Source organism: Thermanaerothrix sp. (genome assembly GCA_026417795.1).
In the GTDB taxonomy this organism is placed as follows: domain Bacteria; phylum Synergistota; class Synergistia; order Synergistales; family Synergistaceae; genus Thermanaerovibrio.
Map to the genome: position 1 here is coordinate 1 of JAOACP010000010.1, position 56,978 is coordinate 56,978.

Consider the following 56,978-nt stretch of genomic DNA (forward strand, 5'->3'; position numbering starts at 1 on the left):
CCTTGTGGAGTACCGGGACGGCACCATAATAGACAGCGTGTTCCGGGTGGAGTGCTAGGGCCTTCCCGATTGGAGGCTCTAGCCGGTTGGCGGTGGAATGGGGCCCAAGGGAGGTGGGTGGGATTCCGGTCCCACCGTCCCCCTTGGGCCCCGGCCTTTGGATGGTTCTTAATGATTGATGGCGGAAGTTGTGGGCCTTCTTGACCTACACAGCTACGCTATGGTAATTCATTTAATTTAAGAGGGAAGGTGGTGAGCCTCGTGCGCCTTTGGTCCCTTCACCCCATGTATTTGGACTCCAAGGGCTTGGTGGCCCTTTGGAGGGAGGGGCTGCTTGCCAAGGCGGTCCTGGAGGGGAAGACCGTGGGATACAGGAACCATCCGCAGCTCATCCGGTTCAGGTCTCTTGATGAGCCGGTGCTTGCGGTGAACCAGTACCTGCGGGCGGTTTTGGAGGAAGCCCGGCGGAGGGGTTATGGGTTCGACGGTTCAAAGCTTGATGCGCCGGGCAGGGAGATGGGCACAAGGATACCGGTGTCCTCCGGTCAGCTGGCCTACGAATGGGAGCACCTATTGAGGAAGCTGGCCCGAAGGGATCCTCAAAGGTATGAGGATCTCAGCCCCCTATCGGATATATTGCCCCATCCCATGATGGAGGTGTTCCCCGGCGGAGTGGAGAGCTGGGAGGCGGTAAAATAGCTGAGGGGCCCTGGGGGCTGCGGGGGTCGTAGTGGCTGTTGATTTTAAATTTTCTTTATAAAACCATCTCCCCAACGCGCTTTTAGTGATTTATATATTTAAGTAGTTATTTGCGTATAAAAACGTCGTCCGGAGTAGGGAAAATTAAGAGATGCATGCTAGCCCAAAGAGCCAATTTGGGTGTATCCTTTATGCTGTTGTTCGGGACAATTGTGCAAAAACACGGAACAATATTCCCGAAAATTTAGAATCTAACACATGGAGGGCGGCGGCTATGGCGTTACCTACTTTCAGGAAAGGGGTTCATCCCCCCCATCGGAAGGGTTCCACCGAGTCCTCTCCGGTGCAGTGGATAGACCCGGGGGGCGAGCTGGTATTTCCAATGTCGCAGCACATAGGGGCCCCCTGCAAACCCCTTGTGAAAAAGGGGGACAGGGTTTTTGTGGGTCAGAAGATAGGCGACAGCGAAGCCTTCGTGTCCGCCCCGGTTCACTCGTCGGTGTCGGGGGTGGTCAAGGAGGTGTCCCAGCGGCTGGTGATATCCGGCGCTCTGGACACCTGTGTGGTGGTGGAAAACGACGGCCTCTACGAATGGGATCCCTCCATAGCTCCCAGGGAAGACTGGGAGGGCTTAGCCCCCGACGAGATCAGAAGGATAATACGGGAGTCCGGCATAGTGGGCATGGGGGGGGCCTGCTTCCCCACGGCGGTTAAGCTCACTCCCCCGCCGGACAAGAACATAGACCACGTGATAATAAACGGCGCGGAGTGCGAGCCGTACCTCACCTGCGACGACCGGCTCATGATGGAGGAGGGAGGGCAGGTTTTAAGGGGGCTCTCCGTGGTTCTTAGGCTCTTCCCCCAAGGCGTCAAGGGAGTTGTGGCGGTGGAGGACAACAAACCCCACGCCCTTGGCGCCATGCGGAAGTACCTGGAGGAGACGGGGCTTGCCTCAAAGGGCATATCGGTGCAGGCCGTGAAGACCAAGTACCCCCAAGGGGCGGAGAAGATGCTGATCTACGCCGTCACCGGGAGGGAGGTCCCCCCCGGAGGGCTTCCCGCCGACGTGGGCTGCATAATCCTCAACGTCCGCACGGTTCACCAGATATGGAACGGGGTGGTGAACGGCCGTCCTGTCATCGACCGCATAGTCACGGTGACCGGGGATGCGGTGAAGGAGCCCAAGAACCTTGGCGTGAGGCTTGGCATGTCCGTGCGGGAGCTCATCGAGGCCTGCGGGGGCTTCGTGAAGGAACCCATGAAGGTCATAGCCGGAGGCCCGATGATGGGCATAGCCCTTGGGGACCTTGACGTGCCGGTGGTGAAGGGTACCTCCGGCATACTGGCCCTCTCGGAGGCCATGGCGAGGCTTGGCCAGGAGGAGAACTGCATAAGGTGCGGCAAGTGCGTGGCCACATGCCCCATGGGGCTTACCCCCTATGAGCTGGACGCCATGATCCGCCAGCGGGAGTACGACCAGTTCGAGAGCCTTGGGGGGATGAACTGCATCGAGTGCGGGTGCTGTGCCTACTCATGCCCTGCCAGGCGTCACCTCACCCAGTCCTGCAGGGACGGCAAGAGAACTATCCTAGCCAGAAGGCGCAAAGGAGGGGCATAGGTTGAACAGGCTTCTTGTGGTTTCCAGCTCCCCCCACATAAGGGATGAGCTGACGGTCCGTAAGATAATGGGGCTGGTGCTCCTGGCGCTGCTGCCCGCAGGGGTGGCGGGGGTCTATTTCTTCGGGCTCCATGCCTTTTGGGTCATAGCGGTGTGCGTTATGTCCGCGGTGGGCTCCGAGGCGCTGTGGCAGAAGGTCACGGGCCGCAAGGTCACCGTGTCTGACCTGTCCGCCGCGGTGACGGGGCTTCTTCTGGCCTATAACCTGCCGCCGGACATATCCCTTTTCATCGCCGCCCTCGGCAGCTGTTTTGCCATCATCGTGGTTAAACAACTTTACGGCGGCCTTGGGAAGAACATAGTCAACCCCGCCCTGGCCGCCAGGGCCGTGATGCTAACCAGCTGGCCGGTGCCCATGACCACCTGGAGCCTCCATGGTGTGACGGGCCCCACCCCCCTGGCCTTGCTTAAAGGGGTTGAGGCCGCGGGAGCGAAGCTCCCCCCCCTCATGGACCTCTTCATCGGCAACGTGGGGGGCTGCATCGGTGAGACCTCGGCGCTGGCCCTTCTCTTGGGCGGTCTCTTCCTCATCTGGAAGCGGGTAATCACATGGCACATCCCGGTGGTCTACATAGGCACCGTGGCGGTGCTGAGCGCGGTTCTCCACAGGCCCTCGGGCATATCCATGGGGCCTCTCTACGAGATATTCGCCGGTGGTCTCTTCCTGGGCGCCATATTCATGGCCACCGACTACGCCACAAGCCCCATGGACAAGTCCGGGCAGATGGTGTTCGCCTTCGGCTGCGGAGTCATAGCCACGCTCATAAGGTTCTACGGGGGTTATCCAGAGGGGGTTTCCTACTCCATCCTCATAATGAACCTCACGGTGCCCCTCATAGACCGTTACTTCAAGCCCAGGATATTTGGGCAGCCCCAGGGGGTGAAGAGGTCTTGAACGAGAAGGTGAAGCTTGGAACCATCCTGTTCGTCATAACCGCCGTCACCGGCCTGGTGCTTGGGGCGGTGCAGCAGATAACCGCGGGCCCCATAAGCAAGACCAAGGAGGCCCAAAGACAGGAGGCCTTTAGGAAGACCCTTCCGGAGGCGGATTCCTTTGCGTCCGTAAAATTTCCACCCGTAACGGGGGTTCAGGACGTGCAGGAGGGCCGCAAGGGCGGCAGCGTCGTGGGCTACGCGGTGACCGTTTCTGTCAGGGGTTATGCCGGTCCTGTGGTCTTCGTCACCGGCATAGGGACCGACGGGATCATAAAGGGGATAAGCATCCTGAGCCAGTCGGAGACCCCTGGCCTTGGTGCCAAGGCCTCCGAGCCGGGCTTCTCCGGCCAGTTCAGCGGCAAAAAGGCCCAGGCGCTCAAGGTGGTCAAGTCCGCCCCGGCGAAGGAGGACGAGGTGTTGGCCATATCCGGCGCCACCATAACCTCCCGGGCGGTCACCGAGGGGGTCAACTCCGCGGTGGAGGTCTTTGAGAAGATGGGGGGTAAGAGGAAATGATACGTACCGCCCTGGAGAGGATAAGGGCCGGCGTGTTCGGCGAGAACCCCACGTTTGTCCAGGTCATAGGGCTTTGCCCCACCCTGGCGGTTACCACCAGCGCCATAAACGGCCTTGGAATGGGGGTCGCCGCCACCGCGGTGCTGATGGGCTCCAACGTGGTCATATCCATGCTTAGGCGCATGATACCCAATCAGATCAGGATACCCGCCTTCATAGTGGTCATAGCGGGGTTCGTCACCATCATCCAGTTCCTGGTGTCCGCCTACGCCCCGTCCCTGGACAAGTCCCTTGGCATATTCATCCCACTCATAGTGGTGAACTGCATAATACTTGCCCGGGCGGAGGCCTTTGCCTTTAAGAACGGCGTGGCGGCGTCGCTCTTCGACGGCATAGGCATGGGGCTTGGGTTCACCGTGGGCCTTCTGATACTGGGATCCATCCGGGAGGTACTGGGGAACGGAACCATCTTCGGATACCCGGTGTTTCCCCATTACGTGCAGCCCGCCCTGGTGATGATACTGGCTCCCGGCGGGTTCCTCACCCTGGGGCTGGTGATGGGGTACCTTAACTACAGGAAGGACTTAAAGCGCCGCCGCCGTCCGGGAGGCACCGACATGATAGACGCGGACTCCGACGCGGATCGGCTTGGCAAGCAGACCGCTTGCGGGAGCTGCCAGGTGTGCAGCATGCTAAGGACGGAGGATGACGGAAGATGAGCCTCATAGGGATATTCTTGGGCGCGGTTTTCGTCCACAACATAATACTCTCCCAGTTCTTGGGGTGCTGCCCCTTCCTTGGGGTGTCCTCCAAGCTCGGCACCGCCAAGGGCATGGGCATGGCGGTCATATTCGTCATATTCCTGGCCTCCCTGATAACCTGGCTGCTGTACAACTTCGTTCTGGTCCCCCTGGGGCTGCAGTACCTTTACACCCTTTCGTTCATCCTGGTCATAGCGGCCCTGGTGCAGCTGGTGGAGATGGCGCTTAAAAAGCTTAACCCCGGCCTTTACAAGTCCTTGGGCATATTCCTTCCCCTCATAACCACCAACTGCGCGGTCTTGGGCGTGGCGGTCATCAACATGAACAAAGGCTACGGGCTTCTTGGCAGCATGGTTAACGCCGTAGGGGCCTCGGTGGGTTTCCTCTTGGCCCTCATACTGATGGCGGGGTTGAGGGAGCGGATAGACGCCAGCGACACCATGCCCCGATGCATGAGGGGGCTTCCCATCGCCCTGGTCACCGCCAGCCTCATGGCGGTGGCGTTCATGGGCTTCACGGGACTCATATAGGGAGGTGCTTCTATGGGGGTGGAAGGAACCTTGTTCCCAGCGGCGGTCTTGGGCGGGCTGGGACTGTGCTTCGGAGTCCTCTTGGCGGTGGCGGCGGAGAAGTTCCGGGTTCAGGTGGACCCGAGGGTTGAGCAGGTAAGGGACGCCCTTCCGGGGGCTAACTGCGGCGCCTGCGGTTACCCGGGCTGCGACGGATATGCGGAGGCGGTGGTGTCCGGGGAGGCGAAGCCCAACAAGTGCGCCCCCGGCGGGGCCGATGTGGCCACCAAGGTGGCGGCCGTCATGGGTATGTCCGCGGAGGACGTGGTAAAACGGGTGGCCTTTGTGAAGTGCAAGGGAAGCCCTGACGTGGCCAAGGCCCGTTACATATACGACGGCGTCATGGACTGCCGGGAGGCGGTGGTGCTGCCCGGGAGCGGACCCAAGGCCTGCTCCTACGGGTGTCTTGGGCTTGGCACCTGCGTTGCGGTCTGCCCCTTTGACGCCATAAGGATAGAGAACTCCTTGGCCCGGGTGGACGAATCCAAGTGCGTGGGTTGCGGTCTTTGCGTCGCCTCCTGCCCCAAGGGGGTCATAGAGCTGGTGGTGATGGACAAGCGGGTCCGGGTGGCCTGCGGCTCCCATCAGCGGGGGGCGGACGTCAAGAAGGTCTGCCAGCTTGGGTGCATAGGGTGCGGCCTTTGCGAGAAGGTCTGCCCCGAAGGGGCCGTAACCATGGACAACAACCTGCCGGTCATAGACCAGTCCAAGTGTACCCAGTGCAGGAAGTGCGTCGATAAGTGCCCCACCAAGTCGATCATATTCCTGGAGTCCTCATACTAAAAATTCGAGGGGCCCTGGGCTAGTCCCTGGGCCCCTCTATCTTTCCCCTAAGCCATCCCGCCATGGTGCCGGTGGCGAAGCCCGTAAGCAGCGACGATATGCCCATGATGGGAAGGTACGTTAGGAACAGGTGGAAGGAGTTCACCGCCCTTGAGGCCACCCAGAGCTGAGCCAGGTTGAAGGCCAGCGCCTGGGCTTGGGCTAGGCCTTTCAATGACAGCCTCTCGGGCCAAAGGCCCCCAAGAAGCCGAAGGACCCCAAGTGCCCCAAGGACCCCCGCCAGGGAACACAGGAACGACAGCCCGAACCCTGAAAAGAGCAGCCCTGCCATAAGCACCCTACCGATGGATACCAGCGCCGCGTCCTTGAAGCCCCAAAGGGCGAAGGCGGTGAGCCCTAAGGCGTTAGAAAGCCCAAGCTTCACCCCCGGTATGGGATAGGGGAAGAGCCCCTCCAGGAGGTTTACGCACACCGCGGCTCCCAGGAGCAGTCCGTCGACGGCTACCCGCCTACTGGGATATCCCATGGATATCCTCCCCCCTATCCCCCCTTACCCGCACCACAAGCCTATGGGGGAGGCACACCGCCTGGTCTCCCGCTTTTGAGAGCCAGCCCTGTTTTACGCACAACCGGTCCGGGCAGTCCGCGTCCAGGACCCTGGCTGTCTTGCCCCGCACCTCCACCACGTTAAAACCCCCGTCCGGGGCCTCGATCCGTATGGTGCCGCTGAAGGACCCGTCCAGGGGTATGACCCTTTGCAGCGTGGGCGAGGATATCTCGAGCGTTGCGGTCCCCGCAGTCCGGTCAATCACGCGCCTTGCGGCCAGGGCGCCAAGGCATACGAGGATTATCAGCGCCGCCACCCAGCGATCCAGCTTCCTCATGTCTACGGCCCGTCCCCTCCCTCCAGGCCTGCGCCGGGCTTAATGGGCTCAACCCTGAAGGACTGATCCTTAAGGGTGAACCTCCCCATGAGCTCGGGGCTTATGAGCACCCGGCGGTCTTGTGTCACGAACAGGGCAAGGGCGCCGTATCTTTTGAGGAGTCCTTGCCCACTCTTGGGGCCTAGGACGAACAGTGCGGTGCTCAGCGCGTCTGCCTCGGAGGAGGAATGGGACACCACCGTAACCGATAGAAGACCCGATTGGACGGGATAGCCGGTCTTGGGGTCCAGGATGTGATGATACCTTCGGTTGCCCACCTCGAGGAACCTCTCGTAGACCCCCGACGTCACCACCGCCGCCTTAGGACCTGCTATCTCCAGGACCCCCAAGATGGTCCCCCTGGGGGAGATGGGATGCTGTATGCCTATCCTCCAGGGGCCCTTGTCGGGATTTCCCACCACCACCACGTTCCCGCCTAGGTCCAGCACCGCCCATTGGACCCCCATGGACCTAAGCTCCTTTGCCAGCACGTCCCCGGCGAAGCCCTTGGCTATGCCGCCAAGGTCCAGCCTCTGTCCCGCCTTAAGGTGAAACCTCCCGTCCCGGTCCTCAAAGAGCCCCCGGTAATCCACATGCCTTACCGCCCTTGCTATCTCCCATGGCTTGGGTACCCTTGCGTTGGGGGTACCTATCTGCCAAAGGGACGTTAAGGCCCCTATGGTGGGGTCGAAGGCGCCCCTTGAGTCTTTGGCCGCCTTCAACGCCATTCGCAGCAGCCGCCGCACATCCTCCGACGGGTACAGGGCGCCGGTCCTGGAGAGGCTGGATACCTCCGAGAACTCAAGGTGGGCGGATGTAAGCTCCTCAAGACGCCTTACCTGAGCTTCGCAGCGCTCCAAAACCTCATCAGGGGCAAGGGACTTAACCCTTATCCTCATGACGGTGTTCATGGCGAAGAACTCCGCCTCCCCTTCCCTGGGAAGCTCCATGTGGGCCCACAGGAGAATAGCTGCCAGGAGGAGGGCTAATAAAAAAGATAATAAAAAGCGGTAGGATCGTCTCATGTGAGAGATCCTACCACAGCATGGCTTCCCTGTGGTTGAATTGCGGTCACAGGAGCTTCAACAGACCCCTGGCTGCCACCTGCAGCGGGTCCCAAACGGGGGAGAAGGGCGGGGCGTAGCTTAGGTCCATGTTCACCAGGTCCTCGGCGGTGAGGCCCCCCCTTATGGCGGTGGCGATCACGTCTATGCGCTTTGCCGCCCCCTCCACGCCGACTATCTGTCCTCCAATTATGGCGCCGTCGTCCTTCCGGGCCGTAAGCTTGACGGTTATGTCCCCGGAACCGGGGTAGTAACCCGCCCTGGTCTCGTCGGTTATTACGGCGGAAACCGCTTCGATGCCGGCTTCCCGCACCTCCCTTTCCGAAAGGCCGGTCCTTGCCACCTCGTACTTGCATATCTTGCACACCGCGGTGCCCATGACCCCTTGGAAGAGGTAATCCCTTCCCGCCAGGTTGAGCCCCGCCACCCGGCCCATCTTGTTGGCCGATGTCCCCATGGCCACGTAGAAGGGCTTGCGGGTTATCATGTGGAAGTTCTGGGCGCAGTCCCCGGCGGCCCAGACCCCCTCCACCGGGGTGCGCATCCTAAGGTCCACCTCTATGGAGTTCCTGAAGCCCAAGGGTATTCCGGACTTCTGGGCCAGGTCCGAGTTAGGCGCCACCCCGAGCCCCAACACCACCATGTCCGCCTCGATGAACCCCTGGTCGGTCCAGACCCCCTTAACCCAGCCTCCGTGGTGCTCCACCGACTTCAGGGTCTCGTTGGTCCTGAGCTTCACCCCCACGTCCAAAAGGGCGTCCCCCACCAGCTTTCCCATGTCCTGGTCTAGGGTTCCCATCACCGCAGTAGCCCGCTCGACCACGGTTACGTCCAGTCCCCTGTGGCAGTTCAACGCCTCCGCCACCTCAAGCCCGATGTAGCCGCCGCCTATTATCACCGCCTTGCGGGGGTGCCGCTCCTCTATGGCGTTGAGGAGCTCCATGCCGCTGTCCAGGGTGTTGACCCCGAATACGCCGGGGGCGTCTATGCCCTCCACCGAGGGCCTTATGGGCTTGGCCCCGGTGGCTATGAGCAGCTGGTCGTAGGGCTCCCGGTAGGTCCTCCCGGCGTCCAGCTCCAGCACCTCCACGGTCCTTGTGGTGGTGTCTATATGGGTCACCTCCGACCGGGTCCGCACCTCAATCCCCATGGCGGCGAACCCTTCGGGGGTCCTGGATATGAGCCTAAGGGGATCCTTTATGAGCCCCCCTACAAGGTATGGGATCCCGCAGGCGGAGTAGGACGTGTAATGCCCCTTTTCGAAGGCCAGGATTTCAACATCCCGGTCCAGCCGCCTGAGCTGTGAGGCGGCGCTCATGCCCGCCGCGTCGGCCCCTATTATTACCACCTTTCTTGCCATGTCCTTCACCCCCCGGCTGGTTTTTATATTTTAATGGCCCTGAGATTGCGTTGAAATCATTTTACTTGATAACCTGGCGTTGTTAAAATAAGCCCCCCGGAATGGGGTGCTAAAATCCTCACGGTGCCTGTAAGATATGGGGCAATAACAGTAAGGCGGGGGGTGCTGCGGGTGCCCGATTACGCGGTCATAAGCGGGATGGTGGACGGCAAGAACGAGAGGGGGCAGCGGTTTCTATTCCCCTTCTGCGTGTTAGGGGACTCCAAGCGGATCATATGGGTCAAGGCGGCGGGGGCGTCCACCGACGTGGAGCTGCCGGACTCCTGGAGGTCCAGGGTTCACCTCATAGAGTCCATGGGAGGGGATGAGCAGTCCTTCGGGGCCTACGGGGCCCTGCAGCTTAAGATGTTCATCCAGGACGGCCAGGTTTTTCAGCGGGCCCTGCTTCAGGGTAGCGTGAAGTCCTTTGAACATGAGCTGGTTAGGTTTTCTATGGACCGGCTTGGGCTCAAGGCGGTGGCGGTGGCCCGTATGGACGAGATATCCGCGGAGGAGGCGTCGGAGGAGCTGGAGGCAGTGGAGGCGAAGAACCGGCGGGATGAAGAGGCTCCAGCCGCCGGGGAGGAGGAGCCGAAGCTTCGGCCCGATGTCCCCCACCTGGTGGTGCTCACCTGTCAACCGGTGTTGGACCCCGTGGGAGGAATCCCGCTCCAGGGCCTGAAGGAAGGCGATGAGGTGCTGGCGGCCCTGCCGGAGGACTCGTTCTTCTACGACCTGTTCAAGTCAAAACTGCCGGAATTCGACGGGGTGGTGTCCGCCAAGGTAATATCGGTGAAGAAGACCGAGACCGGAAGCACACAGGTGGACCTGCACCTCTCCGATGGGCTGGTGGGGATCTTGAGGCTTTCTGGCAACGTCCGGATAAAGAAGGCGGTTAAGGACGTCAAGGAAGACGTACCGCCGCCTCCCAAGGCCCTGTCACCCTTGGTGATAGCCGGGGCGGGGGCGGTGCTGGCGGTATTGGCGGGGCTTGCTTACTACATGTTCGTTCGTTAGCTTGCCTTGCGGGGCCTTAGCTTCGACAGTCCGTCGGCCCTCCTTACGGGCTCCGGCAGCTTGTAGCCCCGTAGGGCTCCTGTGACCATTTCAAGGGCACCCTCAAGGTCAGTGAGGTGTCCTGGGCTTACGAATATGGGCTTGCAGCCCCTTCGGCTCCTCAGCGCCCATCCCACCTGCCGGCCTTGATGGATCCAGGGGGAGGTTGAGAGGGGCTCCTCGCCGGGCTCTTCGAAGCTCCCCACCAGGGGCGACTTCGACACCCCCACGGAGGGCGTCCCCATCACCACCCCCAGGTGGCTTGCTATCCCAAGCCCCCGGGGGTGGGCTATGCCGCACCCGTCCACCATCACAAGATCCACCGATCCCTGGAGGGCTTCCAGGGCCTTCTTCATGGGGTCCAGCTCCCGGAAGGACAGAAATCCCGGTACGTAGGGCGCCTCGCAGGGGCCGTCGAAGGTGGAGGTTTCCAGTTCTTCAAGGTCGGGCCACGACATGAGCACCGCCGCGGCCCTTATGAGACCTCGGGCCTCGGAACAGTCCACCCCGGCCACCCTTCGTATCTCCCGCCGGAGAGGGCGCAGGACCACCTGCTGAGCCAGCCGGCGCTGGATTTCGGATAGGGTTAAGAAATTAGTTTCAATTCTCTTCATGCCGTTGCCACCGCCTTTATAGCGGGTATAATAATTTGGTCTTAACAGGTATTTTAATACATCCGGGGGTATTTAGATCCGGCGGGTAGGGGGCTTTTCATGTTTCGAAGGTTTTTTTCCCTGACGGTGGGCCTTTTGCTGTTCACCGGCATGTTTTTTTCTTCTGCCTGGGGGCAGGAGAGGTGGGTCAGCTCTCCGTCCTTAGGTCCCGGAGGCCTTGTCATAGGGGGTCCCAAGGGGGAGGCGGAGCTGTCCTTCCCGATTCCCCCCGGGCCTTCTGTGGTTCCTTCGCGGCTTGAGCTGTCGGTGCGCTGCCCGGAGGGGTCCCTTTCGGGCACCCTTTCGGTGTTTTGGGGGAACGTTATGGTGGGTTCCTACAACCTGGCGCCTGGGGATAACCGCATCGTCTTCCCCCTTTCGGGCCTCACGTCCCCGGGGACCAAGGTGTCGGTACGGGTGCTTGTAAGCCTCTCCAAGGGCAATTGGGACGATCCGTCCCAGGACGTGGGGGTTCAAATAACCTCAGGCCGTCTGGTCTTGGCCGGGGCTTTCTCCATGCCGAAGAGCGTGTCCCAGTGGCTTGCGTCCCTCAACGACGGGGTGGCGGTGGTGGTGCCCAACGAGGCCAGGGATGAGGAACTCTCCGCCGGTTTCGCCCTGGTGGGTACCTTGAGCCGCCTTCTGCCAGGAGGAAGGGTGGTGCTCCTGAAGGCCTCCGAGGAGGTATCGGAGCCCTTTCTCCCAAAGGTTCGCGTTCAGCTGGATGACCAGCAGGCCGAGGGGGTCACATTGGACTCCGGGGGGGCCAACCTGCTTGTAAACGGGGTATCGAGGCAGTCCCTTAGGGACCTGTGCGCCAAGATCTTCGACCCCACCTTGATGGGCATCATGCAGGGAGCCACGGTGACCGGCCTGTCCGAGGCCTCCGATGGAGCCCATGGGGCCTGCTGGAGCTATCGCAGGCTTTCAAGATCGTGGGCCCCGGGGTGGTCCTACGAGCTGGGGGATCTCTTCTTGTGGGGTGGAGTGGTTGAGGGCCTGTCACTCACCGTGAAGGGGGTGGTGCCCCTTGCGGTCAAGGGTGAGGGGAGCGTTGACCTGTACGTCAACGGCCAGCTGGCCTGTTCCGAGAGGCTTGAGGACCGCAACGTGGATGTGATCCTGGACGTTCCCGATTGGGTTAACCTCAAGGTGAAAAACCGGTTGAAGCTGGTGGTTCGAGGCGCCGCGGGCCCTTCTTCACTGCAGGTTGCGTATGCGAAGGTCTCCTATGGCAAGGCCTACGGAATGCTTGGGGACTTGGGGGCCCTGATGAAGGACAACGTACCGGTTCTCATCGAACGAAATCTCAAGTGGACCGGGGTTCTTGGAGCCCTTTCCGCCTTTCGGTGGCTTTGTTCCTTGCTGCCCCCCGGGGTTCCCGTGTTCCCCGACGTTCGGTTTTACCAGGATGAAATGGATGTGCCGGAGGGCTTTTTCGTATCTGTGGGGAGCAGTTTGCCCAAGGACATGGAGGACAGGCTGAGCGTGTTGTACCAGGACGGTCAGCTGAAGCTTACCCATAGGGACGCGGGGGCCAAGCTTTCCGGCGAGGCCTTTTGGGTGATGGGTCAGTCCCTCCTGGGGGACGGGGGGCTTGCGGTGCTGGTTCCGTCTCGGATGGAGGCGGTTCAGGGGGCCTTCGACGCCCTGGCCGATTACGGGTCGAACACGGCTAACCAGGACGGCCACGTGTTCTTCTTCGGCCCCGAGGGCCTCAAGGTGGTTGACCTGGGGCTAGGCAAGCCCTTTGGCTGGAGGATGGGGGAGCTGTGGAGGTCCCTTTGGACCCCGGTGGCGAGGATAGCCAAGATAGTAAGCAGCGTCCGCATTCCTTGGCCGGCCTTATGGCACAAACAGGAAACCCCGGAAACTCCAGAAATTCCAGAAACTCCTAAAACTAAAACGCCGGCCGCTAATAAGGCACCGGCCGCGGTGGATGCGCCGGACAAGTCGGACGAGACTAAAACGCCGGAAACGCCGGATGCCCCTCAAGGGTCTTGGATGCAGCACATGTTGGACAAAGGGACCATGTGGACCCTCCTTGGAGGAGTGGTGGCCCTGGCGCTTTTTGGGGCCGTTCTTTTGAACCCAGGCATCCTTACAAGACCGTTCAGGAAGAAGGAGAAGCGGCAGTCCACCCTGTTGACCAGAAGAAGGCGGAGCCGCCGCCGCTAGACCGACATTGCGGCGTCGTCCATTGCCTTGCCATGGGGGGAGGGGGTGTCATGCGTAAGCCCCTTCCCCCCGGGCCCTCTTCTCCTCCTTATGCTTGTACATGGCCTTGTCCGCCTCTATCATCATCTCCTCCAGGGTTTTGGAGCCCTCCGGGTGGTCTTGGGATATGCCGTGGCTTACCGATATGCTCCCGTGGTTGGCCGTGAGGAGCTCTTCCAGCTGCCCCACCAGCTCCTTGGGATTGAAGCCCTCCTGGTGGATCAGGAAGCAGGCGAACTCGTCGCCTCCGACGCGTCCTAACACGTCCTGGGACCTGAAGGACTCCATCATGGCCTGGGCCATGGCCTTAAGGAGCTGGTCCCCCGCGTCGTGCCCCAGGGTGTCGTTCACGTTCTTGAAGCCGTCCAGGTCCATGTATATCAGTGAGACGCACCGGCCCTCCTCCTTGGAGCGCCTTAAAGCCCTTTTGGCCATCTCCAAGAACCCCCGGCGGTTGTAAATACCCGTGAGGGCGTCGGTTACGGCCTGGGTCTTCAGCTGGTCCCGCAGCGCCACGAGCTCCGTCACGTCCCTTATGACCGCCATCCTGCACTGGGACCCGTTCCACATTACCGTGGAGTGCTTGACGTCAAGGATCATTGGGCTGCCGTCCGGAAGGGTAAGCCGCATCTCCCCGGTTGTCTTGGTTATCAAGGGGAGCAGCTCTTGGGTCCCCGCGGTCTCCATTACGGCTTTGGCGGACATGTTGGAGTAGGCCGCATTACCTGAAAGGTCCAGCACGATCACGCCGTCGTCCATTGATTCCAGCACCTGCTGCAGGTTTTGAGACAGGATACGCTTGTCCTCCTCCAGCTGCTCTTGACGGTACAAAAGGTCGTTGAGCTTCTGGGCGGACTCGGAGGAGGAGTCTATGAGGGAGAAGATCAGGTTCACTATCTGCATCTTCTGGGCGGTTATCTGATGCACCCGTCCGCCGAAGTTGACCTCCAGGACCACCCTGGCCCTGGCTTCCGGGTTCTCCTCAAGGCGGGCCTGGTTTATGAGGTAGAAGACCTGTTTGAGGATCTGCTCCGGCGAAGAGGGTTTTACGATGAAGTTGTCAGCCCCCGCCTTCAGGCCGTTTATTACCTCTATGGGATCCGACAGGGCGGTGAGCAGGATCACCGGTATGTCCTTGGTGGCCGGTGAGGATTTTATCTGCTTTGTAAGCTCAAACCCGTCCATCCTTGGCATCACCACGTCGGATATCACGATGGAGGGTAGCGGATCCATGGCTTTTATGTGGTCAAGGGCGTCTATTCCGTCCCGGAACCACAGGACGTGGAAGCCCTCCTTCTCCAGTACGCCCTTGAGCCCCCTGCCCTGGGTTGGGCTGTCCTCCACCAGGACCACAGTGTGGTTGCGGGGATTCAATAAATCGTCCAATATCATCATCACCCGTCCTTTCGGCTTGGGGATCAACCTATCAGGTTCCTTAAAAAGCCCCCCATTTCCGATGGGCTGAGCATCATCTCCGCCGCCCCTATCCGCCAGGCCTCCCCGGGCATTCCCCAAACCACCGAGGATTCTACGTCCTGTACCATGGTAAGGGCCCCAGCCTCCCTGGCGGCCTTGAGCTCCTGGGCCCCGTCGGACCCCATGCCGGACAGGAGTATGCCGCACCAACCTCCGCCCAGCTCGTTTACCAGGGACCTGAAGAGCACCGAAACCGACGGCCTTACCCCGTGCTCCGCCGGGGCCTCGGTTAGCCTTATCCTGCCCTTGTGAAGCTCCATGTGGCGCCCCGCGGGGGCTGCCAACACCAGGCCATTGGGGGGGACGTCTCCCTCCCGGGCCAGTTTAATTTTATGGCCCGAGGCGTTTTTTATCCACTCCACGTAGCCTTCGTCGAACCCTTCGCTCATGTGCTGCACCAACAAAACCGGCAGCGGTATGGGGTTGGGAAGGGCTGTGAGTAGCTCCAGCGTGGCCTTGGGGCCGCCGGTGGAGGCCCCAAGGGCTATCATCTTCAGATTGCGCTTCGCCGTCAGCTCCGAAGCCGCAGGGGCATCGGGCTTCCTTGTGGGTCTTATTTCGGCGCCGTTTATTACCGGCATCGCCGTGGAGATGACCCGTCTTGCGAAGTCCTTAGGATCCGTCCCGGGGCTGGGCTTCCCCATGACATCGAAGGCGCCGGCCTCGAAGGCCTTGAAGGTCAACGCAACTTCCGCCGGCGACCACAGGGAGGATATGACCATCACCGGAACGTCCCAGCGGGACTTTATGCGCCTTATGGCCTCCATGCCCCCCATGCCGGGCATCTCGATGTCCATGGTCACCAGTTGGAAGTGGCCTTCCGAGAGGTTGAGCACCTCCAACGCCTCCTCGCCGGATTCCGCTAGGGTGACTCGATCCACCTCCGGGAGGGAGGATAGTCCCATCCGCATGTATCTTCTGAACGAAAGGGAGTCGTCCACCACCAGCACGTTTATCCCCACCGGTGCCATCACCTCCTGTCAACCTGTCTTCCTTGCCTTTGTGCCCCGGTCATCCAAGGAATCCCCATATCATGGATTTGAGCTTGTCCTGGTCGAAGTCCTTCTTCGACACGTAGGCGTCCGCCCCGGCCTCCATCCCCATCTTCACCTGCTCCTGGGAGTCCAGGGAGGTTACCACAATGACCGGCAGCCTGGCGGTGGACGGATTGGCCCTTATGCGCCTTAAAAGCTCGATGCCGTCCATCCTTGGCATCTCCACGTCGGTAACCACCAGATGGAAGGTCTCCTTCGACAACCTCTCCCAGGCGTCCTGGCCGTCCGAGGCGGTGTCCACCTGGTACCCGAGGGAGCCTATGATGTTCTTGAGAAGGACCCTGGATGTGACCGAGTCCTCCGCCACCAGCACCCTCTTGGGCCCCGACGGCTTGTCTTCCATCAATGGCGCCGAGTCCCTCTCCAAGGAGTCCAGCAGGTCCTTCACGTCCAGCACCGGCAGCACCATCCCCGATCCCAGCACGGTACCCCCAGCGAAGAACCGCACCTTGCCCAGGAACGACCCAAGCCCCTTTACTATCCCCTCATGTTCCCCAAGGATCTGGTCCACCTTTACCACTCCGGCCTCCTGGCCGTCGGGAGAGAGGATTACCACACCCTGGGGTCTTAGGGAGGGCTGTGAAGGGGTGTTTATGCCGAACAGCCTCGCCAGGTCGATTACAGGAAGGTACCTGTCCTTCCCCATGGCGATCCCGCCGGCATGGTCTTCACTGCCTTTAATGGGGCATACCATGGAGACCTGTTGCGAGGGTATGCTGAAGGTGTGGCCCCCCGCCTTCACCATCACCCCCCGGTAGGTCCTTACGGCGGCGGGGAAGCGCATTAAAAACGTGGTCCCAAGTCCCTTAGCGGTCTCCACCTTGATGGAGCCCCCTATCCTGTCCAAGGCCTCCCGTACTATGGACATGCCTATCCCTCGGCCAGAGACGTCCGATATGGTCTGGGCGGTGGAGAACCCCGATTGGAATATGAGGTTCAAGATCTCTTCGGTCCCCATGGATGAGGCCTGGTGGCTGGATATGAGACCCTCCCTTAGGGCCTTCCCCTTTATCGCTTCGGGATCCATGCCCCTTCCGTCGTCCCTGACGGTGATGGTGCAGTCGCTGCCCTGGGTCCCCATGGATATCCATACGGTGCCGGACCTGGGCTTCCCCAGCTTTTCCCGCTCACCAGGGGATTCTATCCCATGGTCCATGGCGTTCCTCACCAGGTGCATGAGGGGGTCCTTCAGGGTCTCCATGACCTTCCTGTCCAGCCTTACGTGCCCCCCCGACACCTTAACACTTACGGACTTTGATAGCTTAAGGGCCAGTCCCATGGCGGAGTTCTTGAGGTACTTTAATAGCCACTCCCCCCGTATCATAGCCATGTCCCTGGCCTTGTGCATCAGGCCCTTTATGGACCTGTCCATGGCTGAAAGGTCCTCCCTAAGCCCCCGGATGACGGGCCTTACATCGCCGAAGCCCTTCTCCTCCGATGCGGCGGCGAAGAGCTGGTCCGCCTTCTGGGCCGCGTAAAGGCGCAGCGACATGAGATCCTCCAGCAGGGAGATGAGCTCCTCCACATCCTTGAAACTGACCCTTACGGTGTCGTCGTGCTCCTGTGGCTGGCCTTGGTGCCCCTTGGGCTCCTGTCCTTCCAGCCCCTGAAGGGGCATTGCGTCAGAAACCGCGGTCAAGGGCTCCTGGGTCGACGTCCCACTTGCCGCCTTCGGGGCTTCCACGTCTTCCGCGGTAGGGGACTTCGGGCCCTTTGGGGCGTCGGATATCTCCGCTGTCCTGTGGGCGCCCCCTTGGGCATCCGCCGGGGCCCTTTCGGTTGATGGGGCAGGGCTTGGGGCTTCACCGGCGGGAGGGGGCGGGGAAGACTTCCCGCTTAGGAGGGCTTCGACTTCCCTTACCACCGCCTCAATGGGCGTGTCTTGACCGCTTATCAGGGCCTCAAGGGCCTCCAGGCCGGCGGCTATCACCCTAAGGTCCGACGGGACGATCTTTCTATGCCCCTTCCTTGCGGCGGAGAGCAGGGACTCCAGGGACTGGCATAATATGGACACCTTGGGGTATCCCACCGTCTGGGAGGCCCCCTTCATGTTGTGAAAGGCCCTGTAGGCGGAGTCCAGCCTGGATGAATCCTCAAGCGACCAGGGGTCCTGGAGCACCTCCTTTATGGTGGAGAGGTACTCATCCGCCTCGATGGCGAAATCCTTTCGAAGCTCTTCCAGGAAATCGTCCTCCATGGGGCTCATCTCCTAGAGCTTGTATGTGCTCACAAGGTGCAGCAGGTTGTGCCCCTTGGCCTTGAGCTCCTTCGCGGCGGATTCGAGTTCCTTCATGGCGTCGGCGTTCTCCCTGCTGGAGGTTCGTATCTGCTCCAGCGCCAGGTTCACCTGCTCGACCCCTACGAACAGGTCCTGGTTGGCCTTGAGTATCTGGGCTGCCATCTGGGATATCTCCCCAAGCTGTCGGGCCATCTGGTCCATGGAGACCTTCACCGGCTCAGTGTGCCTCTCCGCCTCCGACACCGCCCTCATCCCCTGTTCGGTGGCCATAACCGCCGATGACGTGGCCCGCTGGACCTCCTCCAGCTTGCGCTTTACGTCCTTGGCGGACTGCTTGGACTGTTCCGCCAGGCTCTTTATCTCCTGGGCCACCACCGCGAAGCCCTTCCCGCTGTCGGAGTAGCGGGCGGCCTCCACCGCCGCGTTCACCGCCAGCAGGTTGGACTGCTCCGCCAGGTCCTCCACGGTGTCCGCTATGTCCATTATCTCCCGGCTTCGGTCATTCAGGTTCACTATGGTGCCCGATATGAAGTTCATCCTCTCCATTATAAGCTTGAGGGATTCCAGAAGTCCCATCACCGCCTCGTTGGTCCTTATGACCAGTTCAAGCCCCTCCCGGGAGAGCTGCGTGGCCTCCTCCATCCGCTTTGTGGTGGCCTTGGCGGTGGCCTTTATCTCCTCCATGGAGGAGGAGCTCTCGGTTATGGCGGAGTGGTTTCCCTCCGTTGAGGCCGCCACCTGGGACATGGTGGCCCCTATCTTCACCGCCGTGTCGTCTATGGTCTTTGAGGTCTCGGCCATCTCCGATATCTGCTCTCTGAGGCTCGTCAGAAGCCGTTCCACGGATCTTGCCATGTCGCCCGCCTCGTCGGACCTCTTAAGAAACCTCTCGGGGACCTTGAAGTCTATCCTGTGGGACCCTATCTGCCCCATCACGCCGGAGCCCCACCGGAAGGCGGAGGATATCTGGAAGGCAAGAAGGTATCCGGTGAACGCGATCAGAGCTATTATGACCCCAAGGCCTATAATGGCCTTCATGGCGGAGCGCCTTGCCCTTTCCGCGGATTCCATCAGCTTTTTGGAGGCCTCGGCGGTCATGTAGCTGGAGAAAGCCTCCGTCTCCTTGCCGAACTGGTCGGATACCTTGAGGAGCTCCCTTATCCTTTCAAGGCCTTCGGCGTAGATCCTTTCGCGGGATGACCTGTTTTTGCTGCGGCTCAACGCCAAAAGTACCTGGTCCACCTCTTCGTGCCCCTGATGCCACGCCATGTAGTGGTCCTTCAGGTGCTCCACCATGGAAAGCTCCTTGGGGTTAGACCTTACGTACCGGTTGTTGAGCAGTTTGTCGATGTCCCTGCCCATCTGGTTGATGGTCTCCCTCTTATGGCTTAGGTTTTTAGATATGTCGCCCCCGTAGAGGTCGTTTATGTGTTCCGAAAGGACGGAGAAGAAGAGCCCCCGTATCTCCACCCGGTTGTAGTTCAGCCCTTTCGCCAGCAAAAGCGCCTCATGGACCAGCCGCTGGTCCACGGCCATCCTCTCCGCCTGGACGCTGTTTTCCCAAAGGATAAATCCAAGCCAGACGAGAGAGGCGGACGCTACGGTGATAAGTCCGAGCAGTTTGAGCCTTATGGTCAGCTTCATCAACATCCATCCCCAAGCGGATAGAGTGTTTTGTTCTAAGGTTAAGGCCTTCAATGGATAGGCCTGCGCCTTTCGAGTCGGTCGAAACCCAGGTCACGGGGATATCACGTCCGGATCGATCACGGGCACCTCCCCGAACATCCAGCGCACCGCCCCTGCGCCCAGCACCTCCCGTATCTCGGAGGCCTTGACGTTCACCATGCCCTCCAGCCTGTCGAACCCGATGCCGAAGGGCCCCTTGAGGTTCTGGGTCATCATGGCCACCGATATCTCCCCGAAACCGGATATGCCCGCCAGGGAAGACGGGTCTATGAGGGGCACGATGCTGCCCCTCAGGTTGAACACCCCCGCTATGTGGGGGGCGGTCAGCGGAAGGGGAGTGTATCCTATTTTAAGCCGCACTATCTCGCCCCCCTTTGAGGCGGGCACCCCCAGCCTTTTCCCCATCCTGACGAAGACCAGCATGCTGATGAGCTCCTCCTCCGCCGGCGGTAGATGGGACAGCTTGGCCGCCCTGGCCCTTAACCGTTGGACCCTTAGATCCTCTTTTGAACTCATCGTAGTGCCTCCTTTTGCGGAGTTCATACCAGTTCCCTTGCGGCCCGTCTAAGATGTCCCACCGCTATGTGCGATCCGTAAAGCGTAGGTTTCCCGTCGTCCATGTCCTTAAGGCTGTTGAGAAGAAGCCTCCCGTGCCTTTGGGCGGAGGCCACGTCCCCCTCCTTAAGGGACAGTATCATGAGGGAGTATCTGGCTTCGGGCATGTCTGGATCGAGATACGCCGCCTCCTTGAGGGCCTCCTTAGCCTCCTTGTGCATCCCCATGTCCGTCAATATCACCCCCTTGAGGAACCTGATCTTGGCCCAGGTGGGGTTCTCCGCCTCCGCTAAGGCCAGGAGGGCAAGGGCCCCCTGCAGGTCCCCCCGGTCGGCGGTGGATTTTATGCTGTAAAAAACCCTGTCCTCCTCATCCTTGTCCACCGCCTTTGGTGCGTCCGCTTCCTTGCTGGATTTCGGGGTGCTTGGTTTGGGTGTTTCGTTTATTAGGTTCGGGCTTCTTAAAACAGGATGTTGGGCCCCGTCCACTGGGTGATGCTCCCCTTGGAGGGCCCGCCATCCGCCCTCCAGGTTGCGTGTTGGCCGTCCCTCGCCGGTGGGGGCCGTTTTCCGGAAGACGAAGAGCCCAGAGGGGCTGAAAAGGGTGCCCCTTAGCCTGGTTACCGAAGGAGCCTCCGCCGCCCCTACAAGAAGAACCCCTTGGGGACTAAGTCTTTCGTGGAAGATGTCCAAGGCCTTACATGTGGCGGAGTCGGAGAAGTATATGAATAGGTTCCTGCAGGATATGCCGTCGAATAGGCCTTCCGGCGGGGACAGCACGTTGCCCGTGAGGAAGCGCACGTTCTTCCTGTACCTGTCCTTGACCCTGAAGCGCTCCCCCTGGAGGTGGTCTAGCAAAAGACGCTTCTCATCCCCAAGCCCCCGGAGGGACCATAGGCCGTAGACGCCCTCCATGGCCCGCCGGACGGCGGAGGGGTTTATGTCGGAGCCCACTATGGAGAAGTCCTCTACCCCCCGCTGGACTAAGAGGAACGCCAAGGAGTAGACCTCTTCGCCGGAGCTGCAGGCGGCGCACCACACCCGGGGCCTTCCAATGGCCGACAGGTGTCTTACGAACTCCTCAAGGGCCTCCCGGTGCCTCATGAAGTAGGTTTCCCCCACCGCCAGGCGTTTGACCACCTCGTCGCAAAGCTCCTCAAGCCCCATGGAAAGACAGCGGTCCATCCCCGCCTCGCAAAGCCCCTTGAGGGCCCTTAGCACCTGTTCTTCCTGCCCCCCAAGGTCAAGGCCGTACCGGGCTTCCATCCTTGGGATCAGGGACTTAGTCAGTTCCTGGATCTTCCAAACGTCCCCCTCCGCAGCCCAGTCATGGACCTTCAGAGATCATCCCCCCGATGTTAAGCACCACCGCCACGGTTTTATGGTCCTCCATCACCACCGCGTCCAACGGCTGCCCCATCACGGTGCAGCGGGTCCTGGACCGGGCCTCGAAGACCCCCAGCACCTCGTCCACCCATATGCCAAGTACGTCGTCCCCCGATCGGGCCAGCACTATGGCGTCCGAGGTGGCCATATCCTTACGAGGTACCCCTAGGATCCCCCTTAGGTCCAGCACCGGCACCATCTCGCCGCTCAAGTTAAGCATCCCCGCCACGGGGCCCTCCCCGGTGGAAGGGGTGAGAAGCGCCGCGGGAACGGCTCGCACCACCTGCTCAAGGGGCAGGGCCAGATGCCGGTTTTCTACCCTCATGGCAAGGAACGTGTCCAGTGAGATCTCCCCCCCATGCCCTTACGCCATGTCCTTCAGGTGTCCGCTTACCCTCCGGAAGAACGAGTCTATGCCCTCCTGGGCGGTTATGTCCGCCTTGCGGCCCAGGTTTTGCCAGTTGAAATCCCCCAGGTTCACCACCCCGAGCAACCCTCTTGATGCGGAGGGTATCAGCGCCGCGGGGGTCACGTTAAGGGAGGTGCCTATGACCAGCATGAGGTCGCTTTCCGATGCGGACTTGAAACAGCGGTCCAGGTGCTTTACCGGCTCGCCGAAGAAGACTATGTCAGGCCTTATTATGCCAGAACAGGGGCACCTTGGCACCTCGTTCAGGCCCAGGAGCTCCCTTACGTCCTGGACGGAGTATGCCTTGCCGCAGGAGGAACAGAAGTTGTGGGTTATGCCGCCGTGGATCTCGATGACGTCCCTGGAGCCCGCCCGCTGGTGCAATCCGTCCACGTTCTGGGTTATGACCGTCACCTTTTGGGAGCCCTCCAGTTCCGCAAGGAACCTGTGGGTAAAGGTGGGCTGGGCGTTTAGCATGATGTCCATGAGACCTCGGTGGAAACTGTAGAACTCCGACGGGTCCTCGCGGAACCGGCGGATGTCGAAGATCCCCTCCGGATCCTTGACGTTTAGGGTCCTGTATATGCCCTTGGGCCCCCTGAAGTCCGGTATGCCCGCCTCGGTGGATATGCCGGCGCCGGTTAAAACCGTTATCCTTTGGGATTCCTTGATGGCTTGGGCCATCCTCTCCGCTTGGGTCATGACCACATCCCCCGCTTTGTTGTTTTATTTTTTTATTGTAACCCCCTTATGTTGGGATGCCAAAGCGGATTGTTGGGGTACAATGGGATACAATATATTGGGTTTTGCCTGGATTCTATCATCTATACACATCCGGTACACAGGTGGTGGTGCCTTTGGGCGGTGCTGTTCCGGGGATAAGCCTCATGAGCGACTATGACGTGTATCTTTTCAGGGAGGGCCGCCACTTCCGGCTCTACCGGTGCCTTGGATGCCACCTCATGGAGGCCGATGGCCAGGAGGGGGCCCTTTTCGCCCTTTGGGCCCCCAACGCCGAGTGGGTGGCGGTGTCAGGGGACTTCAACGGCTGGAGCTGGGATTCCCATCGGTTGTACCCTAGGTGGGACGGTTCCGGGATATTCGAGGGGTTTGTGCCCTTCGTAAGGCCCGGTGACAGGTACAAGTACGTGATAAAGTCCAAGGTGACGGGGGAGGCCTACGAAAAGGCGGACCCCTTCGGCTTCTTCTTCGAGCCTCCACCCCGGAGCGCTTCGGTGGTTTGGGACCTCTCTTACCGGTGGGGTGACCACGTCTGGATGTCCGAAAGGCCGGGGAGGAACACTTTAAGCTCCCCCTGGACCATATACGAGGCTCATATTGGCTCCTGGCAGAGGGTGCCGGAGGAGGGGAACCGGTCCCTTTCGTACCGGGAGCTGGCGGATAGGCTCGGGAACTACCTTTTGGAGACCGGTTTCACCCACATTGAGCTGCTTCCCGTTATGGAGCACCCCTTCTACGGCTCCTGGGGTTATCAGACCATAGGCTACTTCGCCCCTTCGGCCCGATACGGCGCCCCCCAGGACTTCATGTACCTTGTGGACCATCTTCACCGGCTGGGGATAGGGGTCATCCTGGACTGGGTGCCGTCCCACTTCCCCAAGGACGGACACGGCCTTGGGTTCTTCGACGGCACCTGCCTTTTCGAGCACCAGGACCCCCGCAAGGGCTACCATCCGGACTGGAAGAGCGGGATCTTTAACTACGACCGCAACGAGGTGAGGAGCTTTCTCATAAGCTCCGCCGCCTTCTGGTGCGACCTTTACCACGCCGACGGGCTGCGGGTGGATGCGGTGGCCTCCATGCTGTACCTGGACTACTCAAGGAAGGACGGCGAGTGGGTCCCGAACCAACACGGCGGAAGGGAGAACCTGGGGGCCATAGAGTTCCTTAGGGCCATGAACTGCGAGATCTACCGGAGCTTTCCTGGGGTCCAGACCATAGCAGAGGAGTCTACCGCTTGGCCCATGGTGAGCCGGCCGGCCTTCCTTGGGGGCCTTGGGTTCGGCATGAAGTGGAACATGGGCTGGATGCACGACGTACTGTCCCACATGGCAAGGGACCCAATTCACCGCAAGTGGCACTTCAACGAGCTCACCTTCGGGCTTTGGTACAACTACTCGGAGAACTTCGTGCTTCCCTTGTCCCACGACGAGGTGGTGCACGGCAAGGGCTCCCTGTGGGGCAAGATGTGGGGGGGCTCCTGGGACAAGGCCGCCTCGCTCAGGCTACTGTACGGTTGGATGTACTGCCATCCGGGCAAGAAGCTTCTGTTCATGGGCGGGGAGTTCGGCCAGGAGGGGGAGTGGAACCACGACGCAAGCCTTGACTGGCACCTTATAAGGGACTCGGAGCTTCATCGGGGGGTGTTCCAATGGGTCAAGGACCTGAACTACTTCCTTCGGTCCCATCCTGCCCTTTACCGAGAGGACTTCCAGTCCGACGGTTTCCAGTGGGTGGACTGTGACGACCGGGACAACGGGGTGCTGGCGTGCCTTAGGTTCTCCGGGGATGGGGACGTGGTGTTGGGGGTGGGCAACTTCACGCCCGTTGCCCGCAGGGGCTACCGCATAGGGGTTCCCTTCGGGGGCTTTTGGAGGGAGGCGCTGAACTCGAACGCATTGGTTTACGGCGGTTCCGGGGAGGGCAACCTGGGGGGCCTTTGGGCATCTGAGGCTGGTTCCCACGGCAGGCCCTTCTCCCTGGAGATGACGATACCGGGCAACTCTTTCCTCTTCTTCGAGCCAGCCCGGCAGGCTTGAATCCGGAAGGATGTGGAGGGATGTCCATGTTCCTTCAAAGGAAGAGGGGGGTGCTTCTGCACTTCACCTCCCTTGAGGGGCCCTACGGGGCGGGGGATTTAGGGCCTTCCGCCAGGAGGATGGGGGAGATCATGGCGGAAGGGGGGTGGACCCTTTGGCAGATGCTGCCCCTCAACTACCCGAACCCCGCCATGGGGTTCAGCCCCTACGCGTCCTACGGGGCCTTCCCCCTGAACCCTGCCCTAATCTCCATAGAGGACCTGGTGGACCAAGGGCTGATAGGCCCCGAGCTGGCGGGGTCCCTTCGGGTTTCCCTTGAGACCCCCTGGAGGGCGGACCTCATGGGGGCCTTCAGGTCAAGGCGGGCGGCGGCGGAGGAGGCGTTCCGGCTTTTTAAGGGGGGCGCTTCGTCCCATCTCTTGGAGGACTACCAGGGGTTTCTTGAGGAAAACTCCTTTTGGATACACCGGTGGGGGCTCTTCATGGCCTTGAAGGAGCGCTTCCGGGGGGACTCTTGGACCCGCTGGCCCCTGTGGGCTCGGAGCTTTGAGGGAGCCTCGGCCAAGGCGGACGTGGAGCTTATGGATAGGGGCGAGTTCTTCAAGTTCGAGCAGTTCCTCGCCTTCCGCCAGGTGCGGGCTTCCCGGGAGTTCTGTTCCTCGAAGGGTGTGACCCTGATGGGGGACCTTCCAATATACGTGGCCCACGACGGCATGGATCCCTGGGCCTTCCCGGAGATCTTCGAGCTGGACGGGGAGGGGAACCCCGTAGAGGTGGCGGGGGTGCCGCCGGATTACTTCAGCGAGACCGGCCAGCGGTGGGGGAATCCCCTTTATCGATGGGATGTGATGAAGGAGGACCGGTACCAGTGGTGGTTCATGAGGCTTAAAACCTCCCTTCAGGTGTTCGATGTGGTGAGGATCGACCACTTCAGGGGGTTTGCGGGCTACTGGGCCATACCGTCCGGAGAGGACACGGCGGTGAAGGGCCGCTGGAGGGAGGGGCCGGGAAACGGTTTCTTCGATGCCATCCTGGAGAGGTTCGGCTTCACCCCTCGCATTGAGGGCCGTGGATGTCCGCTGCCATTGGTGGCGGAGGACCTCGGGGTGATAACCGACGACGTGACGTCCCTTCGCCTGAGGTATGGGATGCCGGGCATGAGGGTGCTGCAGTTCGCCTTTTCGGGCGGGGAGGACAACCCGCACCTTCCATGGAACCACGAGGCCTTGGGGGTGGCCTATACCGGCACCCACGACAACGACACGTCCCTTGGGTGGTGGATAAAGGCTTCTTCGGAGGAGAGGAGGGCTTTAAGGCGCCTTGCGGGTCGTCCGTTGGACCCCGAGGGGGCGGTGGAGGCCATGGTAAGGCTTGTGCTGTGCTCTCCTTCGAGGTGGAGGGTCATACCCGTTCAGGATCTGCTCTGTCTTGACGGCGGGCATCGGATGAACACCCCCTCATCGGCCGCGGGCAACTGGCTGTTCAGGCTTCACCGGGCCGATCACAGGAGGTTCCAGGCATGGTGGATATGACGGGAGCTGGTGATTGCCTTCCCGATTTTGACGTTGAGGGTCTTTGGGAGAGGCTGAGCGGGGACGTGGAGGCCATGTTGACCATGCTGGAGATGTTCCAGGACGAGTTTCCCCGGCGCCTTACGGCCTTGAGGGATGGTGTGGGCAGGGGGGATCTCAAGGAGGTGTCTCGGTGCGCCCACGGCATCAAGGGGCTCTGCGCCGGCATAGGGGCGGAGAGGCTCAGGGCTTTGATGGCGGCGGTGGAGAAGGAGCCTTCCCTTGCGGATCAGGGGTTTTTTAGGGAGGTAAGCGCTGGTTTTTTGCGGTTTGCCAAGGCATCGGAGGAGCTTCGGAGGAGGTGGGGAAGATGAGGCTTATAAGGGCTGAGGAGGTAAGGAGGCTGCTTCCCATGGGTGAGGCGGCCAAGGCGGTGAGGCGTGCGCTGGCGGCCTGGTCCGCCGACAGGGCTCAGGTGCCGGTGAGGGAGAGGCTGTCCCTTGAGCTTGGGGACGTGCTGTTCATGCCCGCCTCGGTGAAGGACGTGACCGAGGCGGCGGGAATCAAGGTGGTATCGGTTTTTCCGGGCAACGCGTCATTGGACAAGCCCTCCGTCAGCGCCATGATGGTCCTCTTGTCCCCTCAGACCGGTGAGGTGGAGGCCTTGATGGACGGAACGGAGCTCACCCGGATAAGGACCGGTGCGGTCACCTGCTGCGCCACCGACCTGCTGGCCCGGAAGGACGCGGCGGTGGGGGCTTTGTTCGGCACCGGCGGACAGGGGATGACCCAGCTGGAGGGCATGTTAACCGCAAGACCCCTTGAAAGGGTGAACGTGTACGACCAGGACAGGGAGAGGGCCCAGAGGTTCGTAAACGCCGCGTCCAAGCTGGCGGAGTCCAGGGGGTGCCGCCTTTTGGTGGCGGATTCCCCGGAGGACGCGGTGGCGGACGCCATGGTAATAACCACCGCCACCACATCCAGCAAGCCGGTCTTCCCCGGGGCCATGCTGTCCATGGGGGCCCACGTGAACGCCATAGGGGCCTACACCCCCACCTCCCGGGAGCTGGATTCTAAGACCATGGAACGGGCGGACCTGGTCTACGTGGACTACCTTAAGGGGGCGTTGGAGGAGGCGGGGGACATACTCATCCCCATCGGCGAGGGGCTGTTCGGACCTGAGCGGATAGCCGGAGAGCTTGGGGAGCTGGTGCTCGGCACCGCCGAGGGCCGGACCGGCAACTTCCAGATAACGGTGATGAAGAGCGTGGGCTTCGGCGCCCTGGACGTGGTGTGCGCCAACAGGGTCCTCCAGCGGGCCCTTGAGGAGGGGCTGGGGGAGGAGATAAGCCTTTAGGTGGTTTTACCGTGGGGCTCAGCGGGGGGTTTTTATCCCAAGCACCCGGAGGCTGGCATCCTTGGCCCTTCGGGCCTCCTCCCACTGGGGGTTTAGAACCATGGGCATCACCGGGGCCTTGAGGGCGGTGTCCACCACCGTCTTGCCATTGAAGGCGCTCCAGTAATCCTTGTATATGATCTCCTCCTGGGGGAACACCACAAGGCCCCGGTGCTCCCCCAGGAGGTCGCTCCCAAGCCCCTGGGGCATCCTGAAGCCCATAAGGCGCGCCACCGTGGGGGATATGTCCCATTGGCCGCAGGGGACGTGGGAGGCTCCGGTTTCGTAGGTCCCGTCCCCCTTGGGGACCAGCATGATGAAGGGCACCCTGGAGAAGTCCCGTTGGCTCCAGGGGTCTACCGTCACGGGGTCCATGCCGTTCATCTGGAGGAACTCGTTGACCTTGGACATCTCAAGCCCCGGGGCCCTGTGGTCCCCGTAGATAACCACCAGCGTCCTCCGGGCCAGGGGTGATCCCTCCAGGGCCCTTATGAAGTCCCCCACCGCCCGGTCCGCGTAGTTGGTGCTTGTGAGGTAGTCTCCAAAAACCGTGCCCCTGAAGGGGCCGGGGTCGAAGTCCCATCCCGGGACCTTGTAGGGATGGTGGCTGGACAACGTCATAACAAGGGCGAAGAAGGGCTCCTTCAAGCGCCCGCGCTTGAACATCACGTGCCCGGTCTGCCGCACCAGGCTCATGTCCGATATGCCAAGGCCCACGATTTCGTCGTTTACCAGCTTTCCCCGGTGGTAGTACCTTTCTATGCCTATCATGGGGTAGACCCTTCTGCGGTTCCACACCGACGGGTAGTTGCCGTGGAAGGCGTAGGTGTGGTAGCCCATGGCCTTGAGTTGGTTTGGGAGGGACGGGATGGGGGATCGAAGGAGGTTGAAGGCCCCCTGGTCCTTTAAGGGAAGGAGGGAACACATGGCCAATAGTTCCCCGTCGGAGGTGTTCCCCATCCCCGTTTGTGGGTAGCAGCGGGTGAACTGTATCCCCCGTTGGGCCAGCCGATTGAGTTCCGGCGTGATCTCCCTGCCCTCTACTTTTGTGCCGATGAGAAACTGTTGGATGGACTCCATCTGTATGTATATCACGTTAAAGCCTTTGAAGGCCCCGAAGGGCACTTCCGGGAGGGCCGCCATGCCGGGGGTGGCAGGCCACAGGGCTCCCAGGAGGACGGCTGCCAGGGCTAGGATGTGCGGGGCTTTGAGTTTCATGCTATCACCTCGATAGGCGATTATACCTCCATCTTGAAGGGTGTGCTTCGTTGGGGTATAGATATGTAGCCCATTAAACATAGGAGGTGGATGGCTTTGGCTTCCAAGAAGGATATGTACGATTTCCTGAGCAAGAACCCCTTTGGATTTCTTGCCACCCTTTCAACCGAAGGGCCCAGGGTGAGGCCCTTCATGTTCCAGTTTGAGGACCAGGGGTGCCCATTGTTCTGCCTTTCCAACGACAAGGAGGTCTTCGGGCAGCTCAAGGAGGACCCCCGCTGCGAGGTGGCCTTCTGCTCCCCCGACTGGTCGGTGACGCTGCGGATCAGGGGAAGGGCGGAGTTCTTCCCGGGCCTTGAGCAGAAGGCAAGGATACTGGAGGGCAACGAGACCCTTAGGGACATGTACAAGACCCCGGACAACCCGAGCTTCGAGGTATTCCGCCTTGCCCAGTGGGAGGCCTTCTTCTGGGACTTCTCCGGCAGGAAGGACCCGGTGGAGAGGTGAGGGGGCTTTGATGGAGCCGGTGGGCCCATGGTTTTAGGCGTCTGGCGGCCCGTGGGCTGAGGGGTAGGCATGTCGAAATACCAAAAAACGTTGAAAGGCGTCCCGGGGGCTTGTCCCCCGGGACGGTGGTTTTTATTTTAGGGGGCCTTTGGCCGTTCCCGCAGCTTAGCTCTCCCGTGATTCGAACTCCCTTAGCGCCTTTATCACCACGGGGCAGAGCATTATGAGGGCCAGCAGGTTGGGGAACACCATGAGCCCGTTGAAGGTGTCCGCCAGTTCCCAGACCAGGTCCACCTTCAGCGTGGAGCCAAGGACAATGAAGGCCACCACCGCCGCCTTGTAGACTGGCAGCCCCTTTGAGCCGAAGAGGTACCGTACGTTTGCCTCCCCGAAGAAGTACCAGCCAACTATGGTGGAGAAGGCGAAGAAGAATAGGCACACCGCCACGAAGGGGTTTCCGATGCTTCCAAGGGCGGATGTGAAGGCCTTTTGGGTGAGGGCTATGCCGGTGGTCTTGCCGTTCAGGACGCCGGTGCAGAGGATGACGAAGGCGGTCATGTTTAGCACCACGAAGGTGTCTATGAAGACCCCCACTATTCCCATGAGGCCCTGTTCCACCGGGTGGTTTACCTTGGCCACCGCGTGGGCGTGGGGTGTGGAGCCCATGCCAGCCTCGTTGGAGAAGAGCCCCCGGGCTATGCCGTACCGGGCGGCTTCCCTTATGGTGGCCCCTATGAGGCCTCCGGTGGCGGCGGCGGGGTTGAAGGCCCCCACCAGGATGGACTTTACGGCGCCCGGCAGCGCCCCCAGGTGGGTGGCTATGATGTAAAGGCTTCCCAGCAGGTATATGCCCGCCATGACGGGCACCATCTTCTCGGTTACCGAGGCTATCCGGCCGATGCCGCCTATGAACACGAAGGCCCCCACGGCCCCCACCCCTATGCCTACCCACAGGGGCGGCACTTGGAAGGCGGTGTGGAAGGCGTCGGCTATGGAGTTTGACTGCACCATGTTGCCTATGAAGCCCAGGGCCACGATGATGGAGATGGAGAAGAAGGCCGCCATGGAGGGCATGTTAAGGCCCCGGCTTATGTAGTAGGCGGGGCCGCCGGTGACCTGTCCCAGGTCGTCTTCGGTCTTGTAGATCTGTCCTAACACCGCTTCCCCCAGGTTGGTGGCCATGCCGAAGAAGGCCGCCAGGTACATCCAGAAGATGGCGCCGGGGCCTCCCATGGCGATGGCGGTGGCGGCTCCCGCCAGGTTGCCGGTGCCCACCTGGGCGGCCACCGCGGTGGCAAGGGCCTGGAAGGAGGACATACCGTCCTTGTCGGCCCTCTTGCCGAACAGGTTGAGCTCCCCGAAGGCCTTTCTGAAGGCCCTTCCGAAGAGCCTTATTTGAACGAAGCGGAGCCTTAGGGTGTAGAAGATGCCGGTTCCGCACAGGAGAAATATAAGGAGGTACCCCCACAGCACCCCGTTTACCGCTTTTACGAGTTCTAAGATATCCAAAGCAACGTCCTCCCTTCCCTGGTTGGATAGTTGGCGGGTTCCACCGGTGTTGTTCGTCCCGTAATGTCCCGCCAGGGAGGGAAGGAGTGCCCCCAGGGCTCCGCCGGAGCCGATGGAGGGATGCCTTGTCAAAGCAGACGTTCGGCCCTTCCGCTTGGGTTGATCAAGGAGACCACCCCCTTGTTGGGGGTATTTTAAATATTACACCCCACGCCGTCTATATGATTGGAATATAAAAACTATTTACCGGGATAAACTGTCAAAGATAAAACAAAAATTCGGGATACATATTGTTTGTAATTTTGGGTCCAATTCGCCCTGGTCACAAGGCCGTTGGTGTTGTCTTGCCGCCGATCGGTCTTGCTGGGTCCCCTGGGGAGGCCCGTTCTTCGATGGGTTTGGCGGTTTGCGCCATGGCTTGCCTTGCCGGTTTAGGGGTGTATAATCTATCGGATTCTGACTTCAAGGCAAGCTTTTTGGAGGAATGGGAGTAATGGGTTTCTTCGGTGGGTTGTTTCATCGGGGTGGCTTTGTAAGGTCCCTTGAGATGAGGAGGGATCTCGTCTGGTGTCTTTACGTCTGGGCCGCGTTGGTTCTCAAGCTCCTTGCGGTGTGCGGCGGGGTGGTGGCGGGTTCGTACCGGTATCCACAGGTCCTCTGGCCCACCGTGTTCGGGGCGCTCCCCTTGGCGGGGTTGTCGCTTGTCTTTCCCCGGCGGTTCCGCCCTTTGGGCATGTTCGTCATAAGCGCCGGCGTTTCCGCCCTCTGCCTTGCGGACCTGCTGTCCTTCCGTTACTACTCGGACCTTTTCACCGTGAGGAGCCTTGTCTTCGCAGGCCAGCTGGGGGACGTATCCGACTCCGTTTGGGCCCTTTTAACCCCCCAGGACGGGCTCTACCTTTTGGACCTTCCGCTTCTGCTTGCGGCCGCGGTGGTCAGGCTGCGCAGGACCTCTGCCGACTGCCGGGACGTCCCCGTAAAGGTGAGGGGGGCCTTCGCCGCCCTCTGCCTTTTGGGCTTTGTGCCATTCCTCTTCCAGAGCGGAATCGCCAAGCTCCGGGTGCCGGGTTACATAAAGGCCATGTGGGACAGGCCGGCGGTGATGATGAGCTTAGGTCCCGTGGGGTATCACCTGGCGGACCTCATCAACGCGTCGTCGGACCTTTTCTCCTCCAAGGCGGTGGCGGCGGAGGAAGAGGAGGCCCTTGTGGACTGGGCCCTGAAGCGGGTGGATTCCAAGGCGTCGGATAAGAGGGGCGGCCTGGCCGGTGCCGGCAGGGGGCTCAACCTCATAATGATCCAGGTGGAGGCCCTTCAGGGTTTTGTGATCGGCAGGTCCGTGGGGGGGCAGGAGATAACCCCCAACCTAAACCGTCTTTCCCGGGAGAGCCTTTACTTCCCCAACGCTTACAACCAAACCAGCCTGGGCAACAGCGCCGACGCGGAGTTCATGTCCCAGACCTCCATGTTCCCCGCCTCCAAGGGGGTGGCCTACACCCGGTTTTACTCCAACGGGTTCGAGTCCCTGCCCAAGGCCCTGAAGCGCAACGGCTACTCCACGCTGGCGCTGCACGGCGACAGGGCCTCCTTCTGGAACAGGCATCGGATGTACCCGGCCCTGGGCTTTGAGCGGTACATCAGCCGGGAGAAGATGCGGTTCGACGAGGCCATAGGGCTGGGGCTTTCGGATAGGAGCTTCTTCGCCCAGGCCTCAGGGATCTTGGCCCGGGAGAAGGGGCCCTTTTACGCCTTCCTGGTGACCCTTACCAGCCACTACCCGTACTCCTTCGAGGGCATACCCAGGACCCTTAAGCTGGACCAGGCGATGGAGGGAACCCTTTTGGGGGACTATCTGCAGGCCATCCACTACGCCGACGCCCAGATAGGCATGTTCCTAAGGGACCTCAAATCCCGTGGAATCCTGGACCGATCGGTGGTGGTGCTTTACGGGGACCATGTGGCCATCCCCAGCGCCAACAAGGACGAGCTTGGGGCCTTCCTGGGGGAGGACATGGGGGAGTCGTTCCGCTGGAAGTCCGTCCAGACGGTGCCCCTCATGATACGGCTTCCCCGTGGAAAGGGGGCTCAGGTTGTGGAGATGTCCACGGGACACATGGACATAGCCCCCACCGTGGCGTCCATAATGGGGGTGGAGATGCCGCTTCCCTTCGGTCAGGACCTCCTGTCCGCCAAGGTGGGCAACGTGGTCTTCCGCAACGGCTCCTTCATAAGGGGCAGCGTGCTTGTGGACCCCGCCGCGGGCAGTGCGGTCAGCTTGAGGACCGGAGAGGTGGTGGACTTCAACGCCTACCGCGACGTGGCCCAGGAGGCCTCGGAGCTTTTGAAGTTCTCGGACCTTCTGCTCGAACATGACATGGTGGAGAGGGTTTGCCAACAGCTTCCTTAGGTGTAAAATACTTCGTCCCCTTAGGGTTCAAGTGCGGAGAGGGAGATTGAGAGACTTATCCCCGGTGTGGGGAACTTATTGTCAGGTCTACGGAACGGAGGGCGTGTGACCCATGAGCGGTGAGGAGATGATGTACTTTGCCATATGGTGGGGGTGGTGGCTGGTTCAGTGCTGCCTTTACCTGCTGTTCGGCCTGCTGATAGCCGACGGGGTGTATCAGTTTATAGTCAGCTTTAGAGGGTGGTGGACCCCAAAGGAGCCTCCCAAGGCCTCTCGATACAGGAGGTTTGCGGTTTTGATCCCCGCCCACAACGAGGCCAGGGTGATAGGCCCCCTTTTGGAGAGCCTTAACGCCCAGGACTACCCCAAGGGCTGCTACCGGGTCTTCGTGTCCTGCGACAACTGCAGCGACGACACCGCCCAGGTGGCGGAGTCCTACGGGGCCACGGCGCTCATAAGGCACGACACCACCAAGAGCGGCAAGACCTGGAACGTCCGTTGGGCCCTGACCCAGATCCCCATGGACGAGGTGGACGCCCTGGTGATGTTCGACGCGGACAACCTGGCGGCGGGGGACTTTTTAAGCCGCATGAACGACTACATGGAGGCCCACCCGGAGGCGGAGGCGGTGCAGGGGGTTCTTGACGTCAAGAACCCGGACGACAACTGGCTCACCAAGGCCTACGCCTTGGCGTACTGGTACACCAACCGGTTCTGGCAGCTGGCCCGGTCCAACTGGGGGCTTTCCTGCACCCTGGGGGGCACCGGCCTTGTGATAAGGTCCTCCACCTTGCGCCGCATAGGTTGGAACCTGGAGAGCCTCACCGAGGACCTTGAGATGTCCACCCGCCTCATCCTCTCCGGCAGCCGGGTCCACTGGAACGAGCACGCGGTGGTCTACGACGAGAAGCCCCTGGACTACCGGATATCGGTCCGTCAGAGGACCCGATGGATGCAGGGGCACTACTGGGTTTGCTGGAGGTACGGCATGGAGGCCCTCAGGATGTTCATGAGGACCCGTAGGGTCCAGTACCTGGATCTGTTCCTCTACCTCTTGGCCCCCGCCAAGGCCTGCATATCCCTGATCGCCATGTTCGCCGGCATGGTATACACGGTGGTGAACAACGCCATCCTCTTTCCCACCCTTGAGAGCAAGGCCCCCACGTCCCCCCTGGAGTGGCTGGCCTTCGTGGGGCTGCCGGTGGCCATGATACTGGGCCACTGCTTCTTCGTGGCCCTGGTGGGGCCCTCCATGCACCGGCGCCGGCTCTGCTTGAGCTACGTCAAGGACGTGTTCGGCTACTTCCTGTTCGGCCTTACTTGGATACCCATACTGTTCAAGGCGGCGTTCCTGGCGAAACACCAGGGGGTTTGGGTGAAGACCGAGCACACCAGGAGCATATCCATAGAGCAGCTGGCCCGGAGGAACTGAGGTGCCTTCGGCCTTTAGCCGGGATCCTGTGTTCACCTGGCCAAGCTTCAGGCGCTGAATTAAAGGTTGACAAGCGGAGGGCATCGCCCTCCGCTTTATTTTTGCGGTTTATATGGTGAATAAACGGAGGGGGTTTGACTATATCGGTTGGCTTGTGCATTATATTCTGCATAGGTTGCGGTGAAGCTCGAATACGTGAAAGGAGGGTTTTCATCATGAGGTACAGGTCTTTGGCTTTGGTCGTTTCTTTGTTGCTGGGATTGTGGGTTCCGTCCCAATCATTCGGGGCGGGGAAGTTCATCACCATAGTGACCGGCAGCACCGGCGGAACATACTACCCGGTGGGAACCATACTGGCCAACCACTTTAACCAGGCCTTGGGCGCCAAGGGGTACAAGTGGTCCGCCCAGAGCAGCGGCGGCACCGCGGAGAACCTGGAGATGCTGAGGAAGAAGGAGGCCGAGATGGCCATAGCCATGTCAAACCTCACGGGCTTCGCCTACACCGGGACGGTGCGCTACGAGGGCAAGCGCATCGAGAACGTGAGGTACGTGATGGGGCTTTGGCCCGACGTGACCCAGTTCGTGGTGAGGGCGGACTCCAAGATATCCACCTGGAAGGACATGAAGGGCAAGAAGATAGCGGTGGGTCCCGCCGCTTCCGGCACCGAGTTCTCAAGCCGGGTGTTGCTCAAGGCCCTTGGGGGGCTTGAGTTCAGCGACATAGTGCCCGAGAGGGTGGGCTACACCGAGGCCTCCCAGGCGCTCCAGAACGGACAGATTGACGGGTTTAACGCCGAGGCGGGGATCCCAACCGGGGCGGTGGCGGAGCTCCTGGCCAGCAGGACCAAGGTGAAGTTCCTGGAGTTCTCCGACGACGACATGCAGAAGCTACGCAAGGAGGCCCCCTTCTACTACAGGGTTGTGGTCCCGGCGAACACCTACCCCAAGCAGGACAAGCCCCTGATGTTGGCGGGGGTGAAGTCCGCCCTCATAGTTGACAAGAGCGTGCCGGACCAGGTGGTCTACGACATGCTGAAGGTCATCTACGACAACAAGGACAAGATGCAGAAGGAGCACGCCGCCTTCACCAAGATAGACTACGAAAAGCCGTTGGACGGCCTTTTCGGAGCTCCCCTGCACCCCGGAGCCGTGAAGTTCTTCATGGACAGGGGGATAAAGGTTCCTCCGAAGCTCCTTCCCTGATGATTTGTTCGCACCGGAGGTTTAAGAAGGTCCGGGGGATGTCCCCCGGACCTTTAAGATATTCGGTCTTTTTACAGGAAACGGAGGTAATCCATTTTGATTAAGCTGGCCAAGCTTTTATCTCCCTTTGAAAGCCTCCCGTTGAGGAGCTTTGATGGGCCCCTCGCCAAATGGACGGCCCTTTTCGCGGTGGCCATATCGCTGGTTCACTGTTGGATGAACACCGTGGGGGTCATGATGACCATAAAGATGAACGCCATACACCTGGGGACCCTTATGGCCCTCACGTTCATCCTCTGTCCCGCACTGCCTTCGTCTCCCATGAAGAGGCCCTCTGGGCCGGATCTTGTCATGGCGGCATTCTCCCTGTTCTCCGCGGGTTACATGATCATGAGGTATGACCATCTCCTGGCGCTCAACATGGAACCCTCCGGCATGGATCTTTGGATGGCCGCGGCGATAATGGTGGTTTTAACCGAGGCCAGCAGGAGGTCCGTGGGGATCCCTTTGACGCTGCTCAGCCTGTTCTTCCTGGGTTACACCCGTTTCGGGCCCTATTTCCCGGGGCTTTTCGCCCACCGGGGGTTCAACTGGGAGAGGATACTGGTCAGGATGGTCTTCACCGACGAGGGCATATACGGCACCACCCTCACGGTTTCAGCCACCTACGTCTTCATGTTCATCCTCTTCGGGTCGTTCCTTGCCGCCACCAGGACCAGCGAGTTCTTCAACGACCTTGCCATGGCCCTGGCGGGGAGGTACCGGGGCGGACCCGCTAAGGTGTCCGTCATAGCCTCCGCCCTTATGGGCACCATCTCCGGCAGCGCCCAGGCCAACGTGGCCACCACCGGAGCTTTCACCATACCGCTTATGAAGAAGATAGGTTACCCGGACTACTTCGCGGGAGCGGTGGAGGCCTCCGCCAGCACCGGCGGCATTCTCATGCCCCCCATAATGGGGGCATCGGCCTTCATAATGAGCTCCTTCCTGGGGATACCCTACGTCAAGATAATGGTGGCCGGTTTTGCCCCCGCCATACTGTACTTCCTTGGCATAATGTTCATGGTGGACCTCAAGGCCAAACGCCAGGGGATGAAGGGGCTGCCCGAGGACGAGGTGCCGCCCCTTTCCAAGACCATGAAGGAGAGGGGCCACATGATGATACCCTTGGCCTTCATAATGTACATGTTGGTGGCCGGTTACACCCCACTTTTCTCCGCCATGGCGGGGCTTGTGGCCATAATAGTGGTCTCCTCTTTAAGGCCCACCACCAGGATGAGCCTTAAGGACGCCTTGGGGGCCCTGGAGGATGGGGCCAAGAGCTCCGCCTCCGTGGCGGTGTCCTGCGCCATAGTGGGTTTTATCGTCGGGGCCGTTGGCATGACCGGTCTTGGGCAGGTCATAGCCATGAACATAATGCACCTCTCCGGCGGGATGCTTTGGGCGTCGCTTTTGCTTTGCATGATAGCGTCCATAGTGCTTGGGATGGGGCTTCCCTCCACCGCCTGCTACATAGTGGTGGCCACCATCGCCGCCCCGGCCCTTCAGGGGATGGGGGTTCCCCCATTGGCGGCCCACTTCTTCGCCTTCTACTACGGCACCCTATCGGGGGTTGTGCCGCCCGTGGCCCTCACGAGTTTCACCGCCGCGGGACTTTCGGGGGGGCGCCCTTCCAAGGTGGCCCTCATGGGGCTCTTCCTTGCCTCCTCGGGGCTCATACTCCCCTTCTTCTTCGTGTACAACCCGGTGCTCCTGCTGGTGGAGTTCTCCTGGCTTAATTTCCTGGAGGTGTTCGCCGTGGCCGCCATGGGCATACTGTTCCTTTCCTGCGCCTTCATAGGCACCGGCCTTTCCGATATGACCTGGTGGGAGAGGGTGTTGTTCCTGCTGTCCGGCGTGGTGTTGGTCTATCCAAAGGGGGCGGGGTTCAAGGTGGCCCTTGTGGCGGTGGCGGTTACCGCTTCCCTGCACTGGCTGCTTACGGTCAAGAGGAGGTCTTTCCAAGTCTCATGAGGGCTTAGGGGCTTTGACGTGCCGGTTGCTGCCTAAAAATCCAGGGGGCCCCGCGGGGCCCCCTGGATTCGAAGTCCCATTCTTGAGACGTGGTTCTTTCACTGGAAGGTGGCCACCACCACCCCTCCCTGGGAGGCCGCGGACTTTATCCCCGGTACGGCCTTTACGGCGGAGGCGAGATCCCCCAAGGCGCCGCCGAAGCTTACGGATATGGAGGCCCTGCCGCCCCCGTAGGAGGTCACCGCCGCCTCGGACGTGGCGGGGTGCTTCTGGATGGACTCCAACACGGCGTTAACCGCCTGGAAGTCGCTCACGTTCATCAGCTGCACCACCACCTTGTGGTATGCTGACGGAGCCTTTGAACCGTGGATGGTCTGTCCTTGGCCGGAGATCAGCTTTCTTGCCAGGTCCTGGGCCGCCGCCTCCACCGCCTTCTGGGAGGCCTCGTCAGGGGTTCCACCCAGCTGCTTGGAGCTGCTCATCTCGCTCAGCAGGTACTTGCCGTCCTGGGTTGAGTAGCCCTGAAGGGTCACCGTGGCGGTGGCGGTGTACGTGCCGAAGTCGTTCTTCACCGCCTCGGCCAAGGTGGCCTTCCCCACCAGGAATATCCTAACGTCGTAGACCTTCCCCAGCTCCCTTATGGCCTTCGCGTTGCCGGTCATGAGAAGCTCCGAACGCTTATCCCGTTTTATCCTTTCCACCTGGGCGGCGTTCACCACCGGGTAACCGTTCTCTATGAGGGCCTTTGTTATCACCGTGGAGGAGGTGTCCACCGCCAGGTTCTCCCGGAAAAGCCCGCTGGCCTCCTCGAATATCACCACCGCTATGCGCTTGTGCTGGGGCAGCATGGCTCCGAAGGCCAAGGACGCGCCAAAGAGGCAAGCCAGGGCCGCGATGCCGAAGGATTTCAAAGCTTTCAATCGGAACACCCCCTTGCGGGTAAGATGTCGTAGCCTACCTTATGCCGATCTTGAAGCTCTCCACGTCCCCCCAGTAGGGTATGACCTTGTCGCCTCGGCGGACGTCGACGCCCTTTATGAGGTTGCCCTTGGAGTAGCTGGGGTTCACCTCGGTTATCTGGATGAGCCCCAGGGGTATCTTCTCCACGTCCAATATCTCCCCCTTAAGTCCCAGCACCGGGCTTCCCTCGGCGTAGACCATGAAGATCTGCCCCGGCTGCACACCACCGTTGTTCATCCCAGCGTCTATGGTGACCACCTTGGCCATCTCGGAGAGCACGTTGTAGGGCTTGACCTTGATGGCGGAGCCCGCCTTGGCCTTTATCTGGTCCACCACCTTGGTTACCGCCTTGTAAGTGGCCTGCCCCAGGAGGCCTCCCGCCTTGCCGGTGCCGAACACCGCGGAGTCGTAGGCCAGCCCCCCCTGGGTTTGGTTGGCCGCCCCCTCGGATTTGGCGGTTAGGACTATCTCCCCGGTGGCGGCGTTGATGAGCCTCACGTCCAAGGTAACGTAGGCGGTCTCGGAGCCCACCGCCACCCCGCTGAACCCTGCAAAGGGGAGGGGTATCACGCCGCCGGAGGCCTCGTACTTATACTGGGTCACGGAGCCGGTTATTAGGTAGTCCGCCCCGAGCATCTTGCCCATCTGCACCGCCGCGGTGGGGTCCATGAGCCCTTGGGCGGACATGCGCTGCTCCGCCGCCACCTGGTCGAGCCTTGAACGCTCCACCACCGAGAAGAGGCCGGTGTTGAAGAGCTCCGTGGTCATCATGTCCGCTATGGCCCCCGCGGGGGCTCCGGCGCCGGAGTTGTCCTGAAAGCTCAGCACCGCCACCCGGGTCTTGGCCTGGGCGGCCGGGACCAGGGTGAGGATGACCCCTAACGCCAACAACGCGCGGCTGAACTTGCTTCCCCAATTCGGCATGGGCACCACCTCCAATTTTTATTCCAAATTATAACATTTTACTAATGATTTTGCGCTGGGTGCCCCGGTCGATTTTTATGGGTTTGCCGCACCCCCGCCGCTCCTTTGAGCCCTTTAGGCGGGGGGATTACCTTTCCCGTGGCTCGTAGCTTTTTATAGCAGGGGGTTGGGGATCTTAACCGGCGCAGCGCCAAGTGGGGCGGTTTGGAAGGCAGCCGAAGGGTTGCCCCGATTTAGCGGGATAAAGCGCAAGGGATTAAAAATTAAAAAAAGACGGGAGACCCCTTGGGGTCCCCCGCGGCGGTGCTTACCGACCTACTGGGAGATGGCGCTCACCGGGCAGGTGGCCACGCAGGCGCCGCACTCCACGCAGCTGTCGGGGTTGACCTCCGCCTTGCCGTCCACCATGGAGATGGCGGAGGTGGGGCACACGCCCACGCAAGCTTCGCAACCCACGCAGGTATCCTTGTCCACTACAGCCTTGGCCATTTTCGCTCCTCCTCTTCGCTGGGATGGGCTTCCATGAAGCCGTTACCAATTTTAACCGTTGAACCGCCATGCCACAACCGTTGAGGGTGCGGAAAACGGGTTCCCGGAGTGCGCTTCTAATATATAGCTTCAAAAAGAATAAAAACATAAAAGCGATAAAGGATGACCAGAAAAAGCTGTTTTTTTATCCAGCCGCCAGATGTCAGGCCTGGACAAGGGCCCCTTGGGGTATTAATCTTGGGTTTGTGGTGCGGTGCAGAACTTTTGTGTTATTTGGGTTATTGGCTTATTTGCGGCATCTCACATGACTGGGGGGTAGGCTCATGCTTCGAAGCTACGACGAGGTGCTTAAGAGGGTGTCCGAGGGCAGTCCGGTGACATTGGCGGTGGCGGCGGCGGAGGACCGGGAGGTTTTGGAGTGCGTGGCCATGGCCAAGGGGATGGGGCTTTGCGACGCCCTCTTGGTGGGGGACCCGGAGCGCATAGCGCCGCTGGCGGAGGAGGTGGGGCTCAAGGACTTTGAGGTCATCCCGGATCCGGACCCTGTGTCCGCGGCGCTGACCGCCTCGGATGCGGTAAGAAACCGCAGGGCCCAGGTGCTGATGAAGGGGCTTGTAAACACCAGCGACTTCATGCGGGGGGTTTTAAACCCCGATAAGGGCCTTAGGACCGGAAACCTCATAAGCCACCTGTCGGTGTTCCAGATACCAGGCGAGGAGAGGCTGGTGTTCCACTCCGACGGGGGTATAAACATAGCCCCCGACCTGGAGGCCAAGAGGGGGATACTTCGGAACGCCCTTGGGGCCTTGAGGGCCCTTGGGTACCAGCGGCCCAACGTGGCGCTCCTGGCGGCGAACGAGCAGGTGAACCCCAAGATGCAGGCCACGGTGGACGCCGCGGCGCTGGTGGAGGAGTGGAAGTCCGGGGCCTTTGGGGACTGCGTGGTGGAGGGGCCCATAGCCTTGGACGTGGCGGTGTCCCCTGAGGCCGCAAGGCACAAGGGCATAGACAGCAAGATAACCGGCCAGGTGGACCTGTTCCTCATGCCCAACATAGAGGCGGGCAACGTGGCGGGGAAGAGCCTCATCTACTACGCCAATGCCCAGATGGCGGGGCTTGTCCTTGGGGCCGCGTCCCCCATAGTGCTGACCTCCCGGTCCGAGACCGCAAGGGGGAAGCTTTACTCCATAGCCCTGGCCTGTCTGGTGTCCCAGGGAAGCGGAAGTCTCTAGGTTTCATGCCCCTATGCTTGGGGGCTTAGGCTGAGGAAGGAACAAAAAGACAGAAGGAGGGGAAGGTCTTGGCCAAAAAGGCGATACTGACGGGGAACGAGGCCATAGCCCGGGGGGCCTGGGAGGCGGGGCTTCACGTGGCGGCCGCGTATCCTGGGACCCCCAGCACGGAGATACTGGAGAACCTGTCCCAGTACAAGGATGTCTACTCCGAGTGGTCTCCAAACGAGAAGGTGGCCCTGGAGGTGGCCAGCGGTGCGTCCCTGGGAGGGGCCAGGGCCCTGGCGGCCATGAAGCACGTTGGGGTGAACGTGGCGGCGGATCCGTTCTTCACCATGGCCTACATAGGGGTGAACGGCGGTTTGGTGCTCATCTCCGCCGACGACCCGGGGCTTTTCAGCTCCCAGAACGAGCAGGACAACCGATGGTACGCCCCCCACGCCAAGGTGCCCATGCTGGAGCCATCGGACAGCCAGGAGTGCAAGGACTTCATAAAGGCCGCCTTCGAGATATCCGAGCGGTTTGACACCCCGGTTCTCTTCCGGGTCACCACCCGGGTGTGTCACAGCAAGGGGGTTGTGGAGCTTGCGGATAGGGAGGAGCGGCCCATAAGGGAGTACCAGCGGGACATAAGGAAGACGTTGATGGCCCCCTCCTCCGCCAAGGCCAGGCACTACGTGGTGGAGGAGCGGCTAAAGGCCTTGCGGGACTTCTCCAACCGCTGTCCATACAACCGCATAGAGTGGGGGACCCACCGGGAGGTTGGGGTGATAGCCAGCGGCATAGGCTATCAGCACGCGAGGGAGGTCTTCGGCGAAAGGGCCAGCTACCTTAAGATAGGTTTCTCCTATCCCCTGCCGGACGAGATGATAAGGGCCTTCGCCAAGTGCGTGGATAGGATATACGTGGTGGAGGAGAACGAGCCCTACATAGAGGGCTTCGTTAAGCAGCTTGGGATCCAGTGCGTGGGGAGGGAGCTTTTGCCCTCCGTGGACGAGCTGTCCCCAGCGGTGGTGCGCCGGGCCTTCGTGTCCTCCGAGCCCCCGGCTGTTACCGCCCCGGACTGCGAGATACCGGGACGCCCGCCGGTGCTTTGCGCCGGCTGTCCCCACCGGGGCATCTTCTACGCCATGAGCCGGGTGAAGGACAAGGTGGTGACCAGCGACATAGGCTGCTACACCCTTGGGGCCATGGAGCCCCTCAACGTGGGGGACACGGTGATATGCATGGGGGCTTCGGTCTCGGCGGGGGTTGGGTTCCAGAAGGTGCAGCAGCTGGCTGGGCGGAAGGGCAAGGTGTTCGGGGTCATCGGGGACTCCACCTTCTTCCACTCGGGCATCACGGGGCTCATAGACTCGGTGTACAACAAGGTGCCCCTGGCGCTGGTGATAGTGGACAACCGGATAACCGCCATGACGGGGCATCAGGAGAACCCGGGCACCGGCCGCACCTTGATGGGGGAGGAGACCGTGTCCTTGGACATAGAGGCCCTGTGCGTGGCCTGCGGGGTGAAGAGGGAGAACCTGGTGGTGGTGGACCCCTACGACTACAAGGCCTGCGAGGGGGCGGTGAAGGCGGCGGAGGCCTCTGAGGAGCCCTTCGTGATAATAACCCGCCGTCCATGCGCCCTCGTAAAGGACGTGCAGAGGGCCCGGGCGGGGGTGCACTGCGTGGTGGACCAGTCCAAGTGCGTCAAGTGCAAGTCCTGTTTGAGGCCCGGATGCCCCGCCATAGCCATGAAGGACGGGATCATAACCATAGACGTGGCCCAGTGCAACGGGTGCGGCCTTTGCATGCAGCTATGCCCCAAGGGGGCCATCTCGAGGGAGGGCGAGGTCAATGAGTAGTAACTCCACCAAGAGCATTCTCCTGGTCGGCGTGGGCGGGCAGGGTACCATACTGGCCTCCAAGGTCCTCTCCGAGGGCCTCATGCGGATGGGGTACGACGTTAAGATGTCGGAGATCCACGGCATGTCCCAGCGGGGCGGCAGCGTCACCACCCACGTCCGCTACGGCTCCAAGGTGTACTCTCCGGTCATATCCGAGGGTGAGGCGGACATACTGGTGGCCTTTGAGAAGCTTGAGGCCGCCAGGTGGCTTACGTATCTTAAGGACGGCGGGGCGCTGGTGGTGAACGACTACGAGATATACCCGGTGCCGGTCCTTTTGGGGCAGGCCAGGTACCCCGAGGACCTGAACGGCATGTTCCGCCGGAAGGTTAAGGACGTCAAGATATTCGACGCCGGAAAGGTGGCCCAGGACCTCGGAAACGTGAAGGCCCAGAACGTGGTGCTCCTTGGGGCGCTCATAAAGGCCATGGGGCTTGACTCCATAAACTGGGAGGAGGTCCTGGCGGAGGTGGTGCCCCCCAGGTTCCTGGAGCTTAACGTCAAGGCCCTAAGGGCGGGCATGGAGCTTTAATGGCCCCCTTTTGGGGTATTGGGGTGGCCTTTGGCGTGGCAGCCGGGGCGCTGGAAAGGTGAAAGAACATGGCGGGCGGGGATAGAACCCCGCCCGCTTCTCTTCCGGTATGAGGATGGAGTTAACGTTCCGCGTCGCCTTTTAGCACCGGTTCATGAGGTCCTGTACGGTGACCATGCTGCGCCTTAGGGAAGAAGCCCGATCCCCGTCGAAGAGCATCTCAAGCCTTTCCCCCTTGAGGCTCATGACGTAGACCATTCCGAGTATCCTTCTTATGAGCGCCAAACCCAACACCTCCCTTGGATGTCGGGTTCATGGTAACTCGCAGTAACCCAAAAGTCAAGTGAGTTATCCTATTGAATTCAACACCTTGCCCTTTGGCTCCTTGGGCCTGTGGGCCTCCAGGAAGGGCAGTGGGCTTTCCTTCACCTGCCTGAGCACCTCCTTTGGGTCCCCGCCGGACGTTGGCGCTGGACTCTCCTGGTCTGTCTTGGGGCTAGGGGGTGGGCCGTCGTCCTCTTGGCGCTGTGGGCGGTGGCCGTGGTTCCCCTTTCGCTCTTCTTCCTCCAAAAGGTCCTCCCATCGGCGTTTAAGTTTGCCCGGCGCTCCCTTGGGATTTCTCTTGGGGCGGATGGGCTCCACGGGATTGACTCCCGTTAGGGGATCAACCTTGCGATCCATTCCGCATCACCTCCGAAGGGTCCTAGGTGTTTATCGGACCTTCGGAGGCGATCTCATCGGGACCTTGGAATCATATTTAAGTTAAAGTTTTATGACTCCAGCGGTGTTGAGGAAGACCAGAAGCAGCAGCGCTGGGGTTATGTAGCGTATTACGAACAGGTAGCACCTTATGAGAAACCGGTTATGCAGGGTTCCGTTGTTCGACAGTTCCTCCTCCACCACCTGGGGTTTGAGGAAGTAGCCCACGAAGAGGGCGGTAAGGAGTCCTCCGATGGGCATGAGTATGTTGCTGGACAGGTGGTCGTATAGGTCGAAGAAGCTCCTGCCCAGCACCTTGACGTGTCCTAAGTAGCCGGTGCTGTCCGCCGAAAGGGTGGCGGTGGCCCCCACCAGGGCTATGATAAGGCAGTTGAGGAGCGCCGCCTTGGGCCTTTTTAAGCCCAGCTCCTCCACCATGAAGGCTATGGGCACCTCGATGATGGACAGCATGGCGGTGGTGGCGGCGAAGCAGGTGAGCAGGAAGAAGCAGGCCAGCAGCAGGCTTCCCATTGGTATCTGGCTGAACACCAGCGGTATGGTCATGAAGAGCAGCCCCGGCCCTGCGGAGGGCTCCATGTGGAAGCTGAAGACCGTGGGGAATATGGCAAGCCCCGCCAGCATGGACACCAGGGTGTCCGAGGCCGCCACCCTCACGGCGGTGTTGAGCATCCGGTTGTCCTGGGTGAAGTAGGATCCGTAGGTTATCATGGTGCTCATCCCGAGGGACAGCTTGAAGAAAGCAAGCCCCAGGGCGGAGAGGATCACCGAGGCGGTGACCTTGGAGAAGTCCACCTTGAAGAGGAATGAAACCCCCTCCTTGGCTCCCGGAAGGGTGAGGGCCCTTATGTCACACATTATTATGAGGACGAACAAAAGTGGCATGAGGGTCTTGGTTATCCGCTCTATGCCGCTTCTCACTCCCATGGATATGGCGGTACCCACCAGCCCCAACACTACCCACTGCCAGAGCAGGGGGGACACGGCGCCCTTCATGTCCGACGCGCCGGCTCCCACCACGCTCTTGAACAGGGGCTCCACCTGGTCCTTGGTGATCCCCGCCAGCTGCCCCGTGGCGGCCTTGAAGAAGTAGAAGTAGACCCATCCCGCCACGTCGGTGTAGAAGAACATTATGAGGTAAGCCGACAGAACCCCCATGATCCCGACGAACCTCCATGGGGTGCTTGGGTTTCCCGTAACGTTCCGGAAGGACCCCACCGCGTTGCTCCTGCCCCGGCGGCCTATGATGAACTCCCCGGCCATCACCGGTATGCCCACCAGGGCTATGCATATGAAGTAGATCACCAGAAACGCCCCGCCTCCGTTAGCCCCGGTGAGGTACGGGAACTTCCATATGTTCCCAAGGCCCACCGCGGACCCCAACGTGGCGAAGAACACCGCAAGGCCAGAGGAAAACCCCTCCCTCTTGTTTACAGCGTCGGACAAAAACACCAACTCCCTTCCAGTTTTCGTTTCCCCAGCGGGGGATTCGTATATATTTAGTTCCCTTGGGAGTTGAGTCAATAGAAGGAAATCGTTTTTGAATCTTAAGAAAAAAATATCAGCGGCATGACTTTTTTAGCCATGCCGCCGGTTAAGCTGAACCGTCATTCAATGGGCCCTAGGCGCTGAGAACTCAGAAACTCTCCCGGTGAACGAACTCCCCAAGGGGTCTTCTCATTCCCCTGGGCAGCAGGGTCACCCCTTCCTTGAGGTAGCCCACCGCTATGAGCATGGGTATCACAAATCTGTCCGGTATGCCGAAGGCCTCCTTCACCTTGGCCTCGTCGAACCCGTCCATGGGGTGGGTGCAAAGCCCGTGCCCCATGGCGGAGATCATCACGCTCATGGCGAAGAGCGAGGCGTTCTTCATGGCGAAGAGCCTGCGCCTTTCGGAGTCCGGCTCCCCGTATAGCTTGAACGGCATGGGCCTCATCTTCGCCGCGTCCTCTTCCTTCATGTAGCCCAGGCGCACCATGCTCTCCAGCACCGGGTCTATGTGGTTCTCCACCGCCATCGGGTCTGCCGCCACTATAAGCACCGCCGAGGCCTCTTCCACCTTGGGCTGGTTGAAGGCGCACTCCCGAAGCCTGCGCTTGTTCTCCCGGTCCCTTACCAATACCACCTCCCAGGGCTGGAGGTTGAATGACGAGGGCGAGAGGTTGGCCTCCTCCAGCACCGCCTCTAGCACCCCTTCGGGTATCTCCCCTTGGGGGTCGAAGAAGTTTATGGACCTCCTCTGTCTTATTGCCTCCGAGACGTTCACGGCATACCGCTCCTTTCTGCTGGGAATTTCAATAATTATATCAGTTTTTGCTTGCCGCCATGCTTCGGCGCAATCTGGTTATATAATTGAAGGCACACAGACGTTCGGAGGTGAGGCGGATGGAGGAGGATCTGAAGGAGATACTGCGTCGCTTGGATGCCATCGAGCAGAAGGTTGGGGGGGATTTGTTGGAGGATAGGGCGGGGGAGGAGCGGATACGAAGATACCTTGAGGGCCTCAAGGACCGGATAGTGGAGGGCATATCCAAGGGGGCCGGAGCCGTGGCGGAGCCCGCCTCGGAGGCCTTGAACCGCGCCAAGGTGATGGTGGGGGAGTCCCCCCTTGCGGTGGCGGCCCTGGCCTTTGGAGCGGGGCTTCTCCTGGGGGCCCTTGTGAGGCACCGGCAGGACTAAGGGCGGGAAGGCGCTTCCTTAAGACGATGGAGACCCTGGCGAAGCTGTTTTTGAGCGCCCTTGAGACCCTGGAGGCGGAGATGCGGCTCCTTAGGGCCCTTTGGGCCCGGTGGGCGGCGGGGGTTATGCTGGGTATCGTGCTCCTTGGGCTGGGGGCGGGCTTCGTCGCCTACGGGGGGGCCCTTTGGGCCTCCCCTTACCTGGGTCGCCCGGGAGCCTTTGCCATTGCGGGGGCGGCCCTTTGGGGCTTGGGGGCGGGGTGTTTCAAATGGGCTTTGGGGCCTCGGAAGAAAGGGAGCTGACCGCTTCCCGGGAGAGGCTGCTCGCCCTCTCCAGGGATGTGGACCGGTGGCTTTCGAAGAACGCTCCCGCCCTAGCGGCGGGGGCCTTCGGTGCGGGGTTTGTGCTGGGGATCACTGGTCCCCGCAGGCTTTTGGTTAAGATCTTCCTCAGGGTGGCCCCTTTGGCCATGGCCTTGTGGAGCCCGGGAGGTGAAGACCCATGAAGTTCTTCGTTGGGCTTAAGCGTTATGTGGCGCCCTTTGCCTCAGCGGCTTTGTGTACGATCCTTTTAGCCCTTCCGGCCGCGTCCGGCGAGATGCCGGACCCAATGAACGGCCGGTACCAGCTTCCAGGGGGCCTGGCGGTGAGACTCTTGGATGGTAAGTGCGTATCAGGAGACCTCAAGGTCCAGCTGGTGGACGCAAGGCCCTTGGACCCCTTGGGGCTTGGCTGGGCGGCGCTGCTCAAGGTGGCGTCTGGGGATCATACCGAGTGGTTCATAGCCTCCACGGGGGACGCCCCCTTTGAGCCCATGCCCCTGGAGGACCGCCATTGGATCAAGCTCTCGGCCAGCGGAGTGCCCTATCTTCCAAGGGTCGTCCATGTGCTGAACCTGGACGGGACGGAGTTGAGGTTCAGGGTTGAGAAGGGCCGGCTGGTGCCCTTGTCGGATGACTGGGAGATGCCGGTCGTAAAGAAGCCCGTCATATACCTCTATCCCCCCGTAAAGACCTTTGTGGTTTTGGAGCCCAAACCCAAGGGAGAGGTGGTGGAGTGCGACCCCCCGCTGGGGCCCTGGCGGGTGTACGCCTCCCCCGACGGTTCCCTTTCCACCGGCGGCCACAGCCTTTACTACGAGTGTTCCCTTCGTGATGCGGTGCGCACCGAGAGCGCGGGATGGGTGGTGCGCGCCAACGGCCTGGAGGGCGGTCTTAGACGCGTTGGGTCCGCCTTGGGCCTTGAGGGGCGGGAGCTGGATGAGTTCGTCGCCTACTGGACGCCTACCCTGAGACAGAAGGGGGTTGACGTGGCGGCAAGGCCCTTCGATCCTGTGTTCCTAAGGGAAAACATGCCCCTTGAGGTCAACCCATCGCCGGAAACCGAGATAAGGGCCCTGGTGGCCTTCAGCCCCTGGGATGGTGGGGTCCTTGATGAGCCTAAGGTGAAGGTCCCCGCCAGGAGGGGCTTTACCCTGGTGGAATGGGGAGGGGTGTGGCTTCCAGAGCCGTAGCGGTTAAAAAAATTAATTTAAATTCCCCGGTTGACAAAATTTTTAGAAGATCTATAATGTCACTGTCGCCCAGGACGGGCGGCGCAACCGTCCTTCTCTAGAAAGGACTAAATTCAGGAGGCAACAAGTGGCTACTCAGGGTACTGTTAAGTGGTTCAACGCGACGAAGGGTTATGGCTTCATCACCACCGACGAGGGTAGGGATGTTTTCTGTCATTTCAGCGCCATCAAGATGGATGGCTACAAGTCCCTCGAGGAGGGGCAGCGGGTCTCCCTTGATGTGGAGATGGGCCCCAAGGGCGAGCAGGCTGCCAACGTGGTGAAGCTCTAAATAAAATTTAGAACTTCCCCGAAGGGGCGATCGTAAGATCGCCCCTTTTTGCTTGTGTGCTGAGGCCTCTTGGCGGGGAAGGACGCGTAAACAAGACGGTTTCAGGGATAAGGCGCGGGACGGAGGTTCGCCTCCGCCCCGCGCCTTATCGCCTTATCTATGGCTTTTCATGCCCTGAGGTTTTGAGGGTTTCCCGCTGCCTTCGAGCCCCCTGGTTATTGTCTTTTTTCACCGCTCCTCCGCCTTGCCGAATAGGCCCATCAACCGCTCCGTCCAGCCCTGGGGCAGCTGCAGCTCCACCATGAGTATGGCCGCCATGACCATGGATGCGCCGATGAACATCTGGGGGGTGAAGACCTCTCCCAGCATAAGCACCCCCGCTATGGCTCCGAAGACCGCCTCGGTGGAGAGCAAAAGCGCTGCATGGGTGGGGGAGGTGTAGCGCTGCGCCACGTTCTGGATCGTGAAGGCTCCAACGGTGGAGAAGGCCACCATGTAGGCCATGGACCACCAGACCCTTGGGGGCATGGCGCCGAACGAGGGCTCCTCAAGCATCGCCGCCAGGGGCAGGCTCAAAAGCCCCAGGGTGATCATCTGCACGGAAGCCAGCCCAACGGGGTCGGTCCTCTTGGAGAACCGGTCCACCCCCAGGAGGTGGCCGGCGAAGAACACCGCGGAGCCCAAGGTCATGAGGTCTCCCTTGTTGAGCCCCCCCGCCTCGGCGGAGCCCAAGGTCCATATTCCCCAAAGGCATATGAACGAAGCCGCCATGGGCTTAAGGCCCGGGAAGCGCTTGGTTATCCCCCAGGATATGAGGGGTGCCAGCACCACGTATGTGGCGGTAAGAAATGCCTGCTTCCCCGCGCTGGTCCATATGAGCCCCATGGTCTGAAGGGCGAAGGCCATGAATAGAAGGACCCCGGCGATGAAGCCGTCGGAGATCCCCCTCTTCGAGAGCCCCGTAAGCCGTTTTCGGAAGATGAGCCCCAGGATGGCGCCTCCAATGAGAAATCGGCACGCCAACACCGTGAAGGTTGGAAGGTACGTCAACGCGTCCTTCAGCACCGCAAACCCCACGCCCCAGAAAGAGGCGGCCAAGAGTATCGAACCGTCTGCCAGGAGCACCGTTCTCCTGCTAATATTTAACCGGCACTCGGTCATTTTAAAGCCTCCCTTCCGGGCTAAGGCCCCGAAGACGTAATATATCATATGGACCCATAAGAGTCTAACTTGTGATCAAAATTAAAAGAATGGGGTGGGTCTCGTGCAAATCGCCGGTTATCTTTTGGGTTTTCTTACCTGGGGAGTAATATTCTGGATCTCTTACGGAAGGGGGATTGCCCCTCTGGTACGATCCCTAAGGTCCCAGTCCGCCTCGCTGCCCCTTGGCAGGGTGTTCGTCCTGTGCTTCCTACTTCTCGAGGTTCTCGTGCAGGGGCTTTGGGTGGCCTACTGCTCCAACCGGGCCATGGGGTTTGTACAAGACCTCGGCAAACCCCTTGCCTACGGTTTGGGCTTTATGTGCTGCCAGGTGCCCCTTGCCATGGTGGCCAGGACCGAGACCCCCGGTTCCGCTTACCACGTGGCAAGGTCCGTGATACCCATGGGGCTCTTCCCCGCCTTCGTCCTAAACCCCCGGTGGCTCTTGATATATCAGTGGATTCTATCCGGCTTTAGCGGATAGGATGGTATAATTGAGAATAATAAACCTTTATTATTAAAATATTAAGGAGTGTGACCCGGTGAATAAGAAGTTCCTTAACCACTCACCGCCCCTTGCCGATATCTTCGGAGGTGCCTCCCGATGGAGGAGGTGAGGAGGGAGTTTCGACGATACTGGATCGTCTCAGCGTTCATGTGGGCCATCATCCTATGGGGCATCGTCATGTCCGGTGGAGACGTGGACGAGCTGTTCGCGGGGCTTCAGCGGATACTCTTCTCCACCTGCACCCTCATAACCGACTACGTGTTGCTTGGAGGTCCCTCCGCCGCGTTGGTTAACGCGGGGTTTTTGGGCCTTGCGGCGCTGGGGGTGTGCGCCGCCGCCCAGGTTAGGCTCACCGGTCCTGCCATAGCGGCGGTTTTTACGGTCTGCGGCTTCGGGTTCTTCGGCAAAAACCTGCTCAACGTTTGGCCCATCATAATCGGTGTGTTCCTCCACAGCCGTTTCCGGGGCGTCCCCTTCAAGGACCACCTTCTCATATCCCTGTTTGGCACGTCCCTGGCCCCCTTGGTCAGCGAGCTTGCCTTCGGGGCCTCCTTGTCGCCGGTGGGGCCTTGGCTTGGGTCCTTGCTGGCGGGGCTTGTGGGGGGGGTTGCGGCAGGTTTCTTCCTGCCTCCCCTTGCCAAACACTTCCTTGTGGTGCACCAGGGCTACAACCTCTACAACGTGGGATTCACCTGCGGCTTTCTTGGGCTGGTGTCCCTTGGGCTCTTTAGGGCCATAGGAGTTCCCCTTGACGGGGGATTCTACTGGTTCCACGGAGGCCACGACATCTTCTTCGTGCCGGTCCTGCTTTTCTTTTCAGCCATGATGATCACGGGCCTTGTGATAACCCCCAACCCAATGCCGGGTCTTAGGGACATTTACTCCTCCTCGGGGCGTCTTGTGTCCGATTTCGTGCAGTACTCAGGCTTCGGCCCTTCCCTTGTGAACATGGGGTCCCTGGGGCTTCTGGGCCTTATGTACATAAGGCTGACCGGAGGGGACCTGAACGGTCCTACCATAGGCGGCATGATAACCCTGGCGGGTTTTGGGGGGTTTGGCAAGCACTTGAGGAACGTGGTGCCCGTCATGCTGGGCACCTGGGGAGCCGCGGTGATATCCGTCTGGCCGGTGGCCAGCCCGGGGGCATCCCTGGCGGTGCTGTTCAGCGGCTGTCTTGCCCCGGTGAGCGGAGCCTTTGGGGTGGTGGCGGGCTTGGCCGCCGGGTTCCTGCACCTAATGGTGGTGATGACCGTGGGCAGCGTCCACGGCGGGCTTAGCCTATATAACAACGGCCTTTCGGGTGGCATCGTGGCCGCCATGCTGCTTCCCGTGCTTGAGGCCTTGAGGGAGGAGGATTGATAGCATGAAAGGACAGTGGGCCAAGGCAGTGCACGCCTGCGGGGAGCTCGTGGCCTACCTGATAAGGCGCGGCTCCCGGGACATAGAGAACCGATTCATGTTCGTAAACGGCGTCCTTCACGTGGAGATCCGATCCTGGGACCTGGTTTTGTCCCAAGAGGAGCTGGAAAAGTTGAGGCGCCGCCTCATACACCCCCAACAGAGGGAGATAGGGGAGTACTACTGGGGGCTGGCCGGGGGGGAGCACAAGGGCACGGAGCTCGAGGTGGTGGGCAACGCCACGGAGGTGCTGTGCGTGGAGTCCTCCCCCGGCGAGGGTACGTTCATAAGGCTGCGCCGCAGGGATTGATGGTTGAAGGGCGGTCCATCGGGCCCCTTGCGGAGCTTCGGGGCTCAGCGCCCCGGGCTCATCTTATCTACCTATGGCGTCAAGCTCCTCCGCCAGCGCCTCCCACTGGGGGTACAATGCCTCAAGGCGCCGGTTTATCTCCGACAGCTCAAGCATGAGGGATTGTACCTTTGACGAATCCCCAAGCACCTCGGGGCTGCACAAAAGCCCCTCCAGCTCCCCCTTCCTCGCCTCCGCCGCCCCGATGGCCTCCTCTATGGGGGCCATCCTGTCCAACACCGCCTTCTTGAGGCGGTATATCCTGTTCCTGTCCTCCGCCCTGCGCCTTCGCTCCTCCTTTATGGAGTCCTTGGAGGAGCTTAGATCCCGGCGGGGCCTCTTGGACTCCTCCCCAGGTAAGTCCGAGTTACCATCGAGCTCCCCCCGAAGCTCCGCGAACCTGCTGTAGTTCCCCAGGTATTCCCGAAGGGTGCCCCGCCGTATCTCGAACACCCGGTTCACCACCGCGTCTAAGAAGTCCCGGTCGTGGGAGACTATCACCAAAGTTCCCTGGTAGGCCCCAAGGGCGCTTGCGAAGATCTCCTTGGTCCTCTCGTCCAGGTGGTTTGTGGGCTCGTCCAGGAGCAGCAGGTTCGCGGGCTCCATGAGCATCTTGGCCAGCGTAAGCCGGGACTTCTCGCCGCCCGAAAGGACCTCCACCGGCAGGTCCCAGTAGTCGGGGCCTAAAAGAAAGGCCCCAAGGGTTGACTTCACGTCCTGGTCGGTGACGGACAGGCTGGCGGATCTTGCCTCCTCCAGAACGGTCTTGCCATAGTCCAGGTTGGTGGCGCTCTCCTGGGAGAAGAAAGCGGTCCTAACCCCGCTGCCAAGGCGCAGGGTTCCCTCCGACGGGGATTCCCTAAGGCCCATGAGCCGCATGAGGGTGGACTTGCCGGACCCGTTGTACCCCACCAGGGCCACCCGGTCGCCCCGGTGCACCTCGAACCGCACTCCCCGGAAGATCCACCGTCCGTCGTAACTCATGCCAAGGTCCTGGGCGCTCATGACCAACTCGGGCCCCCTGGGAGGGGCGGGGATCTTTATCTTGAGCTCCCTGGCGGACTCCATCTGCCCCGTCTCCTCTATCCTCTCCAGGGCCTTCAGCCGGCTTTGTGCCTGAGAGGCCTTCGAGGCCTTGTAGCGGAAGCGCTCCACGAAGGCCATGGTCCTGGCCCTCAGCTCCCTTACATCCCGGGCCCTTCGGCGCAGCTCTTCATCCTCCGCCTCCCGGGCCTTGAGGTAGGACTCGTAGCTTCCCTGGTGGGTCCTTATCTTGCCTCCCCGGATCTCCGCCACCGCCCCGGTGGTCCTGTTTATGAAACGCCTGTCGTGGGACACCGCCACCATGGTCCCATCGAAGGACTTGAGGTACCCCTCCAGCCACTCCATGCTCTCCGTGTCGAGGTGGTTTGTGGGCTCGTCAAGGAGGAGCACCTCCGGCTGAGACAGGAGTATCGAGGCCAGCAGTATCCGCATCTTCCATCCCCCGGAGAAATCGGAACAGTCCCTTTCGTAGTCCCGTTCTTCAAACCCAAGGCCGCTCAGAACCCGCTTGGCCCGGGCCTCGAAGGAGTAGCCCCCCAAGGAGGCGATCCTTGACTGCAGCCCGTCGTGCTCCCTGGCGAGCCTTATGGCCTCGTCCTCCTCCATGTGGGGCTCCCCCATTCGAGCTTCCAACTCCCGCATGGCCGCCTCCGCCTGCGTGAGGCCGCTCCTCGACTTCAGGTACTCCATGACGCTCCCTGGCCCCACCTGGGCTATGTCCTGGGGCAGATACCCCACCTGAAGGGCCTTCACCGTGACCGTGCCGGACTCGGGATGATCCTCCCCGGCCAGCAGCCTCATGAGCGACGTCTTGCCGCAGCCGTTGGGACCCACCAGGGCCACCTTTTGCCCCGTCGTAACCACCCAGCCCGCGTTGTCCAGTATCACCCTTTCACCGTATCTAAGGGACACCCCTTCCAAAATTATCAGACCCGATCCCTCCACTTCGCTTCTTGTGGACCAAGGAGGATTTTACAACCCATTAGGTTCTTTGGCGCGGGGATGGTAAACTAAGTCCCATCCTGCCTAGATGAAGGGGGGCTTTCGTAATTAGTATTTTGAAAATGGCTAAGGTCTTCAAGGACCCCAAATGGCTGGCCTGGGTCCTGCAGGACGTGGGCAACTCTGGGTTTGCCACCACCATAATGGCGGTCATGTTCCCCCTTTTCTACCGGGAGGTCCTGGGGACGGGATCTAGCAAACAGCTGGTGCTCGCCATGTGGGGCTACGGCACCGCCCTTGGGATGCTCGTCACCGCCCTTTTGGCCCCTGCGCTGGGGGCCGCGGCGGACCAGCGGGGGATCCGCAAGGCCCTCTTCACGGCCTTTACCGCCCTTGGGGTGGCCTCCTCCTTCCTGATGGGACTGCTTCCCGAAGGTGGCTGGGTCCTTGGGCTTGGGCTTTTTATCGTGGGTTCCCTTGGGTTCTCCTTCAACAACGTCTTCTACGACTCGTTCCTTCCCCACATAGCCCCCGAGGAGGACCGTTCCCTCCTGTCCTCCGCGGGCTACGCCCTGGGATACCTGGGCGGCGGGGTGCTTCTTACGATCAACGTCTTCATGGCCGCCCGTTACGGAGAGGCGGGTTTCAGGATGGCCTTCGCCTCCGTGGCCCTCTGGTGGGCCGCCGCCACGGTCCCCTTCTGGCTGTTCATCCAAGAGCCTCCCGCCACCCCCAAGGATCCCTTGGGGCCCTTCGCAAGGCCCATAAGAACCCTCCGGGAGCTGCCCCAAAACCCCAACGTCATGTGGTTCCTCTTTGCCTTTTGGCTCTACAACGACGGCATAGGGACCATCATGAGGATGGGGGTTATTTACGGTTCCAGCATAGGGATAGATCAGCGCACCCTCCTCATGTCGCTGGTGGCCACCCAGTTCGTGGGCATCCCCTTGACCATGTTGTGGGCCAAGGTGTCGGACTTCATCGGGGACAAGGGGGCCCTCATGGGCGCCCTGGCGGTGTACCTTGTGATATGCCTGTTCGTCCCCTTCATAAGGACCTCGTCCCACTTCTGGGCCATGGCGCTCGCCATAGGTTCCGTCCAGGGCGGCGCCCAGGCGCTGTCCAGATCCCTTTTCTCGAGGATAGTTCCCAAGGACCGCAGCGCGGAGCTCTTCGGCTTCTACGACCTCTCCAGCAAGTTCGCCGGGGTGCTGGGCCCCATGGCGTTCGGGCTCATCTCTCAGATGACCGGCTCCTTCGCCCTTGGGGGGCCGCTGTTGGCGGGGTTCTTCCTCCTGGGAATCGTGATGCTTTTTAAGGTCAGAGCTTGATCCCCCGCTTTTGAACACCGTTGCCTATGTGGTAAGCCAGGGCGAGCCCCAGCCTGTGGTGGGGGTTGTTGAGGTCCACCCCCAACAGCTTCTCCAGCTCGTCCAGGTGGTTCCTCACGGTGTTGTAGTGCAGATGAAGCGCCTGGGCGCACTGCCGGGCGTTGAAGTCGCAGCTCACCAGGCTCTTTACCAGGTCCTTTAGGGGAAGGCTCCTCCTTGAGCTGGACGAGGCCTCCTCGAGAAGGGGTTCGAAGAACCTCTTGTAAACACCCTTGGCCTCGGGAAGCCGGAAGAGGTTGTCCAGCAGGGCGTACAGCGACAGGTCATCGTGGGCGTAAGCCCCGGGGTCCAGGGAGAACTCCCTAAGCCAGTTGAAGGTCCGTTTGGCTTCCTGGTAGGACCTGCTTATCTCTCCCATGGTCCGGACGGTTCCCCCTATGGCCACGTACACCTTGAGGTCCATGGCTCGCTGGTTCCACTCCCGCTTGATCTGTTCCAGGTCGGACAGTGGTATCAGCCCCGTCCACATGTCCCCGAGCCGGTAGCTCATCACCGGGTTTGAAGGGGTCCAACGAGGCGGCGAGGAGCCCTCCGCGGCGGAGACTATGGCCACGCAGGACCTCTGGGGAAGGGTTATGCCAAGCTCCTTCAGGTTGGCCTCGATTATGGAGGGGTCGTTGTATATATCAAGGCAAAGGGCCTCGAATAGCTTCTCCTTCCTCATGGCGGACCGGTTAGATATGGCGGACAGCTCCAGGGCGGAGGCCCGCACCAGCGTCATGGCCCTTAGAACCATCCGTTCCTGCCTTGTGGAGGGAAGGTTCTCCCCTTGGCTCAGCCACAGGTGGAGCGTGAGGGGGGTGTCGGATAGGAAGCGGTAGGAGGCGCTCCACTGTAGGACCCC

55 protein-coding genes and 1 pseudogene (1 of these 56 running past the window's edge) are annotated in these 56,978 nt (G+C 60.8%); 30 read left to right on the forward strand and 26 right to left on the reverse strand.

Features of this window, described 5'->3' with window-relative positions:
* Positions 1-252: 252 nt before the first annotated feature.
* The 7 genes from N2315_03235 (at position 253) to N2315_03265 (ending at position 5,942) form a co-directional block, all read left to right on the forward strand.
* Positions 253-699, forward strand: a complete 447-nt coding sequence (locus tag N2315_03235) for a pyrimidine dimer DNA glycosylase/endonuclease V (protein MCX7828204.1) — start codon at positions 253-255, stop codon at positions 697-699.
* A 274-nt stretch (positions 700-973) separates the two neighbouring features.
* A complete protein-coding gene (gene rsxC, locus N2315_03240; GenBank protein ID MCX7828205.1) occupies positions 974-2,317 on the forward strand; it encodes an electron transport complex subunit RsxC in 1,344 nt (447 codons plus the stop codon).
* A 1-nt stretch (position 2,318) separates the two neighbouring features.
* Positions 2,319-3,272 carry an RnfABCDGE type electron transport complex subunit D gene (locus tag N2315_03245; GenBank protein MCX7828206.1) on the forward strand — a complete coding sequence of 318 codons (954 nt, stop codon included), beginning with the start codon at positions 2,319-2,321 and terminating at the stop codon, positions 3,270-3,272.
* The gene (locus N2315_03250) at positions 3,269-3,829 is read left to right on the forward strand and encodes an RnfABCDGE type electron transport complex subunit G (GenBank protein MCX7828207.1); all 561 of its coding nucleotides are present in this window, start codon (positions 3,269-3,271) and stop codon (positions 3,827-3,829) included. Before N2315_03245 ends, N2315_03250 begins: the two co-directional genes overlap by 4 nt.
* Complete coding sequence (locus N2315_03255; GenBank protein MCX7828208.1) at positions 3,826-4,548, forward strand: electron transport complex subunit E; 723 nt, start codon at positions 3,826-3,828, stop codon at positions 4,546-4,548. Before N2315_03250 ends, N2315_03255 begins: the two co-directional genes overlap by 4 nt.
* Positions 4,545-5,120 (forward strand): RnfABCDGE type electron transport complex subunit A, encoded by a 576-nt coding sequence (locus tag N2315_03260; GenBank protein ID MCX7828209.1) that lies wholly within the window; start codon positions 4,545-4,547, stop codon positions 5,118-5,120. Before N2315_03255 ends, N2315_03260 begins: the two co-directional genes overlap by 4 nt.
* A gap of 12 nt (positions 5,121-5,132) precedes the next feature.
* Positions 5,133-5,942 carry a Fe-S cluster domain-containing protein gene (locus tag N2315_03265; protein ID MCX7828210.1) on the forward strand — a complete coding sequence of 270 codons (810 nt, stop codon included), beginning with the start codon at positions 5,133-5,135 and terminating at the stop codon, positions 5,940-5,942.
* A gap of 19 nt (positions 5,943-5,961) precedes the next feature.
* On the opposite strand, the gene N2315_03270 is transcribed toward N2315_03265, so the two are convergent.
* From N2315_03270 to N2315_03285, 4 genes are all read right to left on the reverse strand, one after another.
* Entirely contained in the window at positions 5,962-6,468 is a 507-nt protein-coding gene (locus N2315_03270; protein ID MCX7828211.1) for a Gx transporter family protein, read from the reverse strand.
* Positions 6,452-6,826, reverse strand: coding sequence for a NusG domain II-containing protein (locus N2315_03275; protein MCX7828212.1), 375 nt, complete (start codon positions 6,824-6,826; stop codon positions 6,452-6,454). The genes N2315_03270 and N2315_03275 overlap by 17 nt, the downstream gene beginning before the upstream one ends.
* A 2-nt stretch (positions 6,827-6,828) precedes the next feature.
* The gene (locus N2315_03280) at positions 6,829-7,815 is read right to left on the reverse strand and encodes an FAD:protein FMN transferase (GenBank protein MCX7828213.1); all 987 of its coding nucleotides are present in this window, start codon (positions 7,813-7,815) and stop codon (positions 6,829-6,831) included.
* Positions 7,816-7,936: 121 nt separating this feature from the next.
* Entirely contained in the window at positions 7,937-9,289 is a 1,353-nt protein-coding gene (locus N2315_03285; GenBank protein MCX7828214.1) for an FAD-dependent oxidoreductase, read from the reverse strand.
* Between the two features lie 171 nt (positions 9,290-9,460).
* Between N2315_03285 and N2315_03290 the strand changes: the two genes are divergently transcribed.
* On the forward strand, positions 9,461-10,345 hold the full coding sequence (locus N2315_03290; GenBank protein ID MCX7828215.1) for a hypothetical protein: 885 nt from the start codon (positions 9,461-9,463) through the stop codon (positions 10,343-10,345).
* Here N2315_03290 and N2315_03295 read toward each other — a convergent pair.
* Positions 10,342-10,998 carry an endonuclease V gene (locus N2315_03295; GenBank protein MCX7828216.1) on the reverse strand — a complete coding sequence of 219 codons (657 nt, stop codon included), beginning with the start codon at positions 10,996-10,998 and terminating at the stop codon, positions 10,342-10,344. The two genes, N2315_03290 and N2315_03295, sit on opposite strands and share 4 nt — an antisense overlap.
* Before the next feature lie 99 nt (positions 10,999-11,097).
* Between N2315_03295 and N2315_03300 the strand changes: the two genes are divergently transcribed.
* Positions 11,098-13,215, forward strand: a complete 2,118-nt coding sequence (locus N2315_03300; protein MCX7828217.1) for a hypothetical protein — start codon at positions 11,098-11,100, stop codon at positions 13,213-13,215.
* Positions 13,216-13,263: 48 nt separating this feature from the next.
* Here N2315_03300 and N2315_03305 read toward each other — a convergent pair whose 3' ends face one another.
* The 9 genes and pseudogenes from N2315_03305 to N2315_03345 form a co-directional block, all read right to left on the reverse strand.
* On the reverse strand, positions 13,264-14,676 hold the full coding sequence (locus tag N2315_03305; GenBank protein ID MCX7828218.1) for a diguanylate cyclase: 1,413 nt from the start codon (positions 14,674-14,676) through the stop codon (positions 13,264-13,266).
* Complete coding sequence (locus tag N2315_03310) at positions 14,673-15,692, reverse strand: response regulator (protein ID MCX7828219.1); 1,020 nt, start codon at positions 15,690-15,692, stop codon at positions 14,673-14,675. Before N2315_03310 ends, N2315_03305 begins: the two co-directional genes overlap by 4 nt.
* 49 nt (positions 15,693-15,741) lie before the next feature.
* Complete coding sequence (locus N2315_03315; GenBank protein ID MCX7828220.1) at positions 15,742-16,128, reverse strand: response regulator; 387 nt, start codon at positions 16,126-16,128, stop codon at positions 15,742-15,744.
* Positions 16,129-16,206: 78 nt separating this feature from the next.
* Positions 16,207-17,982: pseudogene (locus tag N2315_03320) on the reverse strand (ATP-binding protein).
* Positions 17,983-17,994: 12 nt separating this feature from the next.
* The gene (locus N2315_03325; protein MCX7828221.1) at positions 17,995-19,668 is read right to left on the reverse strand and encodes a methyl-accepting chemotaxis protein; all 1,674 of its coding nucleotides are present in this window, start codon (positions 19,666-19,668) and stop codon (positions 17,995-17,997) included.
* A gap of 93 nt (positions 19,669-19,761) precedes the next feature.
* On the reverse strand, positions 19,762-20,226 hold the full coding sequence (locus N2315_03330) for a chemotaxis protein CheW (GenBank protein ID MCX7828222.1): 465 nt from the start codon (positions 20,224-20,226) through the stop codon (positions 19,762-19,764).
* Positions 20,227-20,249: 23 nt separating this feature from the next.
* Positions 20,250-21,530: a hypothetical protein gene (locus N2315_03335; GenBank protein MCX7828223.1), complete on the reverse strand. Its 1,281-nt coding sequence runs from the start codon at positions 21,528-21,530 to the stop codon at positions 20,250-20,252.
* Between the two features lie 61 nt (positions 21,531-21,591).
* Positions 21,592-21,975 (reverse strand): chemotaxis protein CheW, encoded by a 384-nt coding sequence (locus N2315_03340; protein ID MCX7828224.1) that lies wholly within the window; start codon positions 21,973-21,975, stop codon positions 21,592-21,594.
* A 39-nt stretch (positions 21,976-22,014) separates the two neighbouring features.
* The gene (locus N2315_03345; GenBank protein MCX7828225.1) at positions 22,015-22,761 is read right to left on the reverse strand and encodes a Sir2 family NAD-dependent protein deacetylase; all 747 of its coding nucleotides are present in this window, start codon (positions 22,759-22,761) and stop codon (positions 22,015-22,017) included.
* A gap of 155 nt (positions 22,762-22,916) precedes the next feature.
* Between N2315_03345 and glgB the strand changes: the two genes are divergently transcribed.
* From glgB to N2315_03365, 4 genes are read left to right on the forward strand one after another with little or no spacing between them, the layout of a single operon-like run.
* Positions 22,917-24,839 (forward strand): 1,4-alpha-glucan branching protein GlgB, encoded by a 1,923-nt coding sequence (gene glgB, locus N2315_03350; protein ID MCX7828226.1) that lies wholly within the window; start codon positions 22,917-22,919, stop codon positions 24,837-24,839.
* 26 nt (positions 24,840-24,865) lie between these two features.
* Positions 24,866-26,371 carry a 4-alpha-glucanotransferase gene (gene malQ / locus N2315_03355; protein MCX7828227.1) on the forward strand — a complete coding sequence of 502 codons (1,506 nt, stop codon included), beginning with the start codon at positions 24,866-24,868 and terminating at the stop codon, positions 26,369-26,371.
* Positions 26,359-26,724: an Hpt domain-containing protein gene (locus tag N2315_03360; protein ID MCX7828228.1), complete on the forward strand. Its 366-nt coding sequence runs from the start codon at positions 26,359-26,361 to the stop codon at positions 26,722-26,724. Before malQ ends, N2315_03360 begins: the two co-directional genes overlap by 13 nt.
* Positions 26,721-27,707, forward strand: a complete 987-nt coding sequence (locus N2315_03365) for a hypothetical protein (GenBank protein ID MCX7828229.1) — start codon at positions 26,721-26,723, stop codon at positions 27,705-27,707. The genes N2315_03360 and N2315_03365 overlap by 4 nt, the downstream gene beginning before the upstream one ends.
* Positions 27,708-27,725: 18 nt before the next feature.
* On the opposite strand, the gene N2315_03370 is transcribed toward N2315_03365, so the two are convergent.
* Entirely contained in the window at positions 27,726-28,964 is a 1,239-nt protein-coding gene (locus tag N2315_03370) for an LTA synthase family protein (protein ID MCX7828230.1), read from the reverse strand.
* 96 nt (positions 28,965-29,060) lie between these two features.
* Here N2315_03370 and N2315_03375 point away from each other — a divergent pair, with 96 nt between their 5' ends.
* Positions 29,061-29,471 (forward strand): pyridoxamine 5'-phosphate oxidase family protein, encoded by a 411-nt coding sequence (locus N2315_03375; protein MCX7828231.1) that lies wholly within the window; start codon positions 29,061-29,063, stop codon positions 29,469-29,471.
* Between the two features lie 165 nt (positions 29,472-29,636).
* Here the strand turns inward: N2315_03375 and N2315_03380 are convergent, their stop codons facing one another.
* Positions 29,637-31,112 (reverse strand): sodium:alanine symporter family protein, encoded by a 1,476-nt coding sequence (locus N2315_03380; protein ID MCX7828232.1) that lies wholly within the window; start codon positions 31,110-31,112, stop codon positions 29,637-29,639.
* A 361-nt stretch (positions 31,113-31,473) separates the two neighbouring features.
* Here N2315_03380 and N2315_03385 point away from each other — a divergent pair, with 361 nt between their 5' ends.
* The 4 genes from N2315_03385 (at position 31,474) to N2315_03400 (ending at position 38,037) form a co-directional block, all read left to right on the forward strand.
* Entirely contained in the window at positions 31,474-33,387 is a 1,914-nt protein-coding gene (locus tag N2315_03385; GenBank protein ID MCX7828233.1) for an LTA synthase family protein, read from the forward strand.
* A gap of 112 nt (positions 33,388-33,499) precedes the next feature.
* Entirely contained in the window at positions 33,500-34,819 is a 1,320-nt protein-coding gene (locus N2315_03390; protein MCX7828234.1) for a glycosyltransferase, read from the forward strand.
* Positions 34,820-35,034: 215 nt separating this feature from the next.
* Positions 35,035-36,024 (forward strand): TAXI family TRAP transporter solute-binding subunit, encoded by a 990-nt coding sequence (locus N2315_03395; protein MCX7828235.1) that lies wholly within the window; start codon positions 35,035-35,037, stop codon positions 36,022-36,024.
* Positions 36,025-36,120: 96 nt separating this feature from the next.
* Entirely contained in the window at positions 36,121-38,037 is a 1,917-nt protein-coding gene (locus N2315_03400) for a TRAP transporter permease (GenBank protein MCX7828236.1), read from the forward strand.
* Between the two features lie 98 nt (positions 38,038-38,135).
* On the opposite strand, the gene N2315_03405 is transcribed toward N2315_03400, so the two are convergent.
* From N2315_03405 to N2315_03415, 3 genes are all read right to left on the reverse strand, one after another.
* Positions 38,136-38,957 (reverse strand): hypothetical protein, encoded by an 822-nt coding sequence (locus tag N2315_03405; protein ID MCX7828237.1) that lies wholly within the window; start codon positions 38,955-38,957, stop codon positions 38,136-38,138.
* 34 nt (positions 38,958-38,991) lie between these two features.
* Complete coding sequence (locus N2315_03410) at positions 38,992-39,921, reverse strand: CsgG/HfaB family protein (GenBank protein MCX7828238.1); 930 nt, start codon at positions 39,919-39,921, stop codon at positions 38,992-38,994.
* A gap of 315 nt (positions 39,922-40,236) precedes the next feature.
* Complete coding sequence (locus N2315_03415; GenBank protein MCX7828239.1) at positions 40,237-40,410, reverse strand: 4Fe-4S binding protein; 174 nt, start codon at positions 40,408-40,410, stop codon at positions 40,237-40,239.
* A gap of 323 nt (positions 40,411-40,733) precedes the next feature.
* Between N2315_03415 and N2315_03420 the strand changes: the two genes are divergently transcribed.
* From N2315_03420 to N2315_03430, 3 genes are all read left to right on the forward strand, one after another.
* A complete protein-coding gene (locus N2315_03420) occupies positions 40,734-41,642 on the forward strand; it encodes a bifunctional enoyl-CoA hydratase/phosphate acetyltransferase (protein MCX7828240.1) in 909 nt (302 codons plus the stop codon).
* 68 nt (positions 41,643-41,710) lie between these two features.
* Entirely contained in the window at positions 41,711-43,489 is a 1,779-nt protein-coding gene (gene iorA, locus N2315_03425; GenBank protein ID MCX7828241.1) for an indolepyruvate ferredoxin oxidoreductase subunit alpha, read from the forward strand.
* On the forward strand, positions 43,482-44,063 hold the full coding sequence (locus N2315_03430; protein ID MCX7828242.1) for an indolepyruvate oxidoreductase subunit beta: 582 nt from the start codon (positions 43,482-43,484) through the stop codon (positions 44,061-44,063). Before iorA ends, N2315_03430 begins: the two co-directional genes overlap by 8 nt.
* 141 nt (positions 44,064-44,204) lie before the next feature.
* Here N2315_03430 and N2315_03435 read toward each other — a convergent pair whose 3' ends face one another.
* The 4 genes from N2315_03435 to N2315_03450 form a co-directional block, all read right to left on the reverse strand.
* Complete coding sequence (locus N2315_03435) at positions 44,205-44,348, reverse strand: hypothetical protein (protein ID MCX7828243.1); 144 nt, start codon at positions 44,346-44,348, stop codon at positions 44,205-44,207.
* Between the two features lie 63 nt (positions 44,349-44,411).
* Positions 44,412-44,744: a hypothetical protein gene (locus tag N2315_03440; protein ID MCX7828244.1), complete on the reverse strand. Its 333-nt coding sequence runs from the start codon at positions 44,742-44,744 to the stop codon at positions 44,412-44,414.
* An 81-nt stretch (positions 44,745-44,825) separates the two neighbouring features.
* Entirely contained in the window at positions 44,826-46,226 is a 1,401-nt protein-coding gene (locus tag N2315_03445; GenBank protein MCX7828245.1) for a sodium-dependent transporter, read from the reverse strand.
* Between the two features lie 190 nt (positions 46,227-46,416).
* Positions 46,417-47,046 carry a nitroreductase family protein gene (locus N2315_03450; GenBank protein MCX7828246.1) on the reverse strand — a complete coding sequence of 210 codons (630 nt, stop codon included), beginning with the start codon at positions 47,044-47,046 and terminating at the stop codon, positions 46,417-46,419.
* A 119-nt stretch (positions 47,047-47,165) separates the two neighbouring features.
* Between N2315_03450 and N2315_03455 the strand changes: the two genes are divergently transcribed.
* The 5 genes from N2315_03455 (at position 47,166) to N2315_03475 (ending at position 49,302) form a co-directional block, all read left to right on the forward strand.
* On the forward strand, positions 47,166-47,459 hold the full coding sequence (locus N2315_03455) for a hypothetical protein (protein MCX7828247.1): 294 nt from the start codon (positions 47,166-47,168) through the stop codon (positions 47,457-47,459).
* A 26-nt stretch (positions 47,460-47,485) separates the two neighbouring features.
* Entirely contained in the window at positions 47,486-47,761 is a 276-nt protein-coding gene (locus tag N2315_03460) for a hypothetical protein (protein ID MCX7828248.1), read from the forward strand.
* Positions 47,728-47,964, forward strand: a complete 237-nt coding sequence (locus N2315_03465) for a hypothetical protein (protein ID MCX7828249.1) — start codon at positions 47,728-47,730, stop codon at positions 47,962-47,964. Before N2315_03460 ends, N2315_03465 begins: the two co-directional genes overlap by 34 nt.
* Entirely contained in the window at positions 47,961-48,971 is a 1,011-nt protein-coding gene (locus tag N2315_03470; protein MCX7828250.1) for a hypothetical protein, read from the forward strand. Before N2315_03465 ends, N2315_03470 begins: the two co-directional genes overlap by 4 nt.
* Positions 48,972-49,098: 127 nt before the next feature.
* Positions 49,099-49,302, forward strand: coding sequence for a cold-shock protein (locus N2315_03475; GenBank protein ID MCX7828251.1), 204 nt, complete (start codon positions 49,099-49,101; stop codon positions 49,300-49,302).
* Positions 49,303-49,530: 228 nt separating this feature from the next.
* Here the strand turns inward: N2315_03475 and N2315_03480 are convergent, their stop codons facing one another.
* Entirely contained in the window at positions 49,531-50,463 is a 933-nt protein-coding gene (locus N2315_03480; GenBank protein ID MCX7828252.1) for a DMT family transporter, read from the reverse strand.
* Between the two features lie 124 nt (positions 50,464-50,587).
* On the opposite strand from N2315_03480, the gene N2315_03485 reads away from it, so the two are divergent.
* The 3 genes from N2315_03485 to N2315_03495 all read left to right on the forward strand — a co-directional run bounded on the left by N2315_03485 (position 50,588) and on the right by N2315_03495 (position 52,718).
* Positions 50,588-50,986: a hypothetical protein gene (locus N2315_03485; GenBank protein ID MCX7828253.1), complete on the forward strand. Its 399-nt coding sequence runs from the start codon at positions 50,588-50,590 to the stop codon at positions 50,984-50,986.
* A 120-nt stretch (positions 50,987-51,106) separates the two neighbouring features.
* On the forward strand, positions 51,107-52,369 hold the full coding sequence (locus N2315_03490) for a DUF1576 domain-containing protein (GenBank protein MCX7828254.1): 1,263 nt from the start codon (positions 51,107-51,109) through the stop codon (positions 52,367-52,369).
* Between the two features lie 4 nt (positions 52,370-52,373).
* Complete coding sequence (locus N2315_03495; protein ID MCX7828255.1) at positions 52,374-52,718, forward strand: hypothetical protein; 345 nt, start codon at positions 52,374-52,376, stop codon at positions 52,716-52,718.
* A 63-nt stretch (positions 52,719-52,781) separates the two neighbouring features.
* Here the strand turns inward: N2315_03495 and N2315_03500 are convergent, their stop codons facing one another.
* On the reverse strand, positions 52,782-54,746 hold the full coding sequence (locus N2315_03500; protein MCX7828256.1) for an ABC-F family ATP-binding cassette domain-containing protein: 1,965 nt from the start codon (positions 54,744-54,746) through the stop codon (positions 52,782-52,784).
* 119 nt (positions 54,747-54,865) lie between these two features.
* Between N2315_03500 and N2315_03505 the strand changes: the two genes are divergently transcribed.
* Positions 54,866-56,074, forward strand: a complete 1,209-nt coding sequence (locus N2315_03505; GenBank protein MCX7828257.1) for an MFS transporter — start codon at positions 54,866-54,868, stop codon at positions 56,072-56,074.
* Here N2315_03505 and N2315_03510 read toward each other — a convergent pair.
* Positions 56,064-56,978 carry the 3' portion of a PucR family transcriptional regulator ligand-binding domain-containing protein gene (locus N2315_03510; protein ID MCX7828258.1) on the reverse strand. 651 nt of this gene lie beyond the right edge of the window, so 915 of the gene's 1,566 nt are visible here — the last part of the coding sequence; the start codon falls outside the window, past its right edge — the gene reads right to left on this strand; it ends in the stop codon at positions 56,064-56,066. The two genes, N2315_03505 and N2315_03510, sit on opposite strands and share 11 nt — an antisense overlap.

What these genes read in the sequence shown, in the direction of transcription:
- rsxC (MCX7828205.1), top strand. Translation starts at nt 974, where the DNA reads ATGGCGTTACCTACTTTCAGGAAAGGGGTTCATCCCCCCCATCGGAAG.
- N2315_03255 (MCX7828208.1), top strand. Translation starts at nt 3,826, where the DNA reads ATGATACGTACCGCCCTGGAGAGGATAAGGGCCGGCGTGTTCGGCGAG.
- N2315_03260 (MCX7828209.1), top strand. Translation starts at nt 4,545, where the DNA reads ATGAGCCTCATAGGGATATTCTTGGGCGCGGTTTTCGTCCACAACATA.
- N2315_03265 (MCX7828210.1), top strand. Translation starts at nt 5,133, where the DNA reads ATGGGGGTGGAAGGAACCTTGTTCCCAGCGGCGGTCTTGGGCGGGCTG.
- N2315_03270 (MCX7828211.1), bottom strand. Translation starts at nt 6,468, where the DNA reads ATGGGATATCCCAGTAGGCGGGTAGCCGTCGACGGACTGCTCCTGGGA.
- N2315_03275 (MCX7828212.1), bottom strand. Translation starts at nt 6,826, where the DNA reads ATGAGGAAGCTGGATCGCTGGGTGGCGGCGCTGATAATCCTCGTATGC.
- N2315_03280 (MCX7828213.1), bottom strand. Translation starts at nt 7,815, where the DNA reads ATGGAGCTTCCCAGGGAAGGGGAGGCGGAGTTCTTCGCCATGAACACC.
- N2315_03285 (MCX7828214.1), bottom strand. Translation starts at nt 9,289, where the DNA reads ATGGCAAGAAAGGTGGTAATAATAGGGGCCGACGCGGCGGGCATGAGC.
- N2315_03295 (MCX7828216.1), bottom strand. Translation starts at nt 10,998, where the DNA reads ATGAAGAGAATTGAAACTAATTTCTTAACCCTATCCGAAATCCAGCGC.
- N2315_03300 (MCX7828217.1), top strand. Translation starts at nt 11,098, where the DNA reads ATGTTTCGAAGGTTTTTTTCCCTGACGGTGGGCCTTTTGCTGTTCACC.
- N2315_03315 (MCX7828220.1), bottom strand. Translation starts at nt 16,128, where the DNA reads ATGGAAGACAAGCCGTCGGGGCCCAAGAGGGTGCTGGTGGCGGAGGAC.
- N2315_03325 (MCX7828221.1), bottom strand. Translation starts at nt 19,668, where the DNA reads ATGAAGCTGACCATAAGGCTCAAACTGCTCGGACTTATCACCGTAGCG.
- N2315_03330 (MCX7828222.1), bottom strand. Translation starts at nt 20,226, where the DNA reads ATGAGTTCAAAAGAGGATCTAAGGGTCCAACGGTTAAGGGCCAGGGCG.
- N2315_03335 (MCX7828223.1), bottom strand. Translation starts at nt 21,530, where the DNA reads ATGGAAGCCCGGTACGGCCTTGACCTTGGGGGGCAGGAAGAACAGGTG.
- N2315_03340 (MCX7828224.1), bottom strand. Translation starts at nt 21,975, where the DNA reads ATGAGGGTAGAAAACCGGCATCTGGCCCTGCCCCTTGAGCAGGTGGTG.
- N2315_03345 (MCX7828225.1), bottom strand. Translation starts at nt 22,761, where the DNA reads ATGACCCAAGCGGAGAGGATGGCCCAAGCCATCAAGGAATCCCAAAGG.
- malQ (MCX7828227.1), top strand. Translation starts at nt 24,866, where the DNA reads ATGTTCCTTCAAAGGAAGAGGGGGGTGCTTCTGCACTTCACCTCCCTT.
- N2315_03360 (MCX7828228.1), top strand. Translation starts at nt 26,359, where the DNA reads ATGGTGGATATGACGGGAGCTGGTGATTGCCTTCCCGATTTTGACGTT.
- N2315_03365 (MCX7828229.1), top strand. Translation starts at nt 26,721, where the DNA reads ATGAGGCTTATAAGGGCTGAGGAGGTAAGGAGGCTGCTTCCCATGGGT.
- N2315_03370 (MCX7828230.1), bottom strand. Translation starts at nt 28,964, where the DNA reads ATGAAACTCAAAGCCCCGCACATCCTAGCCCTGGCAGCCGTCCTCCTG.
- N2315_03385 (MCX7828233.1), top strand. Translation starts at nt 31,474, where the DNA reads ATGGGTTTCTTCGGTGGGTTGTTTCATCGGGGTGGCTTTGTAAGGTCC.
- N2315_03390 (MCX7828234.1), top strand. Translation starts at nt 33,500, where the DNA reads ATGAGCGGTGAGGAGATGATGTACTTTGCCATATGGTGGGGGTGGTGG.
- N2315_03395 (MCX7828235.1), top strand. Translation starts at nt 35,035, where the DNA reads ATGAGGTACAGGTCTTTGGCTTTGGTCGTTTCTTTGTTGCTGGGATTG.
- N2315_03410 (MCX7828238.1), bottom strand. Translation starts at nt 39,921, where the DNA reads ATGCCGAATTGGGGAAGCAAGTTCAGCCGCGCGTTGTTGGCGTTAGGG.
- N2315_03415 (MCX7828239.1), bottom strand. Translation starts at nt 40,410, where the DNA reads ATGGCCAAGGCTGTAGTGGACAAGGATACCTGCGTGGGTTGCGAAGCT.
- N2315_03420 (MCX7828240.1), top strand. Translation starts at nt 40,734, where the DNA reads ATGCTTCGAAGCTACGACGAGGTGCTTAAGAGGGTGTCCGAGGGCAGT.
- N2315_03430 (MCX7828242.1), top strand. Translation starts at nt 43,482, where the DNA reads ATGAGTAGTAACTCCACCAAGAGCATTCTCCTGGTCGGCGTGGGCGGG.
- N2315_03440 (MCX7828244.1), bottom strand. Translation starts at nt 44,744, where the DNA reads ATGGATCGCAAGGTTGATCCCCTAACGGGAGTCAATCCCGTGGAGCCC.
- N2315_03455 (MCX7828247.1), top strand. Translation starts at nt 47,166, where the DNA reads ATGGAGGAGGATCTGAAGGAGATACTGCGTCGCTTGGATGCCATCGAG.
- N2315_03460 (MCX7828248.1), top strand. Translation starts at nt 47,486, where the DNA reads ATGGAGACCCTGGCGAAGCTGTTTTTGAGCGCCCTTGAGACCCTGGAG.
- N2315_03465 (MCX7828249.1), top strand. Translation starts at nt 47,728, where the DNA reads ATGGGCTTTGGGGCCTCGGAAGAAAGGGAGCTGACCGCTTCCCGGGAG.
- N2315_03470 (MCX7828250.1), top strand. Translation starts at nt 47,961, where the DNA reads ATGAAGTTCTTCGTTGGGCTTAAGCGTTATGTGGCGCCCTTTGCCTCA.
- N2315_03480 (MCX7828252.1), bottom strand. Translation starts at nt 50,463, where the DNA reads ATGACCGAGTGCCGGTTAAATATTAGCAGGAGAACGGTGCTCCTGGCA.
- N2315_03490 (MCX7828254.1), top strand. Translation starts at nt 51,107, where the DNA reads ATGGAGGAGGTGAGGAGGGAGTTTCGACGATACTGGATCGTCTCAGCG.
- N2315_03495 (MCX7828255.1), top strand. Translation starts at nt 52,374, where the DNA reads ATGAAAGGACAGTGGGCCAAGGCAGTGCACGCCTGCGGGGAGCTCGTG.
- N2315_03505 (MCX7828257.1), top strand. Translation starts at nt 54,866, where the DNA reads ATGGCTAAGGTCTTCAAGGACCCCAAATGGCTGGCCTGGGTCCTGCAG.